The sequence below is a fragment of the Streptomyces kaniharaensis genome, assembly GCF_009569385.1.
Taxonomy (GTDB): Bacteria; Actinomycetota; Actinomycetes; order Streptomycetales; family Streptomycetaceae; genus Kitasatospora; species Kitasatospora kaniharaensis.
Genome location: NZ_WBOF01000001.1, coordinates 5,088,874 through 5,145,119, shown reverse-complemented (window position 1 = coordinate 5,145,119; position 56,246 = coordinate 5,088,874). Strand labels below are relative to the sequence as shown.

Sequence of the window (56,246 nt, the reverse complement as noted above, 5' to 3'; positions counted from 1 at the left end):
TCGCCGGGCTGCTCCCGCTCACCGGCGGCCACCTGCGCCTGGACGGCCGGCTCCTGGCGGACCCGCGCCGGCACCTTCACACCCCCGCCGAGGAGCGCCCCGTCGGCGTGGTGTTCCAGGACTACCTGCTCTTCCCCCACCTCAGCGCGCTCGACAACGTCGCCTTCGGCCCGCGCTGCCAGGGCCGCCCCAGGCGCGCCGCCCGGGCCGAGGCCGCCGCCTGGCTGGAGCGGATGGGCCTGGCCGACCACGCCGGCGCCCGCCCCGGCAGCCTCTCCGGCGGCCAGGCGCAGCGGGTGGCCCTCGCCCGGGCCCTGGCCGTCCGCCCCCGGCTGCTCCTGCTGGACGAGCCGCTCGCCGCCCTGGACGCCCGGACCCGCCTCGACGTGCGTTCCCAACTCCGGCGCCACCTCACCGAGTTCGAGGCGGTGGCGGTGCTGGTCACGCACGACCCGCTGGACGCCATGGTGCTGGCCGACCGGCTGGTGGTGATCGAGGGCGGCCGCGAGGTGCAGTCCGGCACCCCGGCGGAGATCGCCCGGCGGCCGCGCACCGACTACATCGCCCGCCTGGTCGGCCTCAACCTGTACCAGGGGCAGGCCGAAGGCCGCCGGGTCACGCTGGCGGACGGCACGGCACTGGCCACCACCGAAGAGCTGTCCGGCCCGGCGTTCGTCGCCTTCCCGCCGTCCGCGGTGACGCTGCACCGGGAGCGGCCCGACTCCAGCGCGCGCAACGTGTGGGAGGCCAAGGTCACCGGCCTGGACCTGCACGGCGACCAGGTCCGCGCCGATCTCACCGGCGACCTGCCGATGACCGCGGACGTCACCCCGGCCGCCGTCGCGGAGCTCGACCTGGCGCCCGGCACGACGGTGTGGGCGTCCGTCAAGGCCGCCCAGACGCACGCCTATCCGGCCTGACCTGACCTGCCCACCGACCGACCGACGCAGCCCTGAGCAGGCACATCGGACCCGGCTCGACCAGGCGCCACTCCGGGCGGCACTACTCCGACGGTTCGACGAACCCGGACTCGTACGCGGCGATCACCGCCTGGGTGCGGTCCCGCGCACCGAGCTTCGCCAGGACGCTGCTCACGTGCGGCGCCGCCCTCGGGGTGCTCCCGCCGATGCTGTTCCTCGGCACCACCTTTCTGGCGGCGATGCCGGGAGTTCGCGAGGCCGGCCAGTTCCTCCCCGACCGGGCGGGCCTCTACGCGACGCACACCTACCGCAGCCCCGGGTGCTCCGCGATCACCGTGCAGCTCCCCGGCGCGATCTCGGTGAAGCCCGCGTCCCGGACCACCGGCAGACCGCTCACTTCAAGCTCCGCCCACACCTCCGGCGCAGGCGTCCGGACCGCGAGCGCGAATCCGGTCTCCGCCCACTCCTTGCGCTGCGCCTCGTCCAGCCGCCACCAGGCGAGCTGGGCGGCGTGGCCGGTCTGGGCCATCGTCTTGCCGGCGCTCATCTCCAGCTCCGGGTTGAGCCAGAGCACCGGGACACCTGGCTCGGGGGCCCCGAGCTCGGCGGTCTCCTCCAGGTCCGTCCCGGAGACCTGGAGCTTGGCGAGGTCCTTCGGCCAGCCGTCCAGCGGGACCGGCGGGAACACCCGTACCTCGGCCTCCCGCCCCCGCACGGTGATCCCCGGCAATTCGCCCGCGCGCCGCCACTCCCCGCCCCGGGCTCGCCGGACCACCTTGCGGATGCGGGCGTCCTCCCAGGCAGCGACCCGCTCGGCCCACTCGCCGTCCGGCTCGGTGACCCGCGGGTCGGCCAGCAGCGTGAGGACCGCCCGGGCCGACGTCTCCAGTGCGTCCGTCCGCCCGGGCGGCGTGGCCCGCTCCAGCCGCACGACCAGCGGCAGTACGTACTGCTCCCGCGCATCGCGGTCATCGGGAGCGGGAGCGGGAGCGGGGGCAGGAACAGAATCGGGAGCGGAAACGGAAGCGGAGCCGGCGGCCGGCGCATCGAACGGAGAAGTCACCCGTCCAGCATGCCAGCCTGCCCGGGTCCGTGATCACGGCAGGTCCGGCTCAGCGCAGGCGCTGCCGCAGCTCGTCGACGGCCGCGCGGATACCCGCGCCGTAGTCGTACTCCGGCAGGACGTCCAGGCTGCGGACGGCACGTTCCAGCTGCTCGCGGGCGAGGTCGGGCTCGCCCAGCTTGAGGTGGTCGGACGCCAGGTTGAGGTGCAGCGACGGGTAGAACGCCCGCACCTGATGGGCCGACTCGTACGTCTGGGCCCGCTCGGCGGTCAGCGAGTCGGCGGCGGCCAGCGCCCGGCGGTCCCACTCCAGCTCGGCCCGCGGGTCGTCCTGCAGGTCGGCCAGGTAGTGGGCGAGTACGCAACGGTGGAAGACGTCGCCACGCTCGCCAAGCGCCTCCCACAGCGCCTCGAAGCTGGCCCGCGCCTCGGCCGTCCGTCCGCGCTGCGCCGCCTGCACGCCGTCCAGCCCGAGCGCGATCCGGGCGAGCACCGGGTCGTCCGCGCCCGACTGCAGGCCTGACCTGCCGGACATCTCACGCACATCAGGTACATCGGACATGCCCGCAGCCTAGCCGTCGCCCCGGAGGCCCGCCGGACGACGGTCAGCGCCGGTAGCCGCGCTGGGCGTCGCGCTCCTCCGCGTCCTCGTAGGCCAGGAACCAGCCCTCCGGATGGGTCGCCGCGAGCAGTTGCTCGGTGCGCTGCTCGGCGTCGAGCTCCGGGTCCCCGTCGTCCGGGCCGTAGACGCCGAACAGCTCGTCGTGGCAGCCGTCCCAGTCGTAGTCGTAGAGGTCGGCGGGCAGGTCGCCCATCATGTCGGCCACCGACTCGGGCTGCGCGCCGAGCAGCGAGCGGGCGTCGAGGAGGGCCATCCGCAGCGCGATCTCCTCGGCCAGGCAGCGCGGCAGCGGCCACTCGCCGAGCGCGAGGTCGTCGGCCAGGTCGTCGAAGGTCCGGGCCATCGCGCGGCGCCAACCGCGGTGCAGCCGCCAGGTGCGCTGGGGCAGCCGGGCGAAGACCGTCCAGTCGGCGTCCTCGCCCTCGAGGACGGGGTCGTCCCCGTGCTCGTCCAGGTCGTCGTAGGCGGCGTCGGCCAGGCCGATCAGCTGCGCGTGGAGGAGGCAGGCGGTGCGCGGGGTGAGGGTCCAGTCCGCGCCCGCGCCGCCGCCGTCCTCCTCGTCGCCGTCCAGCGGGAACAGCTCGGCGAAGTCCGGCGCGAAGTCCTCGGTGACACTGATCTCCAACGTGCCGCCGATCGCCTCGACACCCGGGATCGCGGCCACCAGCCGGTCCGGGTGCAGCAGCGCGCCGAGCGCCGCGTTGGCGTCCTCGGCCACCTCGCGCAGCAGCTCGCGGCGCTGGCCGGCCGGGTCGATGCCGTCGAGGTCCAGTTCTTCCACGGCCGCGATCGCCGCGGCGCGCAGCGCCGGCCAGTCGGTGATCCGCAGGCTCAGCACCACCGTCGCCTCGATCTCCTGCGCACCGGAGTCCTCCGCCGCGCCCGGCCCCTGTGGATGATCACTTCGCTCGCCCATGGGGCTACGGTACGGCTTTTCGGCCGCCCGATCACCGGTCTGAAGCAGCTTCCCGATCCCTTCTCGGCCACGCCCCGGCCACGCTTCGGTCACCCGCACCCACGACACCGGCAGGATGGGCCCATGGCTGACATCAACGAGTACGGCGGCGGGCAGGGCCCGAACGCCGACGTCCTGGTCGTGACCACCAACGACATCCCCGGATTCCGGGTCGACCACGTGATCGGCGAGGTGTTCGGCCTGACCGTGCGCAGCCGGCACATCGGCAGCCAGATCGGCGCCGGGTTGAAGTCGCTGGTCGGCGGCGAGCTGAAGGGTCTGACGAAGACCCTGGTGGAGAGCCGGAACGAGGCGATGCAGCGGCTGGTCGAGCAGACCCGGGCGCGTGGCGGAAACGCGGTGCTGATGATGCGCTTCGACGTGACGGACGCGGCGGACGCGGGTACGGAGGTCTGCGCGTACGGCACGGCCGTGGTGATCTCCCCGGCCGCCTGACGGCCCCGTCTGCCTTCCGCTCCGACTGCCCCGGCCCTGCGCTTCGACACGGGAACACGTGCCGCACCCCTGATGTTTCATCGGCGTGACTGTTTACGGTGCAACCAACGACAGGTCGCAGCGGCAGGTGGACGTGCTGGTGGTGGGCGCAGGGCAGGCGGGATTGTCCGCCGCCTACCACCTGCGCCGCCGCGGCTTCGCCCCCTACCGGGCCGGCACGGACGGCGGCTTCGTGGTGCTCGACGCAGGTACCGGCCCGGGCGGCGCCTGGGCGCACCGCGCGCCGTCGCTACGGATGGCCACCGTGCACGGCTTCCACGACCTGCCCGACGCCGTCCTGCCCGCGCCCGACCCGCAGGCCCCCGCCCGCGAGGTGGTGCCGGGGTACTTCGAGGCGTACGAGGCCAGGCACGCGCTCCCCGTCGTGCGCCCCGTCAGCGTCCGCACGGTGCGCGCCGAGTCGGACCGCCCGGACTCCCGGCTGCTGGTCGAGACCGACCACGGCACCTGGTCCACCCGGGCGCTGATCAACGCCACCGGCACCTGGACCCGCCCCTTCGTCCCGCACTGCCCGGGCCACTACGCCGGCCGGCAGCTGCACTACGCCGAGTACCGCGGCCCGGAGGAGTTCGCCGGCAAGCGGGTCCTGGTGGTGGGCGGCGGCGCATCTGCGATCCAGGTGCTGTCGGAGGTCGCGGCGGTCGGCGAGACGGTCTGGGTCACCCGGACGCCGCCGGTCTACCATGACGGGCCGTTCACCCCCGAGTACGGGCGCGCGGTGGTCGCCAAGGTCGAGGAGCGGGTCCGCCAGGGCCTGCCTGTGCGCAGTGTGGTGAGCGTGACCGGGCTCGGCCCGTCCGTCGCCTACCGGCGCGCGGAGGAGCTGGGCGCGCTGCACCGCCGCCCGATGTTCGACCGGCTCACCGAGCGCGGGGTGGCCTGGGAGGACGACGAGTTGGCCGTGGACGCCATCGTGTGGGCCACCGGCTTCCGCCCCGAGGTGGGACACCTGGCTCCGCTCGGACTGCGCTCCCCGGGCGGCGGGATCGCTCTCACCGGCACCCGGGCCATCGCCGACCCTCGCGTCCACCTGGTCGGCTACGGTCCGTCGGCGAGCACGATCGGCGCGAACCGCGCCGGCCGCGCCGCCGTCAACGACCTCGTCCGCCTCCTCGGCGATCCGGCGAAGCTCCCGGCCCCGGTCATGGCCTGATCATCCGCCGGCCCGACCTGTCCGAAGACGCGGGCGACGCGCGGAACGCGGGCAGCACCGGCGGCATGTCAGCGGTCGTAGTCGACGGTCACCCGGTCGGTCAGCGGGCGGGCCCTGGCAGGTGAGGACGTAGCCGGCGGCCACCTCCTTCTCCTCCAACGCGAAGTTGCGGCGCATCTCCACCTCACCCTCGGTGACGAGCGCGCGGCAGGTGCCGCAGACCCCGCCCTTGCAGGCGAACGGCAGGTCGGGCCGGGAACGCTGGGCACCGTCCAGGATCGAGCGGTCGCACGGGAGGGTGAGCGTGCTGCCGCGGCCGTCGAGGACGACGGTGACCTCGCTGTGCGCGCCGCCGTCCGCCGCGTCGGCCGCGTCCCGTTCGTCCGCGCGCTCCACGATCGGCTCGTCCTCGGCGTGGAACAGCTCCTGGTGCACGCGCTCCGCCGGCACGCCCAGACCGGCGAGCAGCTCCTTCGCCCCGGCGACCATGCCGAACGGCCCGCACAGCCACCAGTGTCCGACCGTCTCGACGTCCACCAGCGCGCCCAGCAGCGCCCGCACCCGCTCGGGATCCAGGCGGCCGCTGAGCAGTTCGGCGTCCCTGGTCTCCCGGGACAGCACGTGGACCAGCTGGAAGCGGCCGAGGTAGCGGTCCTTCAGGTCGGCCAGCTCGTCGGCGAACATGACCGTGTCGCTGCGCCGGTTGCCGTAGATGAGGGTGACGGTCGAGGCGCGGTCGGCGGCCAGCACGGAGGAGGCGATCGACAGCATCGGGGTGATGCCGGAGCCGGCCGCGAGCAGCACGTGGTCGGCGGAGACGCCGAGCTCGGGGGTGAACAGACCGGAGGGCGTCAGCACCTCCAGTTCGTCACCGACCCGGGCCTCCCGCACCAGCCGACGGGAGAACAGGCCGCCCGGCACCTCCCGGACGCCGATCCGCAGCGGGCCGCCGACGGGGGCGCAGATCGAGTACGAGCGACGCTCGTCGCAGCCGTTCACCTCCTGGCGCAGCGTCAGCGTCTGCCCCGGCTGGAAGGCGTACTCCGCGGCGAGATCGTCCGGCACCGCGAAGGTCACCGCGACGGCGTCCTCGCACAGCCGCTCCACCTCGGCGATCTGCAGGTGGTGGAAGCTCGGGCGACGGGCGGGGCGGGCGGCGGACATTCAGATCTCCTTGACGCGTTCGAACGGCTCGCGGCAGGCGCGGCAGCGCCAGAGCGCCTTGCAGGCGGTGGAACCGAAGCGGGACAGCTCCTCCGTGTCGGTGCCACCGCAGTGCGGGCAGGCCACCGGGGCGACAGCGGCCACGGGCACGGCGACGCGGGCGGCGGCGGGAGCCGGGGTGGCAGAGGGAGCGGCGGCGCGGGTGGGGCTCAGGGTGAGCGGGACCGGCCCGGCCGCGGCGACCGCGGAGGTGGGGCGCGGCGGGGCGATGCCCGCCTCGGCGAGCTTGCGGCGGCCCTCGGCGGTGATCAGGTCGGTGGACCACGGCGGGTCCAGCCGCAGCCGGACCCGGACGTCCCGGTAGCCGGCCGCGCGCAGCCGCCGGTCCACATCGGCGGCCATCTCGGCGACGGCGGGGCAGCCCGAGTAGGTCGGGGTCAGCCAGGCGGTCACGGTGCCGCTGCCGTCGTCCACCTCGACGCCGGCCAGCACGCCCAGGTCGGCCAGGGTGAGCATGGGCAGCTCCGGGTCCGGGACGGCCGCGGCGGTCTCCCAGGCCAGGTCACGGGTCGTCACCGTGTGCGTCACCACGTCGCCCCCGGGTGTGCGCGGGCCACCACCTGGAGCTCCGCGAGCAGCGGACCGAGCGCCTCGGTGTGCACGCCGTCCCGGCCGGCCCGGCCAAGGACGGTGGCCAGCGGCGGCACCTCCGGCAGCTTCAGGCCGGCCTCGGCGAGGACGGCGGCGAGCGAGCGCAGCACCGGTTCGCGCAGCGTCGCCGGGTCGACGCCCGCCCGCAGCTCCACCGGGTGCGCCGTGAACAGCTCCTCCAGCAGCGGCCACACCGCGTCCAGCCCTGCCTGCATCCGCGCCGACGAGTACGGCGTGCCGTCGCCGAGGCGCAGCGTCCAGGCGGTGGCGTACTCGCGGTGGTACGCCAGCTCCTTGACGCCGCGCGCGGCGACCGCCGCCAGCACCGGGTCCGGGTGCGTGCTCAGCGCCTCGTACAGCGCTCCGCGGGCGGTGGCGAACAGGAGCAGCCGGGCGATCGAGTACGCGAAGTCGCCGTTCGGGGTCTCGACCAGGCGGACGTTGCGGAACTCGTGTTCCTCCCGCCAGTACGCCAGGTCGTCCTCGGTGCGCCCGGAGCCGTCCGCCTGGCCGGCCCGGGTGAGCAGCAGGCGGGCCTGGCCGAGCAGGTCGAGGCCGAGGTTGGCGAGCGCGACCTCCTCCTCCAGCTCGGGCGCCCGGGTGCACCACTCGATCAGCCGCTGGGCGAGGATCAGGGCGTCGTCGCCGAGCATCAGGCAGTAGGCGGCGAGGTCGGCGCCGTCCAGGCCGGGGGGCAGGGCGGTGTCCACGCCGAGCAGCGGGTCGGCGAAGCCCGTTCCGTACGCCCAGCGGCCCTCGCCCTCGGGGCCGGGGGTGGCCTCGGCGAGGCTGAGGTAGACGTGGTCGTCGGCGTCGGCGGATGCGCCGTGTGCGGCGGGTGCGGTGTGGTCGTGCATGGTGGTTCCCCCGTCAGATGTGCGGGACATCCTCGGGGATGTCGTAGAAGGTCGGGTGGCGGTAGACCTTGTCGCCGCTGGGCTCGAAGAACGGGTCCCGCTCGTCCGGGGTGGAGGCGGTGATCGCGTCCGAGCGGACCACCCAGAGGCTGACGCCCTCGTTGCGACGGGTGTAGAGGTCGCGGGCGGCGAGCAGGGCCATCCGGTCGTCGGACGCGTGCAGCGAGCCGACGTGGACGTGGTTCAGCCCTCGCCGGGGGCGCACGAACACCTCGTACAGCGGCCAGCCGGCCTTGGACTCGGTCACTTTCCGTTCTCCTCTTCCGTGTGCTGCTCGGCGCTGCGCTTGGCGGCGTAGGCGACGGCCGCCTCGCGGACCCACGCGCCGTCCTCGTGGGCGGCCCGGCGGCGCTCGACGCGCTGGGCGTTGCAGGGGCCCTGGCCGCGGATGACCCGCGTCAGCTCGGACCAGTCCGGCTCGCCGAAGTCCCAGCCGCCGCGCTCCTCGTTCCAGCGCAGCTCGGGGTCGGGAAGCGTGACGCCGAGGTGCTCGGCCTGCGGGACGGTCATGTCGACGAAGCGCTGGCGCAGCTCGTCGTTGGTGTGGCGCTTGATCCGCCAGGCCATCGAGCGGGCGGTGTTCGGGGAGTCGGCGTCCGAGGGGCCGAACATCATCAGCGACGGCCACCACCAGCGGTCCACCGCGTCCTGGACCATGCGGCGCTGCGCCTCGGTGCCACGCATCAGGGTCATGAGCAGCTCGTAGCCCTGGCGCTGGTGGAAGGACTCCTCCTTGCAGATCCGGACCATCGCGCGGGCGTACGGGCCGTAGCTGCAGCGGCAGAGCGGCACCTGGTTGCAGATCGCCGCGCCGTCGACCAGCCAGCCGATCACACCGACGTCGGCGAACGTCAGGGTCGGGTAGTTGAAGATCGAGGAGTACTTCTGGCGGCCGGAGATCAGCTTCTCGGTCAGCTCCGCGCGGTCGACGCCCAGGGTCTCGGCGGCGGCGTAGAGGTAGAGGCCGTGGCCGGCCTCGTCCTGGGCCTTGGCGAGGAGGATGGCCTTGCGGCGAAGTGAGGGGGCTCTGGTGAGCCAGTTGCCCTCGGGCTGCATGCCGATGATCTCGGAGTGCGCGTGCTGAGCGATCTGGCGGATCAGGGTGGCCCGGTAGGCGTCGGGCATCCAGTCCCTGGGCTCGATCCGCTGCTCGGCGGCGATGACCGCCTCGAACAGGTCCTCCTGCGTGCTCGCGGGGACCGGTTCGGCCACCTCTGCTGTCACCACGGTCCCCTCTCGCCTGCCTTGAATCCTGCCATCAACCGACTGACCGTTCGGTCGGTACCATTCTGCGCGGGGAGGCGGCGGGCTGGCAAGGGACGGGGGATCGGCGAACAGATGACAGCGAACAGATTTCATAATCTGTTCGCTGTCATCTGTTATCTGTTATCCGTCGGCTGTCACCTGCCAGCCGCTTGTTTCATCGGCTGCTACCCGTCAGCCCTCCGTACGGTCGCGCAGCCTCGGCAGCGGTACGGCGAGGAGCGCCGCCAGCAGGGCGATCCGGGGAGCGAGCTGATCGAGCCGGATGTGCTCGTCCCGGGCGTGTGCCCCGGCGCCGACCGCGCCGAAGCCGTCCAGCGTCGGGAGCCCGCGGGAGCCCGGGAGGTTTGTGTCCCCCGCTCCGCCCGCGGGGCCGCCGTCCAGCTGCTGCCCCAGCACCGCCGCCAGCGAACGAACGTGCCGCAACAGCGGGTTGCCGGAACGCTCGGGCCACGCCGGACGGCTGGACAGCACCTCCGTGCGCACCCGCGCCCCCGGCCGCAGCGCGCTGAGCCGGGCCAGGTTGTCGAGCGTGCGGCGCTGCGCCTCCACCGTTGCGAAGCGCAGTCCGAGTTCGGCCTCGGCCCGGCCGGCGACGACGTTGGCCCGCGAACCTCCGCTGATCCGCCCCGCGTTGAGCTCCGTGCCGGGTTGGCCGGCGAGTCCGCGGACGACGACGAGCTGGTCGACGAGTTCGTCGACGGCGGACACCCCGTCGTGGGCGTCGTTGCCCGCGTGGGCCTCGCGGCCGGTGACGGTGAGCCGCACCCGGGTGCTGCCGCGCCGGGCGGTCTTCAGCCGACCGTCGGGGTGCGGCGGTTCGAGTCCCAGGACGGCCGCGGCGCCGCGCAGTTGGCGCTCCACCAGGCGCCGCCCGTCCGGGCTGCCGACCTCCTCGTCCGACACGACGACCACCCGGACGGTGCGGTGGGGGCGCTGCCCGAGGTCGGCGAGCATCGCGAACGCGCCCTCCAGGACGGCGAGTCCACCCTTCATGTCGACGACGCCCGGGCCGGTGAGGGTGCCGTCCTGCACGCTGACGGGCCAGTCGGCGAGGGTGCCGGCGGGCCAGACGGTGTCGTGGTGGCCGACGATGAGGAGGTGTGGCAGGGTCTCGTCCTGCCCCTCCCACTCCAGGACGAGGTGGTCGCCGGCCGGGCCGGGTTCGCGCCGGGCGGTGGCGCCGGTGGCGCGGAAGCCGGCGGCCAACTCCTCGGCGAGGGCGTCGAGTCGGGGAGCGTCACCGCTCGGCGACTCGATCCGGGCCAGGTCGGCGCAGCGACGCCGGACGGCGCCGGCGAGAGCCCGCGCGCGGGTGCTGAGAGCCTGCGGGAGGCCGGGAAGCGCCGCGGTGGCCGCGAGTTGGGCGGTGGCGCCGACGAGGGCTTCACCGTCGGTGGCGGCAGGCACGGTCGCGGCCGCAGCCGCTCCGGAGGTGGCGGTGGGGGTCGCGACCGCTGTGGTGGTGGCGGCTGCTGTGGCACGCGGCGACCCGACGATCTGGGGACTCAACGCTCGCCTCCGCGGCCGCCGCCGGTATTCAGCGGCCGCACCGGCCGGCCGGTCCATCCGGGGTGCCGAACCCGGCCGGGCCGCGCCGGGCGGCCGGGATGGTGGGCGATCAGTCGGGACGGCCCGTCTGGCCCAAGTGCGGTGGAACGGCTGGGCGGCATGCTTGGCATTGCGTCCTCCTCGCTCGATCCGGTGGCCCCGGTCAGCCCGGAACCCCGTGGACGGCGGCTTCGTTGCGGTGGGCGCACTGGGCGCGCCCCCACAGGGAAGCCGAGATGTGAGCCTAGAAGAACCGTTCGGTTTCCTGCGAGGTGGCCCTGCTCCCAGCGTGCCGGGCCGGGCCCAGCCTCGGGCACCCGTCGGGGAACGGCGGCGGGCGCACGGCGCGCGGGCCTGGATCGGCGCGCGGGCGCGGTCGCCGGATCGCACCCATCTCCACCATGGACCCACCGCCCGGGTTCGGCAGCGCAAACCGCCAAGCAGCAGCATTTCCACGCCGGATGGGTGACACCAGCTCAACGCGCGGCACGAGACAGGTCGCGGCCGGAGCCACCGCGGTCGTTCCCGGTCACCGAACCGTTCCCCGCGAACCGCCCCCGGGTCGCTACGCGCCGAGATCAGACTCCGTCCTGGACCAGCCCGGCGTCGCGCGCGAGCAACGCGGCCTGGACCCGGCTGCCGACGCCGAGCGCGATGAGGATCCGGCTGACGTGCGCCTTGACGGTGCACTCGCGCATCCCGAGGACGCCCGCGATCTCGGCGTTGGAGAGCCCGTCGGTGAGTTCGCGCAGCACGTCGGTCTCGCGCGGGGTGAGCCCGGCGACCCGACTGCGGGCGGCGACCGACCTTGGCGCACCGGTGCGGTGGTAGCGGTCGATGAGGCGGCGGGCGGCGACCGGGTGCAGCATGCTCCGGCCGCCGGCGACGATCTGGACGGCCCGCGCGATCTCGGCCGGAGGGGCGTCCTTGAGCAGGAAGCCGTCGGCGCCCGCGGCCAGCGCGCGGTAGGCGCACTCGTCGAGGTCGGCGGTGGTGAGCGCGATGACGCGTGGGGCGTCGGGCAGTTCGCGCAGCCGGCGGGTGGCGGCGATGCCGTCGAGGCGGGGCATCCGGATGTCCATCAGCACGACGTCGATCGGCATGCTGCCGGCCAGTTCGACGGCCTGGAGCCCGTCGACGGCCTCGGCGACGACGGTGAGGGCCGGGTCCCGGGCGAGCAGGTCGACGAGGGCGAGACGCATGGGCGCGTCGTCGTCGACCACCATCGTGCGGATCATCGGGCGTCCTTCGGCAGCAGGTTCAGGGTGACGGCCGGGCTCAGGGCGGGCTCGGGGTCTGCACTTCCTTGTCCAGGCCGGGACGTTGTCCGTTGGCTCCCGGCTGGACGGCCGCCGAGGACTGTACGCATCGCCCGCCCCCGTCCCCTCCCGAGTTCCCCACCGCCTCTCCGGCTCGATGCTAGGGGAACGCGACGGGGCACCGCCCCGTTCTCACGGCCATCGGAGACCTGGACTTGGCGGCGGCAGGCAACAGCTCACGGCTGACAGATTTCAGATGACAGGCGACAGCAAACAGATTTTGAAATCTGTTTGCTGTCGTGCCACAGTTACATCCGGGCCACCCGACTGTCTCCACTCGGCGCCGCACCGACCCCTGACCGCACCGCCGCCCGCCGCCCCCGCAGCAGGCGAAGAACCGGAAGGACGTACATCCCGTGACGACGGACACCACTCTCACCGCCGAGCAGATCCTGACCGCGGCGGAAGATGCCCTCCGGCGGTTCGGCCCGGCCAAGGCCACCGTCGTGGACGTCGCCCGGACCCTCGGCGTCAGCCACAGCAGCGTCTACCGACACTTCCCGAGCAAGGCCGCCCTGCGCGAGGCGGTCACCCAGCGCTGGCTCGACCAGGCGCACTTCCAGCTCGCGTTCATCTCCACCGAGCCCGGCCCGGCCGAGGAGCGGCTGCACCGCTGGCTGGTGACGCTGTTCGCGGCCAAGCGGAAGAAGGCACTCGACGACCCGGAGCTGTTCGCGACCTACCGGACGCTGGTCGAGGAGAACAGCCGAACGGTCGGGGCGAACATCGACACCCTGGTCGACCAGATCGCCCAGATCGTCCAGGACGGCATGGAGAAGAAGGACTTCAAGCTCGCCCACATCCTCACGACGGCCCGGGCCGTCTTCGATGCGACCGCGCACTTCCACCACCCGGCGTACGCGTCCGAGTGGTCCGACCCGCAGGTGGACGAGCGCTTCGAGGCCGTGTGGACCCTCATCCTCAACGGCCTGCGCGCCAAGTGACGGCCGGCCGGCCGCCGATCACTGCTCCGCGGCCCAACCGTTCGCCGGACAGCCCACGTTGAAACGCCGGCGCCGACATCGGAGCAAAAATCCGGTCGCCGGCCGGGCCGGTCGCCCGGCAGACTGCTGCGCACAGTTGGTCTCACTTGGAGGATGACATGCGCGCGGCCGGTACCGTCCTGGACAGCCTGCAAGGGCTCGCCCTCGGCGACGCTTTCGGCGACCGATGGTTCTCGGTCCGGTTGGACGAGGCGCCCGCCGCCCTGGCCACCCGCCAAATCCGCCCCGCGCCCTGGCACTGGACGGACGACACCGCGATGGCGCTCGTCCTCGTCCGCCACCTGCACACCCACGGCGAGGTCCGGCAGGACGTGCTGGCCCGGGAGTTCGCCGAGGAGTACACCGCCGAGTACGGGCGCAAGTACGGCCCGTCGATGCACCGGGTGCTGCGCGAGATCGGCCGCGGCGAGGACTGGCGGGCCGTCACCTCGGGCCAGTTCGGCGGTCAGGGCTCGTACGGCAACGGCACGGCCATGCGAGTCGCCCCGCTCGGCGCCTGGTTCGCGGACGACCTGGACGCGGTCGCCCGGCAGGCCGAACTCCAGGCACTCACCACGCACTTCCACCCCGAGGCGGTCGCCGGTGCGGTGGCCGTCGCCCTCGCGGCGGCACTCGCCGCCCGCAGTCGGGGCGAAACCCCGCCGACCCGGGCCGAGTTGCTGACCGAGGTCGCCGGACGGCTGTCGGACGGCGACGTCCGGTCCGGCCTGCGGATCGCCGCCCGGCTGCCCGAGCACACCAGCGTCCGGCAGGCCTCGAACGTGCTCGGATCGGGCCTGTTGCTGTCCGCCCCGGACACCGTCCCGTTCGCGCTCTGGTCCGCCGCCGGGCACCTGGACTCGCTGCCCGACGCCCTGTGGCACACCCTGGAGGGCTGGGGCGACAAGGACACCACCTGCGCCATCGCCGCCGGTGTGGTCGCTGCCCGGACCGGACTCGCCGGCGTTCCGGCGCCCTGGCTGGCAGCCCGCGAGGACCTGCCCGACTGGGTCGGCGAGGTGTCGACGGCGCTCTGAGCGGACCGAACCGGTCCCGCGCGGCCCGAGGAGCCTTCGGCCGGCCTCGGGCCGCCTCAGCGCCGGGAGTTGCCGAACAGCAGCCGGTAGACGATCAGCAGCACCAGCGCGCCACCGATCGCCGACCCCCAGGTGGCCAGGTCGAAGAAGTGCGCCGTCACCGGCCGGTGCAGGAAATGCGAGGAGATCCAGCCACCGATGAACGACCCGGCGATGCCGATCAGGGTGGTCACGATCAGGCCGCCCGGGTCCTTCCCCGGCAGCAGCAGCTTGGCCAGGGCCCCCGCTATCAGGCCCAGCACGATCCACGCGATGATGCTCATACGTCTCTCCTGTCATCGGCGCGACGACCCCGTCCGCCCTGCCTCGAAGGACGCCGGCTCCCGCCCACCGGTTCCGGCCGCCACGGAGGAGCGACCCAGGACCGCCGCCGGGCGTGGCACCCTCACCGCAGCGCCCGGCCATGGGGATACTGCGGCCATGCACATCCTGCTCGCCGCCGCCGGATCCCGGGGCGACGTGGCCCCCTTCACCGGCCTCGGCACCCGCCTCCGGGCGGCCGGCCATCAGGTGGCCGTCGCCACCCACACCACCTTCGCCGACTCGATCCGCGCCGCCGGGCTCGAATTCCGCCCGCTGCCGGTCGACCCGCGCTCCGAACTCGCCTCCACCCACGGACAACGCCTCCTCGAGGCTGGAGGCGGACCAGGCGTGGTGCTCCAAGTCATCCGCCTGGGACGGCGGTTCATGCCCGCGCTCGGGGACGGCATCGCCGACGCCACCGCGCTAGGCACCGACCTCCTGCTCACCACGAGCACCACCACCGCACTCGGCCAGGTCGCCGCCGAGGCCGCGGGCATCCCCAGCATGGGGCTGTTCCTCCAACCGCTCGCGCCCACCCGCGAGTTCGCGCCCGCCGTCACCGGCACACGCTCCCTCGGCGGCCCCGGCAACCTGCTCGCCGGCCGAGCCGTACAGGCCGCCGCCGACCAGCTGTTCGCACCCGCCGTCCGCGCGCTGCGCCGCCGCCTCGGCCTGCCGCCGCGCCGCATCGCCCACGCCCGGCGCAACCACCCGGTCCTGCACGGGTTCTCGGCCGCCGTCATCCCGCGTCCGGCCGACTGGCACCCGAACCTGGACGTCGCCGGGTACTGGTGGCCGCCCCACGAGCCGCAGTGGCAACCGCCGGCCCGGCTGCTGGACTTCCTCGCCGCCGGACCGCCGCCGGTCTTCGTCGGCTTCGGCAGTCTCGTCGTGCCAGACCCCGAACGGCTCACCGCCACCGTCCTCACGGCCGTCCGGGCCGCCCGGGTGCGCGCCATCCTCCAATCGGGCTGGAGCGGGCTCGTCGCCGGGGACACCGATGACGTCCTCACCATCGGCGACGTCCCGCACGAGTGGCTCTTCCCGCGCGTGGCCGCCGTGGTCCACCACGCGGGCGCGGGCACCACCGCGGCCGCCCTCCGCAGCGGCACGCCCGCCATCCCGGTGCCCGCCCAGCTGGACGCCCCGTTCTGGTCCGCCCGCCTGGCCAGCCTCGGTGTCTCCCCGGGCCCGGTCCCACTCCGCGGCCTCACTGCCGACCGCCTGGCCACCGCGATCCGCCAGGCCCTCGACGACCCCCGCTACCGCGACCGCGCCGCATCGGTGGCCGCCACCCTGGCCGCCGAGGACGGCACCGCGAAGGTCCTCGGCGCGATCGACCGGCTCGTGGGCTGAACGCCCCGCGGATCCAGGGTCGCGGGCCTCACGGATGCCTGGCGGCGAATGACAACTGACAGCCGACAGATAACAGATTTCGAAATCTGTCAGCTGTCAGTTGTTCCCCGTCAGTCCGCCCCCGCCCGTCTCCCCCAGCCGAGCGCCGCATACAGCACGAACGCCACCCCGAACCCGACCGCCCACCCGTAGTCGGCCAGCGGCTTGAGCGCCGGCAGCAGCCCGCCCGCCGGAAAGGGTCCGCCGTACGAGCCGCCGACCGCGAGCACGCCGCCGGCCACCAGCGCCGCCACGGCCCGCCAGTTCCACCCGCCCCGGTACCAGTACGCCCCGCCCGGCCGGTACAGCTCGGCGAGTTGGAGCCGGGTGCGCCGCAGCACCCAGTAGTCGGCGATGAGGACCCCGGCGACCGTGCCGAGCAGCCCGCCGACCACGCCCAGCCAGGTGAAGATGTACACGTGTGGGTCGGAGATCAGCTTCCACGGGAAGATCGCGATCCCGACCACACCCGTAACAAGCGCCCCCGTACGGAAGTTGACGAGCCTGGGCAACAGGTTGGCGAGGTCGTACGCCGGCGAGACGACGTTGGCGGCGATGTTCACCGACAGCGTCGCGACCAAGACGGTGAACAGCGCGAACAGGATGCCGACCGTACTCTCCATCTTCGCGGCGAGCTGGATCGGGTCCCACACCGGCTTGCCGTAGACGGCCTGCGAGCCGGACGTGACCAGCACGGACAGCAGTGCGAACAGCGTCATCGTCGTCGGCAGGCCGAGCGCCTGTCCGCGGATCTGGGCGCGCTGGCTGCCGCCGAAGCGGGTGAAGTCGGGGATGTTGAGCGAGAGGGTGGACCAGAACCCGATCATGCCCATCAGTGCCGGGAAGAAGACCTTCCAGAAGCTTTCGCCCCAGCCCAGCTTGGACGGCTGGTCGAGCAGCGGACCGAAGCCGCCCGCCTTGACGGTCATCCACACGAGCAGCGCGAGCGCGCCGACGATGACGAACGGCGCGGCCCAGTTCTCGAAGCGCCGCAGTGTCTCCATCCCCCGGGCGATGATGGCCATCTCGATCAGCCAGAAGACCAGGAACGACAGCCACTGTGTCCACGGGTAGCCGCCGATCTCCCCTGCCGTGCGCCAGGATTCGCCGAGCAGCTTGCCCGCGAGGAGGAAGATGCCCTCGCCTCCGATCCATGTCTGGATGCCGAACCAGGCGCACGCCACGGCCGCCCGCACCAGGGCGGGCAGGTTGGCGCCGCGCAGCCCGAAGGAGGCGCGGGCGAACACCGGGAACGGGATCCCGTACTTGGTGCCGGCATGGCCGGTGAGCAGCATCGGCACGAGCACGATCAGGTTGGCCAGGGCAATGGTGAGCACGGCCTGTTTCCAGTCCATGCCGAGCGCGACGAGGCCCGAGGCGAGCGTCCAGGACGGGATGTTGTGGGCCATGCCGACCCAGAGCGCGAGGAAGTTGTAGGTGGTCCAGGTGCGCCGCTCCACCGGGACGGGCCGCAGGTCGTCGTTGGTGAATCCGTTGGGGGGCAACTCCCCCGAGGCCGGGTCGAGTTCGACCCGGCCGTCAGGGTGCTGCCGCTGTCTGCCGTCGGTGGTCGTGGTGTCGGCCATGGGCACGCTCCCGTCTGTCACGAACACGAACGATGACGTGCGATCGATTGACGCGCGATCGATGACGCACGATCACAGGTGCGGGATGACGTCGGCTCCGTAGGCGTCGATGGTGGTCTCGACGGCGTCGTGCATGGCGTAGACGGCGAACTGGTCGACGCCGAGCGAGCGGAGCTGTTCGAGGCGGGCGAGTTGCGCGTCCGCGGGCCCGATGAGGCAGAAGCGGTCGACGATCCCGTCCGGGACGAAGGTGGTGTCGGGGTTCCCGGCCCGGCCGTGGTGGCTGTAGTCATAGCCCTGGCGGCCCTTGATGTAGTCGGTGAGGGCGTCGGGGACGAGGTCCGAGTGCTCGCCGTAGTGGCTGACCAGGTCGGCGACGTGGTTGCCGACCATGCCGCCGAACCAGCGGCACTGCTCGCGGGCGTGGGCGAGTGCGGCGGGCGAGTCGTCGGCGGTGACGTAGGCGGGGGCGGCGACGCAGATGGTGAGGGCCTCCGGGTCCCGGCCGGCTTCGGCGGCGGCGGAGCGTACCGCCTTGATCATGAACTCGGTGAGGTACGGATCGGCCAACTGAAGGATGAAACCATCAGCTTGATGGCCCGTCAGTGCCAGCGCCTTCGGCCCGTACGCGCCCATCCAGACCGGCAGCGAACCTCCGGGGCGCACCCAGGGCAGGTGCATCTCGGTGCCGTCGACCTCGACGGTGCGCCCCTCGGCCAACTCCTTGATGACGCGCATGGCTTGGGAGAGCCGGTCGAGCGTGGCGGGGTGGCGTCCGGCGACGCGCATGGCGGAGTCACCGCGGCCGATGCCGCAGACGGTGCGGTTGCCGTACATGTCGTTGAGGGTGGCGAACAGGGAGGCGGTGACCTCCCAGGTGCGGGTGGAGGGGTTGGTGACCATCGGGCCGACGGTCAGGCGCTGCGTCTCGGCGAGGATGCGGCTGTAGATGACGAAGGGCTCCTGCCACAGGACGCAGGAGTCGAAGGTCCAGCCGTAGCTGAATCCGGCCTGTTCGGCGCGGATCATCCGGTCGATGAGCAGGCGGGCGGGCGGGTCGGTCTGCAGGACGAGGCCGATGTCCATGAGTGGCTCCGGGGAGAGTGAGGCGTGGCGGAGGCTGGTCTGTAGCCGTCAGGTGAGGTACTGGCAGGTGTCGCGCCGCTGGAAGGCGCCGTGTCCGGCCCGGCCGAGCCAGGTGCCGTCGTCGAGGACGACGGTGCCGCGCGAAAGCACCGTCCGCGCACGACCTGCGAGTTGGCGTCCCTCGTAGGCCGAGTAGTCGACGTTCATGTGGTGGGTGGCGGCGGAGACGGTCTGCACCGCGGTGGGGTCGTAGACGACGATGTCGGCGTCCGCGCCTGGCGTGATGGTGCCCTTGCGCGGGTGCAGGCCGAACATCCGGGCCGGTGTGGTGCAGGCGATCTCGATCCAGCGGCGGCGGGTGATGTGTCCGTCGACGACGGCCTGGTGGAGCAGGTCCATCCGGTTCTCCACGCCGGGCAGGCCGTTGGGGATCTTCGAGAAGTCGCCGCGGCCGAGCTCCTTCTGGCCGGCGAAACAGAACGGGCAGTGGTCGGTGGAGACGACCTGGAGGTCGTTGGCCCGCAGTCCGCGCCACAGCGCCGCCTGGTGCTCGCGCGGCCGAAGCGGCGTGCTGCACACGTACTTGGCGCCCTCGAAGCCGTCGGCGCCGGTCTCGGCGAGGTTGTCGGTGGAGAGGAACAGGTACTGCGGGCAGGTCTCGCCGAAAACGTTGAGGCCTGCGTCGCGGGCCTGGGCGAGTTCGGCGAGGGCGGAGGCGGCGGAGACGTGGACGACGTAGAGCGGGCTGCCGGCCACCTGGGCGAGTTTGATGGCGCGGTGGGTGGCCTCGGCTTCGAGGAGTTCCCGGCGGACCTCGCCGTGGTAGCGGGGGGCGGTGTGCCCGGCGGCGAGGGCCTGTTCGACGAGGACGTCGATGGCGATGCCGTTCTCGGCGTGCATCATGATCAGCCCGCCGTTGGCGGCGCCGCGCTGCATGGCGCGCAGGATGCGGCCGTCGTCGCTGTAGAAGACGCCGGGGTAGGCCATGAACAGCTTGAAGGAGGTGGATTCGCCGGAGTCGACGAGCGCGTCCATCTCCTTGAGGACGCCGTCGTTCACGTCGGAGACGATGGTGTGGAAGGCGTAGTCGATGGCGCAGTTGCCGTCGGCCTTGGCGTGCCAGGCGTCCAGGCCCTCGCGCAGGGACGCGCCGACGGGCTGGACGGCGAAGTCGACGATCGTGGTGGTGCCGCCCCACGCGGCGGCGCGGGTGCCGGTCTCGAAGGTGTCGGAGGCCGCGGTGCCGCCGAAGGGCAGTTCCATGTGGGTGTGCGCGTCGACGCCGCCGGGGATGACGTAGTGGCCGGTGGCGTCGATGACGGTGTCGGCGGTCCAGGCCTCGGCGGCGGCGCTGCCCGTGGTGGCGAGGGCGGCGACGCGTTCGCCCTCGATGAGGACGTCGGCGTGGAGTTCGTCGGCGGCGGTGATGACGAGGCCGCCGCGGATGACGGTGCGCGCGTTCGGGTCGCGGGTGGTCATCGGGGTGCTCCTCACGCCTCGCCGAGCGGCCCGTAGGCGTCGGGGCGGCGGTCGCGGTAGAACGCCCACTGCTGGCGGACCTCCTCGATCAGGCCGAGGTCGAGGTCGCGGACGACGAGTTCCTCCTCCTTGTCGGAGGCGACGTCGCCGACGAACTGGCCGCGCGGGTCGACGAAGTAGGAGGTGCCGTAGAAGTCGTTGTCGCCGTACTCCTCGGTGCCGACGCGGTTGATGGCGGCGATGAAGTACTCGTTGGCGACGGCGGCGGCGGGCTGTTCGAGCTGCCATAGGTAGGCGGAGAGACCCCGGCTGGTGGCGGAGGGGTTGTAGACGATCTGGGCGCCGGCGAGGCCGAGGGCGCGCCAGCCCTCGGGGAAGTGGCGGTCGTAGCAGATGTAGACGCCGACCCGGCCGACGGCGGTGTCGAAGACCGGCCAGCCGAGGTTGCCGGGCTTGAAGTAGTACTTCTCCCAGAAGCCCTTGACCTGCGGGATGTGGTGCTTGCGGTACTTGCCGAGGTAGCTGCCGTCGGCGTCGATGACGGCGGCGGTGTTGTAGTAGATCCCGGTCTGTTCCTCCTCGTAGACCGGGACGACGATGACGAGGCCGAGTTCGCGCGCGAGGTCCTGCATCCGGCGGACGGTGGGACCGTCGGGGACGGGCTCGGCCCAGCGGTAGTGCTCGGGCTCCTGGACCTGGCAGAAGTAGGGGGAGTTGAAGACCTCCTGGAAGCCGATGATCTTCGCGCCCTGGGCGGCGGCCTCTCGGGCGTACCGCTCGTGGAGGGCGATCATGCTCTCCTGGTCGCCGGTCCAGCGGGTCTGGACGAGCGCGGCACGGACGATCTGCGACATGGGTACCTCCGCAACTCCGCGGCCCGGCCGTTGGGGGTCGGGTCGGCGGTCCGATGGTTGACGGGGTGGATCTCGCCTGCGGGTCTACAGGCTGGTCGGCGGTGCTGGTCCACGCACGCACTGTCTACGTGCGTAGAAAGCGATCTGTAGACCGTAGGCCGGGCCTTGGTGGCCTGACAATACGTTGGACGCAACGCGTCCGGGGCGATCCTGTTACGCGGACACGCGGGTCCTCCTGGATGGGATGAAACGGTCATCTACCCCGCGAGTGCGCTCCTTACTCATTCGAGTGAAACAGGGCGTTCGGTGTGCGGGATCGGGCCCCGCGGGGTAAAGGGCGCGTGGACGCCGCCGCGGACGGTCACCGGGCGGCAGCGCAGAGCGACATCGCCCGGGTCGCGGGCCCGGACAGGGGGTGGTGGACATGACGGCGACGACGGCTCAAAGGACGGCGGCCCTCAAGGCACCGCCCGAGCGTGGCCTCAATCGGCTGCTGACATGGGCTCGGCGCACCGATCCTGCCGTCCGTCGGCCCGCCGTACCGGCGTGGGCGGGCCTGCTGCTCACGCTCGGCGCCCTGCTGCCCGTGGGAACGGGCGGATTGCTGTTCCGTCACCTTGCTCCGAACGTCGAGGGGGTGGCGCTCCAGCTGGCCGGGTCCCGGGTGGCCGCCGCGGGCTTGGTCGGCGGGCGGGGCGAGGAGCACCTGGCCGCACTGCGGGCCGACGCCTGGCTGACCGGCGGCGCCGCCCTGACACTGTCGGCCGCCGCCCTGCTCGGCGGGTACGTGCTCGGCCGGGCGCGCTGGCGGCTCACCGCACTCGCCGCCGGTGGCGCCGGGCTGCTCGCAGCCTGCTGCGGCCTCGCGGCGGACGCGCTGCTCGCGAGCGAGGTCGACGGCCTCGCGTCGCCACACGGCTCCGACGCGCCGTTCGCCGCCGCGACGGCGCTCGCCACCATCAGGTGGCTGCTGTTGCTGTCCGCCGGGCCGATCGCGGCGGGCGTCCTCGCCGTCACCGCCGCCCGCGCCGTTCGCGGGCTCCGGGCCCGCCCGCCCGTGGCCGAGGGCGACGGGTCCCCCGACCGGCCCGCGCTGATCCCGCCCTGGCCGGTGGCCACCGCGAACGGCGGGCACTGGCCGCCCGGCCCGGGAGAGGGCGATCCCGACACCCATCACACCCGCTGGCGCGACGGTGCCCGGGTGCCGCCGGGGCGCGAACCCGCCGAACTCGGCTTCTGCGCCTCGGGCGGCGGCATCCGCTCGGCCTGCGTCACCCTCGGCGCGCTCCAGTCGCTGCGGCCGTGGCTGAAACGCGCCCGCTACCTGGTCTCCGTCTCCGGCGGCGGCTACGCCGTCGGCGCGATGCAGCTCGCGCTCAGCGACTCCGCGCCCGGCAGCCCGGTGCGCGCCGTCTCGGGCCTGACGGCCGACACCGTGCTGGAGCCCGGCTCACCGGAGGAGGACCACCTCCGCCGACACAGCAAGTTCATCGCCGACGGCGCGGGCGAGTGGCTGGTCGCCCTCGGGACGCTGCTGCGCGGCGTCATCTCGGCGTTCACCCTGCTGCTCGCCGCCGTCCTGGTGCTCGGCCTCGGGCTCAGCCGGTTCTACCACCTCGTGCCGCTCACCCGCCTGGACGGCCTGGCGGCGATCGGTCTGACTGCGGGCGGCACCGGTGGCGACGGCGGTGCCGGTTCGCCGGGCGCGCTGGAGTTCCGCGCGCCCGCCCTCGTCGCCCTGGCCGCGCTGCTGGCCACCGCCGCCGTGTGCTGGTTGCTCTGGCTGTTGGCGTTCCCGCCGCTCGGCTGGGACGCCCTGGTGCCGCGCATGCTCCGCCGGCTGTTCCACGGCGCCCTGGTGCTGGCAGGTCTGCTGGCGGCCGGGGTGCTGGTGGTGCCGGGGCTGGCGTGGGGCGCGGTCGAGCTCCAGCAGGCGCTGGCGGCGGGCCCGCAGCTGACGGGCGCCGGGCTCAGTCTCACCGTCGTGCTCAGCTACCTGGCGCTGCTGCTCGGCATACTCTGGCGCGACCGCCGGACGATCCGCCGGGGCGCGTCCGCCGTCGCCGGGGCGCTGCGCGGGGCGGGCCGGATCGGTGGCAGTCTCACCGCCAACCTCCCGCAGTACGTGGTGGCGTGGGCGGCGCTGGCCGCGCTGTCGGCGGGGACGCTGCTCGCGCTGGGCTGGGCGGTCGCCACCGGGTACGCGTGGCCGACGTCCGTCCAGGTGCTGCTCCCGCTGGTGCTGGGCGCGGTCGGGCTCAACCTGGACCAGACATGGATGAGCCTGCACCCGTTCTACCGACTGCGGCTGGCCTCGGCGTTCGCGGTCCGCCGGGTCGCCGAGGGCGGCGCGGTGGTGGCCCGTCCGTACGACTTCTTCCGGGAGCAGACGTGGCTCAGCCACTATGCCGCCCGGCACCCGGACTTCCCGCAGGTGATCTTCTCCGCGGCGGCCAACCTGTCCGGCGACGCCCGTACGCCTCCGGGGCGGCGGGCGGTCTCCTTCACGCTGTCGCACGACTACGTGGGCGGTCCGGACGTCGGCTACGCGCGCACCGACCTGCTGGAGCGGCGCACCCGGCTGCACGTCGCCCGGGATCTCACCGTACAGTCGGCGATGGCCGTCTCCGGTGCCGCGTTCTCCTCGGCGATGGGTCGTCAATCGAGGGTCTACCAAGGCCTTTTCGCGGTCACCAACGCCCGGCTCGGCACCTGGCTGCCCAACCCGGCCGTGCTGGGCGCCGCTTGGTCCGGCACATCGGACTGGCGCCGCCCGACGCAGCCGGCCGTTCGCCGGCTGCCGTACCAACTGCGGGAGCTGACCGGGCGGTTCCCGATGGACGACCGCTTCCTGCTGACCACGGACGGCGGCCACTACGAGAACCTCGGCCTGGTCGAGCTGCTGCGGCACGGCGTGCGCACGGCGGTCTGCATCGACGCCAGCGGTGAGTCCGCGTACGCCGCCGACCTCGCCGCCGCGATCGCCCTGGCCCGCGAGGAGTTGGGCATCGTCATCACGCTGCACGAGCCCGAGCTGCTGATCCCGGGCAGTGCCGCCGAGCAGCCCGCCGCCGTCCGCAAGGAGCGGGACGGCGAGCGGCCGCCGCTGCGCGGGCTGGCGGCGCAGCTGTCCGCGCGGCTCTCGGCCCGGGCGGTGATCACCGGGGACATCCACTACCCGGCACCGCTCGACGGCCTGCCGGGCGGCACGGCGGACGAGGCCGACGGCCGGCACGGCACGCTGGTCGTCGTCCAGGCCGTCCTCACCGCCGGCATGCCGTACGAGCTGCACTCGTACGCGGTGGCCAACGCGGCGTTCCCGAACGACGGCACCAGCGACCAGTGGTTCGACCACCGGCAGTTCGACGCCTACCAGACACTCGGCCGCTACCTGGGCGAGCAGGCGGCGCCGGTGATCGAGGCGGCCCTGGCCGGGCGGCGCCGGGTGGGCGACGGTGGTGCGGGCGGTGCCGGTCCCGTGCCCGCGCAGCCGCCGGACGGCGCGCGTCCGGCGTCGTCCGCGGCGGCTCCCCCGGCCCCGCGGCGCCCGGCCGAGGGCTGACCGGTCAGGGCCGCCTGCCCGGCAGAGTTCTGCTGCCCGGCCGGGCGACCGGATCGCACGACCACGGCGGCTCGCGCGACGCGTTGACCGTCGCCCTCGACGAGCCGGAGGAGCGGTCACCAGGCGGACGGACCAGGGCCTGTTGATCCGCCGCGTCCCGGCGGGCGCAGCCCGCAACCCGCGCCCGCGGTCCTGCACCGGGTTACGGGCGACGGACCCGGACCGCTGGTTCGCCGGCTGGGCGGCGACCGGGCTGGCGATGCGTCAAGGCGACTGAGCGGGCCGTTCTATCCTGTGCGAGCCCGCTCGGCGCGGCCCGTGTCGTGTGCCGGACGGTAAATCAGCGACAGGAGATGATGCAGGTCATAGTCTGATCAGAGTTTCCGCCGGTCCGATGCTGGGCAGCCACGCGGGCGGAGGGACGCCCGGGCAGTTGATCCGACAGACGTCACCGTGGTCCAGGCCACCGCCATCGTTTTGTCGACAAACCGCCATCAACACACAGCCATGGACCGAAAGACCGACACAGGCGCCGCCGCCACGGGGCGCCCGACCGAGGAAACTCCCTGTGATCAGATTCGACGGCGCCGGCAAGCGCCACCCCGACGGCACCATCGCCGTCGAGGGCCTCGACCTGGACGTTCCGAGCGGACGGATAACCGTCCTGGTCGGACCGTCCGGGTGCGGCAAGACCACCCTCCTGCGCATGGTCAACCGGATGGTCGAGCCCTCCTCGGGCCGGGTGCTGCTGGACGGCACGGACGTCGCCGAGCTGGAACCCGCCAAGCTGCGCCGCGGCATCGGGTACGTGATCCAGCAGGCCGGGCTCTTCCCGCACCGCAAGGTGATCGACAACATCGCCACCGTCCCCTACCTACTAGGCTGGGACCGCAGGAAGGCCCGCGCCCGGGCCGCCGAGCTGCTCGAACTGGTCGGGCTCGCGCCCGAGACCGGAAAGCGCTATCCGTTCCAGCTCTCCGGCGGCCAGCAGCAGCGCGTCGGCGTGGCCCGCGCCCTGGCCGCCGACCCGCCCGTGCTGCTGATGGACGAGCCGTTCAGCGCCGTCGACCCCGTGGTGCGCGCCGGGCTCCAGGACGAGCTGCTGCGCCTCCAGTCCGAGCTGCACAAGACGGTGCTGTTCGTCACCCACGACATCGAGGAGGCCGTCCGGCTCGGCGACCAGGTCGTCGTCCTGCGCGCGCAGGGCCGGATCGCCCAGCTCGCCGACCCGCACACCCTGCTCACCGCCCCCGCCGACGACGACGTGGCCGCCTTCCTCGGCCGCGACCGCGGCCTGCGCGGCCTCGGCCTGCGCCCCGCGAGCGCCGTCGACGCCCGCCCGGTGAGCGACGGACTGCGCTACGGCGGCTGGGAGTTGACGCTGGACGACGACCACCTCCCGATCGGCTGGATCGACCGCGACGCCGTCACCGCCGAACTCCACCCGGCCTCCGGCTACCGGCCCGACACCGACACCCTGCGCACCGCGCTGGACGCCGCCGTCCTCTCTCCCGCCGGGGTCGCCGTCGCCCTGGACGCCGACGGCCGGGCCATCGGCACCGCGAGCCGCGAGGCCGTCCTCGCCGCCCTGGCCGTCCCCGGCGACGAGCCGGGCAGCACCACGGACGGAGCCACCGGTGGACGATGAACCGATCGTCCGCTGGTACTGGATCGGCGACCACGTCGGCTACCTCGGCAACCTGCTCGCCGACCACGCGGTGATCGCCCTGCTGCCGGTGCTCATCGGCCTGCTGCTGGCCGTCCCCATGGGCCTGGCCTCCGCCCGCTTCCCCCGGCTCTACCAGCCGCTCGCCGCCGTCTTCAACATCGTCTACGCGCTGCCCGCGGTGGCCGTCTTCATGCTGCTCATCCCGTACACCGGGCTCGCCACCCAGGCCACCGTGATGATCCCGCTCACCTTCTACGCGCTCGCCGTCCTGCTGCCCACCACCGTCGACGGGCTGCGCGCCGTGCCGGACGCCGTCCGGCAGGCCGCCACCGCGATGGGCTACGGGCCGTGGCGCCGGCTGACCACTGTCGAACTACCCGCCGCCGTGCCGTACCTGATCGCCGGGCTGAGGGTCGCCGCGGTGTCCAGCATCTCGCTGGCGAGCGTCGGCGCGCTGGTCGGGCGCGGCGGGCTCGGCTACCTGTTCATGGACGGGTTCCAGCGCACCTTCCCGACCCCGATCGTGGCCGGCATCGCGCTGATTGCCGCGCTCGCACTGGCCGTCGACCTGCTGTTGGTCGGGGCCCGGCGGCTGCTCGCGCCGTGGGCCGTCCGGGAGAAGGGAGCGGGCCGGTGAACTGGCTCTCCTGGATGGGCGACTTCCTCTCCGACCCGGACCACCGCAGCGGGCCGGACTCGATCGCGCAGCGGGTCACCGAGCACCTGCTGTTCTCCGGCGAGGCGCTGCTGTTCGCGGCGCTGCTCGCCATCCCGCTCGGGCTGCTGATCGGCTACACCGGGCGCGGCGTCACGACCGTCACGGCCGTCGCCGGCTTCGCCCGCGCGCTGCCCACCCTGGGGCTTGTCACGCTGGCGGTGCTGCTCGCCGGGGTCGGCGACACGGCGGTGCTGATCCCGCTCGTCGCGCTCGCCGCGCCACCGCTCCTGGTGGCGGCCGTCGAAGGGGTGCGCGGCACCGACCCGGACGTGCGGGACGCGGCGCGCGGCATCGGGCTGACGCACCCGCAGGTGCTGTGGCAGGTCTGCCTGCCGTCCGCGGCGCCGACCCTGCTGGCGGGCCTGCGCACCGCGACCGTCCAGGTGATCGCCACCGCCACGGTGGCCGCGTACGTCGGGCTCGGCGGTCTGGGCCGGTACGTCTTCGACGGGCTGGCCACCCGCAAGTACGCGGTGACCGCGGGCGGCGCGGTGCTCGTGGTGCTGCTCGCGATCGGCGCCCAGCTGTTCTTCGCCCTGCTCGCCCGGTACGCGCTACCACCCGGTGTGCGCGCCCGGCGCCGGGCCCGCTGAACCTCCCTTTTCACCATCCCGGAAGGACATCTGTCATCATGTCGACAATGCGCAAAACCAGGCGCGCCGCTGCCCTCGGCACCCTTGCCGCACTTGCCCTCGGCGCCACCGCCTGCGGCTCCTCCGGCGGGGACCCGCTCGGCGGCGGCTCCTCCTCGGCGGCGGGCTCACCGGCTGCCGGCTCCCCGGGTAGCGGCGGGGCGGACTCGACCGTCGTCGTCGGCTCGGCGAACTTCCCGGAGAACGTGCTGCTCGGCTCGATCTACTCGCTGGCACTCAAGGCCAAGGGCGTCAAGGTCGAGGAGAAGTTCAACATCGGCAGCCGCGAGGTGCTGTACGGGCAGCTGCAGAGCGGGAACCTCACCGTCCTGCCCGAGTACAACGGCGCGCTGCTCGCCTACCTGGACGCCAAGTCCACCGCCGTCACCAAGGAGGACGTGAACGCGGCGCTGTCGAAGGCGCTGCCCGCCTCGCTCGGGATACTGGACTCCTCCCCCGCCGAGGACAAGGACTCGCTCAGCGTCACCCAGGAGACAGCCGACAAGTACGGCCTCAAGAGCATGGCCGACCTCGCCGCCAAGGCGGGCGAGATCGCCATCGGCGGGCCGCCGGAGTTCAAGTCCCGCCGCGAGCAGCAGTTCAAGGACGCCTACGGGCTGTCCTTCAAGGAGTGGAAGCCCACGGGCGACACCACGGCCAACGCGCTCAAGGACGGCACCGTCCAGGTCGGCAACGTGTTCACCACCGACCCGAAGATCGTCCAGCTGAAGCTCGTCCCGCTCGCCGACCCGAAGAACGTGTTCGGCGCGCAGAACGTCACCCCGCTGGTCAACAAGGCCGGCCTGAGCACCACCGCGACCGCCGCGCTCAACGCGGTGTCGGCCAAGCTCGACACGGCTGGGCTGACGGCGCTGATGAAGCGCGTCGCGGTCGACAAGGAGGACCCGTCGGCGGTGGCCAAGGACTGGCTGAAGTCCAACGGGCTCGGCTGACATCCAGCGGCCTCGGCCGACGCCCCACCAGGGCATCCGGTCGGCGGCCCGGGAGGAAGCACTCCCGGGCCGCCGCCCGCCCCCAGGGGATCTTCCCTTCGACGCCGCGCACATGACAGTGTGGCGGAATGCGTATTCGATTCCTCGCCGCCACCCTCACGGCCTTCGCCGCGGTGAGCCTCGCTGCCTGCTCCAGCTCCGGATCGGGCTCCGCCACGTCCACCGCCGCGGCCGGCTCCCCCACCTCGGCCGCCGCGGCCGCCACCGCCTCCGGGACGGCCGCCCCCGCGGCCACCGACGCCACCTCTCCGGCGGCGTCCGCCCCCGTCTCCGCGCCCGCCCCGACCGACGGCTCCCCCGGCGCGTCCGCACCCGCCAAGCCCGCGCCGCCCACCGACGCCGGCCTGCCCGCCAAGCCGGGCAGCGACGTCACCGCCAAGCTGGTCGCCGCGCTGGACGCGATCGACCCGGCGATCGTCGGCGGCAAGCCCGAGCAGGCCGTGGACCGGGCCCGCAACCAGTGCCAGTCGATGTACCAGTTCCCCAAGGACAAGGCGAAGCTGGTCGATCTGGCCAACCAGCGCTTCACCTCCCCCGACCACCCGCAGGGCTTCGGCCCCGACAAGGCCGCGAAGATCAACGACGCCCTGCGCGCGACCCTCTGCCCGCCGGCGTGACCCGGCACGGTGCCCCGCACCGCCCGGTGTCCTGAGCGCCGGGCCGCCCTGGCCGCGTGCCGTCGGCAGGCACGCGGCCAGGGCACCTTGCCCTTCGTTCCGGCAACTCCCCTACCGGAAACGGGAGCTGGGCACCGGGCCGCTCGACCGGCAGCGGTCGCGCGGACCGGTCAGCCAGCGGTCGCGGACCGCGTGCGCAAATGCTGCCAGCGCCTCGTCCGGGTCGGGCGGAGTGTCGCCGTCGCCCTCGTCCTGGACCGGGTCCGCGGCGAGGATCTCGGCCGCCAGCGCCTCGGCGGGCCGCTCGTCGGGCTCGCCGCCGAGCATCTGCCACGGCGGGGCGACCGTCTGGCCGAGCAGGCCGTTCACGTCCGCGGAGACGGGCGGCGTGTCGGTCCAGCAGGTGGCGTGCTCGTACAGCACCTCGCCCACCGCCCGCTCGCGCAGCGCCGCCAGCGTCTCGGGGCCGATGCCGTCGATGTCGTTCAGGTCGTAGGCCACCACCACCGTCTGCTCGGTGCCCGGCCGGTACGGCTGGGCGGGCAGGCCGAGCAGGTCCGCCGCGGCGAGGCCTAGGGCGCGGTCGGCCCGGCCGGGCAACAGCGACACCGACCGCGGGCGGGCGCCGGTCGCTTCGAGGACCAGCCGCAGCCGCTCCAACCCGTGCCGGCACAGCTCGTAGGAGTCCTGCACGAAGGCGTAGCGGCCGGTCATGCCCGCCGCGAAGCCGTACGGGGAGAGGGTGGCGAGCAGGCCGCCGGTGAGGGCGAAGTGCCAGCCGCGCAGGTCCTGGTGGCTCAGCGGGCCGGGCCCGGGTGGGGTTGACCCGCTTGCAGCACTGGGCATGCCGGCAGCAGCGGACTCGACGGCGTCGGCGCGGTCCAGGGCGCGGCGCACCCGGTCGGCGGCGGGCCGCCACTGGTCGTCGGGGCCGGAGAGGCCGTCGAGGGTGGCGCGGGCGGTGGTGCGGTCGCCGGACATCAGGGCGTTGTACGCGAGCAGATAGCGCTCGGGCCAGTCGCGCAGGATCGTCTCGTGTCCGCGCAGCGCGGCGGCCGCCTCGGCGTGCCGCTCCTCGTCCTCGTAGGCGGATGCGAGTTCGCCGAGGATCGGCAGGCGATTGTCGGGCTGGGGCTTGCTGCGACCGAAGAGGCCGCGCTTGGCCTTCTCGCCCTCGCGGACCTCGGCTGCGGCCAGGCGCAGCGCCTCGGCGAGGGCCGGGACGGCGAGGTAGGGGACGCCGCGCTCGACGCAGGCGTAGCCGTACTTGTAGAGGGCGACGGGGCCGGTGGCTCCGGCGGCGAGGCGGCCGGCGGCCTCGGCCAGGTCGTCGAAGTCACTGTCGGCGGCCAGCCGCTGGACCAGCGGGGCAACCTGGGCGGCGGGCACGTCGTCGGCGAGGCTGCGGAGTTCGCGCAGGACGGCGTGCGGGTCGCCGGCTTCCAGGTGGCGCCAGGCGGTGTCCAGCGAGGGGGTCGTCACAGGGGTGTTCCTCCGGGGATGGGAGTCTGGTGGACGCCCGATCATCCCGGACGGGCACCGGCACCCACAAACGGATAATCCTGCCCGGTCGCGACAGGACCACACGGTGGCGAACTGTCAGGCATCTTGACAGACGAGTGGTCGGCGGCTAAACGGCCGACCACACCGGCACCGAGATCGCCGACAGCTGCACGGACGTCAACCAGATCGCGGCCGCCTTCGAGAACGTCATCACCACGTACGACGTCAGCCGTATCGACCTCGACGTCGAGGACAACTCCCTGACCAACACGGCGGGCATCGACCGCCGCAACAAGGCGATCGCGGTGGCGGTGAACCCGAACTCGGCCACGATGGCGGCAGGTTCGCCCGCCTCCGCGAGGATCACGACGGCGGTGACCGCCGGTTCCGCGCAGAGCGTCAACCTGTCGGTGCGCGGCGCCCCGGCCGGCGCCACCGCCACCGTCACCCCCGGCAGCGTCACCGCGGGCGCCAGCGCGACGCTCGACATCAGCACCACTGCGGCTGTGGCGCCTGGGAGTTACCCGTTGACGGTCACCGGGAGCGCCGCCTCCGGCACCCACGCCGCCACCTTCACGCTGACCGTCACCGGCGCCACCCCGCCGCCCGGCGGCCTGGTCAACGGCGGCCTGGAATCCGGCAGCCTCGCCCCGTGGACCTGCCAGAGCGGCGGCGCCGCGGCGACCACCCCGGTCCACTCGGGCTCGTACGCACTGCGGGCCACCCCGACCGGCAGCCGGACCGGCGAGTGCTCCCAGACCGTCACGCTCAAGCCCAACACCAGCTACGCGCTGACCGGCTGGGTACAGGGCAACTACGCCTACCTGGGCGTCAGCGGCGGGGCCAACGCCAGCACGTGGGCCAGTTCCACCGGCTGGACCAAGCTGACCGCCCCCTTCAGCACCGGCGCTTCCGGCACCGTCACGGTGTACCTGCACGGGTGGTACGGCCAGGGCAGCGTCTATGGGGACGACTTCGCGATCACCTGACGGGGGGGGTGGGGAGCAGGTCGCGGGCAAGACGAAGACGGAACAGGTTGCAGGTGACAGGGTTCAGATAACAGATGACAGATTTCAACATCTGTTATCTGTTATCTGCCAGCTGTCCGTTGTCATCTGTTCTGTCACCCGCCCGCTGCCACCGCCGGCTCCCGCCGCGGCCGGCACAGCCCGACGTACGCCGCAACCGCCAGCACCCCGCACGCCAGCACCACCACGGCCAGCAGCACCGCGGACGGCTGCCCGCCGAGACTGCTCAGCGGCGCGACCACCGCCCCGCACAGGAAGTTCCCCGTCCCGAGCAGCGCCGACGCCGTCCCGGCCGCCTGCGGCTCGACCAGACTGAGTGCCTGTGCCGACGAGTTCGGCAGCACCACGCCCATGCTGCCCATCATCACGAACAACGCAGGGCAGACCCCTGGCAGCCCGAGGTCCCACACCGCCGTCACCAGCACCAGCGCCACCCCCGCGGCCGCCGCCACGCCAAGCCCCGCCAGCATCAGCGCGTCCGAGGTGAACCGGCGCGCGAGCACCCGGCCGTTCAGCTGCGTCATGGCGACGAGGGCCAGCGAGTTCGCCCCGAACAGCAGGCTGTAGGTCTGCGGCGACACGTGGTAGGCGTGCTGAAGCACCGTGGACGACCCGCTGATGTAGCCGAACAGAGCCCCGAACCCGAAGGTGCTCGTCAGCATCAGCCCGAGGAACGGCACGTCACGCAGCAGCCCGCCCATCGTCCGCAGTGTGGCCACCAGCCCGCCGCCGGGCCGGGCCTCAGCCGGCAGGGTCTCGCGCAGCGCACCGAACGCGGCCAGGACAAGCAGCAGACCGAGCGCGGTCAGCACGCCGAAGGTGCCGCGCCATGAGGTGACCCGAAGCAGCTGGGCCCCGACGATCGGGGCGAGGATCGGCGCCAGACCTGATATCAGCGTGATCGAGGCGAGGAACCGGAGCATCGCCACGCCCTGGAAGCGGTCCCGGGCAACGGCCCGTCCGATGACCAGACCGGCGGCCCCGGCCGCGCCCTGGACGAAACGGCCGGCGATCAACACCGACAGGGTCGGCGCGAACACGCACACCGCGCTGGCGAGGGTGTAGACGACGAGCCCGGCGAGCAGCGGCGGCCGGCGACCGAAGCGGTCGCTGAACGGCCCGAAGATCAGCTGCCCGGCGGCCACCCCGAACAGCGAGAAGGTGAGGGTGAGTTGCACGGCGGCCGGCTGGGCGACGAGGTCGTCGGCGATCGCGGGCAGGCCCGGCAGGTAGAGGTCGGTGGTGAGCGGGCCGAGCGCGGTCAGCGCCCCGAGTACGGCGGCGGTGCCCCGGCCAGGGCCGTCCGGGCCAGTGACGGAGGCGGCGGGGGCGGTCGACGTGTCGTCGGACGGACCGGCGGTCGGGCCAGGGCCAGGCATGGGGCTCCTTGCTGGACGGACGGGACGGGGCGGGACGGGGCGGGACGGGTTTGTCCACGCTCCGTCCTATCGCAGCCCCGTCCAGCTCCGGCAGTGGGGCCGCCGGGCGGCCTCCTCCACGACCCGCCCGGCTCAGTGCTTGGCGGGCCGCTCCGCGCGCAGGGCCGCCTGGACGGCGGCGCCGTCCTGCCAGGCGTAGAGCTGGTGGCCGTGGAGCGTCACGTTGTAGTGCCCGCAGGTACCGCTGGCCTTGGTGGCGACGCCCTCGGGGAACCAGCCGGCCCTGAGCGACGCCGGCACCCGGTGGACGGCCTTGCCCGGCAGCCCGGCGGTGCACCCGGCCGGCAGCCGCCCCTCGGGGAGAACGGCGCGCAGCAGGCGGTCGTCGCCGGTGGTGGACATCATGTAGCGCACCGAGGAGGCGTTGTCGGGCAGCCAGGCGGGCATCGAGCGGCGGTCGGCCTTGGCCTCGCCGCCGGTGGCGTACGAGGCCTGCACCTGGTGGCGCCCGTCGTACCACTCGGACACCCGTGGGCCGACGGCCACGGTGGCCACGGCGACGGCCATGCCCGTGCCCGCGACTCCGATCGCGACCTTGCTCACGATGCCTTTCATGCCCGCTTGCCCTCTCCATGTCCGTGGTCGGTGCCGTGTTCGGTTCCGAAGGCCGGTCTCGGCTCCGCGTGCGAGTCCGTCTCCGTGCCCGGCCCGCGCGGTCTGCCGACCGGTGTCACCATCCTGGCCCGTGCCACCTCGTCGTTTCGTCACCACGAGGTCGCTTTCACGCCTCCATTCCACGGGGTGGCTTCTCCACCTTCAGAGGTATGTGCCGCTATCCGTCTCGGGCTATGGGCTGCTGCCAGGCCATGCCCGGCCGAAGCATCGCCGAGCCTCGATAGAGCCTCGCTCAGGTCCGGCTCCGGCGCAGCCCGGCGTGCTGCACCCGGAGCATCGGCCCGCAGGTGCGCCCGTCAGAACACCCCTCAGACGGCCGCGGTAACCGGCCGGGCGACCGGGAAGGGACGGCCGTCGAGGGTCCAGTGCGGGTCGATGGGGCGCAGCAGCGAGGCGTACACCTGGGCGGCGACGTCCGGGTGGCGGATCTCCCCGGTGGGCGGGCCGGCCGGGATGTCGTGCCCGGCGCAGGCGACCCAGGCGGTGCGCTCCTCGGCGGTCCGGCCGCCGTGGCCGCCCGCGTCGACGTGGCCGTGGTCGGTGACGACGATGACGGTCCACTGCTCGTCGGCGTAGCCGGTGCGGCCGCGGACGGCGTCGAGCAGGCGGCCGAGGCGTTCGTCGGCGGCGCGCATGGACGCGCGGTACTCGTCGCCGCAGCCCAGGAAGTGGGCGGTCTCGTCGACGGCGCCGAGGTAGACGAAGGAGGCCTCCGGGTCTGCGGTGCCGAGGACGTGGACGGCCTCGCGGGTGACCTCCTCGTCCACGGTCTCCCACGCCTCGGGCGTGTCCTCGGCGGGGGCTATGTAGGAGAGCCGGCCGGGGGCGCGGAACAGCGGGCCGCCGGACTCGTTGATCATCAGCGGGTCCCAGCCGGCCGCGACGAAGGTGCGGCGGCGGTCGCCGCGGTTGAGGCGGGTGGCGAAGTCGGGGAAGACGTCGAGCCGGTTGCCGGCCAGGTGGTTGCCCCACACGCCGTGCTTGGCGGGCTCGACGCCGGTCACGATGGTGGCCCAGCAGGGTCCGGACATGGTGGGGGTGGAGTCCGCCACGGTCACCGGCACGAGGAACCCGGCCGCGGCGACCTCCGTGAGCCGCGGCATCGGCACGTGCTCCAGGTAGTCGTACCGGACGCCGTCGATCCCGACGACGAGCACCCGGGGGCGCGGCCACGAGGCAGTGGGCATGGTGTTCCTTTCGGTCGTAGGCACCGGGTGCACCCGCCGAGGGCGCCGCCGACCGCGCCATGTTTCACCGCCCGCCGTACCGCCCGGTGTCCGGTCACCGAACGCGCGGTGTCCACCGGGTGTCAGGCGGCTGTCCTGACGAACCGCCGGTCGGCGGGTGCGAGAGCGGCCCACGGCCCGGCGGCGCGCAGGACGACGTCCAGGACGCGGTCCGGGTCGGCGGCGTAGCAGTGCGCGAACCACGGCATGTTCGCCTCGACGACGGCCCAGTGCTCGGCCGAGTCATACGGATCGGCGAGCGGCCCGACGTCCAGCGCGACGGCGCTCGGCAGGGTGTCGCCGGCGGCGGCGAGCAGGCGCCGGGCGAAGGCGGTGGCGTCGGCGGCGAGCGGGCCCGGGTCGAGACGGCCGAAGCGGGCGTAGCGGCTGCCGGTGCGGACCTCACCGTCGAGGACGAACAGCCGGTACTCGGCGGCGAACCTCACGGGCTCGCTCACCAGGACGGGCGTGTCGGGGCCGATCCGCTCGCCGGTGCGCGGCAGCCGGGAGCCGTCCGGATAGACGGCGGGCGGCAGTGACTTGTCGGAGGGCGGCTTGACGAAAGCAGGTTCGCGCAGCGTCCAGGCCTCCGCGAGGGTGGTGAGTTCGATCCGGCGGCGGGTGAGCTCGGCGGGGAGCCGGGTGAGCCAGGCATCGTCGGGTTCGAGCAGGGCGAGGCCGAGCGGTGCGGCGACACGCGCGGCGGCGAGCGGGCCGCCGTACCAGTGGACGAGCCGCCCGGTGAGCCGTTCGACGGCGGCGGGGCCGGTGAGCGCGGCGGTGTCGAGGCCGCGGCGGGCGGCGGCCTCGACGAGCAGGGCGGTGGTGCTGGTCTCCTGGGCGCAGGTGAGCAGGACGGGCGCGCTCCTTGCGGTCACTGCTCTGGCCGGAACTCGTGGACGACCTCGATCCGGCCGACGATGTGCCGGTTGAACTCGTCCAACTCCTCGGCCGGTACCCACAGTTCGAGGATGGTCCGGCCGCCGGCCTGCTGCACGGGGTAGCGGGCGAGGAAGGCGGTGTCCACCTCGAAGCGGGTGACGTAGCCGACGCCTGAGGCGGGGACGTTCCAGTCGCGGGCGATGCGGATCGCGTAGTCCTCGTTCAGGACGGGGTAGAAGATCGGCTGGTCGGGCAGGCGGGGAGGCCAGGCGCGCCAGTCGGCGGCCTCGACCAGCGCCAGCTCCTCGGGGCCGGTGGGGCGCCAGAGGGTGGTGGTCGGGGGCGTCTGGGCGTGCTGACCGTTCATGGCAGGGGACGGTAGCCGGGCGCGCACGGGCCCGGCCACCGGTTTTCCCCTGGTGAACGGCCCGTCAGCGGTAGGCGGACTCGCCGGTGATGGCCTCACCGAGGACGAGGGTGTGGATCTCGCTGGTGCCCTCGTAGGTGAGCACGGACTCCAGGTTGTTGGCGTGCCGAAGCACTGGATACTCGGTGGTGATGCCGTTCGCGCCGAGAACGGTCCGGGCGCTGCGGGCGATTTCCAGCGCGGTGCGGACGTTGTTGAGTTTGCCGAAGCTGATGTGCGCCGGACGGGCCGCGCCCTCGTCCTTGAGCCGGCCGATCCGCAGCGCGACCAGGTACGCCTTCTCGACCTCCAGCATCATCTCGACCAGCTTCTGCTGGGTCAGCTGGAAACCGGCGATCGGGCGGTCGAACTGGATCCGACTCTTCGCGTAGTCGAGGGCGGCGGTGTAGCTGTCGCGGGCGGCGCCGACGGTGCCCCAGAGGATGCCGTAGCGGGCCTCGTTGAGGGAGGAGAGCGGTCCGCGCAGGCCGGCGACCCCGGGCAGCACGGCGTCGGCCGGCAGCACCACGTCGTCGAACGCGAGCTCGCTGGTGACGGAGGCGCGCAGCGACAGCTTGCCGTGCACATCGGTGGCGGTCAGACCGCGGGTGCCCTGCTCGACGAGGAAGCCGCGCACGCCCTCCTCGGTCTGCGCCCAGACGACGGCGACGTCCGAGATGCTGCCGTTGGTGATCCACATCTTGCTGCCGGAGAGCACCCAGTCGCCGCCCTTGCGCACCGCGCGGGTGCGCATGTTCGCCGGGTCGGAGCCGAAGTCCGGCTCGGTGAGGCCGAAGCAGCCGATCAGCTCGCCGGCGGCCATGCCCGGCAGCCAGCGCTCCTTCTGCTCCTCGGAGCCGAAGGCGTGGATGGAGCGCATCGCGAGTGAGCCCTGGACGGAGACGAAGCTGCGCAGCCCGGAGTCGGCGGCCTCCAGTTCCATGCACGCGACGCCGTAGGCGACCGCGCTGGAACCGGTGCAGCCGTAGCCGTCGAGGTGCATGCCGAGCACGCCGAGCGCGCCGAGCTCGGGGGCGAGCTCCCGGGCGGGGAAGACTCCGCGCTCGAACCAGTCGCCGATGTGCGGGCGGATCCGCTCGTCGGTGAACTTCCGGACGGTGTCGCGGATCAGCCGCTCCTCGTCGGTGAGCATGTCGCCGACGGCGAGCAGGTCGGCCGGGTCGATCCGGGTCGGCTTCGTCATTGAAGCTCCTTGTGGTCTCGGTGGTCTCGGCGGAGATGCGGCGGGCACTCGGCTGGGTACCGGCGAGTATCGCGCACGCGACCGGGCGGCGGGTGGGCGCGAGCGAGTGAGGAAGGCGACATGGCGGTACCTCAACTCGCCGACGCGGCGCAGGGGCGCGGCGGCAGGACGACGGAACGGGACCGTGGCCGGGGCATGGCGTGCCGGGCGTGCCGGGCGTGCCGGGCGCGTGAACGGCGAACGGATGACAGATAACAACTGACAGATGACAGATTTCGAAATCTGTCATCTGTCAGTTGTTAGTCGTCCACCGTCAGCCCACCCCGCACAACCGGAGCACCGCCGTCGTCGCCGCGCCAGCGACGACGACGGCCGGGAACGGAGCGCGGCGCAGCGCGAGCACTCCGGCGACCAGCACGCCGGCCGGGCGGGCCCACCCCGCGAAGCCGTGCCCCTGGGTGAGCGCGCCGGTGGCGACCAGGGCGACCAGCAGGACGCCCGCGGCAACGGCGAGCAGGTGCCGCAGCCGCTCGGACAGAGCGAGCCGGTGCCCGAGGAGCGGCCCGGCAAGGCGGTAGGCATACGTCCCGGCGGCAAGCAGCAGCACGGCATACAGCGGCATCAACGGACGCCCTCCTTCTCGACGCTGGACACACCCTCCCCGCCCGTGGGGCGCTCGGCCTCCACCCGGGGGCGCCCCGCGAACAGCAGCCCGACGAGCGACAGCAACACCGGCAGCCCCGCCGGCAGGTACGGCGTGGCCGCGACCGCGACGACCGCGCCCGCCACGGCGGCGGTCCGCATGCGGCGGTCCGTGAGCGACGGCAGCACGAGTGCGAGCAGCACAGCCGGGAAGGCGGCGTCGAGGCCGAGCGCGTCCGTGTCGCCGATGAGCCCGCCCGCGGCGGCGCCGAGCAGGACGGACACGTTCCAGACCGTGAACAGCGCGATCCCGCACAGCCAGAACGCGGCCCGGCGGCGGCGCCGCCCCTCCTGCTGGAGGACGAACGCGGCGGTCTCGTCCGTGATGAGCTGTGCGCCCAACAGCCGCCGCCACCACGGCCCGTCGAGCACGTCCGCCACGGTGAAGCCGAACGGCAACAGGCGGGCGTTGAGCACCAGCCCCGTGGCGACGGCAGCGAGCGCGCCGCCCCCGGAGAGCACCACGCCGACGGCAGCGAACTGTGACCCGCCCGCGAAGACGAGGAGGGACATGGCGACCGGCACCCACAGCGGCAGACCGCCGGAGACGCTGATCGCGCCGAAGGAGGCGCCGACGAGTGCGTCGGCCAGGCAGACCAGAGCGATGTCACGGAGGGTGGCATGCTCCAGTGTTCGAAGGAGCGAACGCATGTCCATTAGACTGAACCCAATGCACTCGTTCGTCAAGGCGAACATGTGGACCGACAGGGCGAACGATCGGCAGCGCGACCGAGCGGCCGGTGCAGCGCCCCGCGCACGTGGCACCATGAGCAGCGCCGAGGCGGGGCACGAACCAGGAAGCGCGAAGCGGGAGAGAGCGTGAGTGGCGAGCATGAGTGACCGAACCCCCACCCCACCCGCGGGCTCCGGCACGGAGCTGATCGGCTTGATCGCCGCGTCGATCCGGCGCGAGCGCGAGCGCAGTGGGCTGTCGATGGCCGAGCTGGCCCGGCGGGCGGGGATCGCCAAGTCGACGCTCTCCCAGCTGGAGTCGGGCGCGGGCAACCCGAGCGTCGAGACGCTCTGGGCGCTCGGCGTGGCGCTGAACGTGCCGTTCAGCCGGCTGGTCGACCCGCCGCGCCCCGCGGTGCAGGTGATCCGTGCCGGCGAGGGCCCGGTCACGCACTCCGAACGGGCCGACTACGCGGCCACCGTGCTGTCCTCCTGCCCGCCGAACGCCCGGCGCGACATCTATCGGATCGAGGCGCAGCCCGGCGAAACCAGGGCGTCCGATCCGCACATGCCCGGCACGGTGGAGCACGTGCTGCTCGGCGCGGGCCGGGCGCTGGTCGGCCCGACGGACGCCCCGGTCGAGCTGCGCCCGGGTGACTACGTGAGCTACCCGGGCGACGCCCCTCACGTGTTCCGCGCCCTTGCCCCGGACACCCTGGCGGTGATCGTGATGGAGCACATCTGACGACACCGCCTGACGTCCAGTCAGAGCGATTTGCCTACTTCAACAGCGCGTCCAGGAAGGCATTTCCGAACACCCGGTGCGGGTCGTGCCGGTTCAGGACGTCGATCGCCTCGTCCCAGCCGGGCCCGCCGCCGTCGCGAAGGCTCGCGGGGATGACCCGGCCGAGCACGTCAGGGTCGGACCAGACCGCGTCGGTGGTGTACGCCCAGCCCTTGGACCACTCGACGCGCAGGCCCGCCCGGGTGCCGTCGAAGGTGCGCAGCAGCCCCTGCTCCAGCTCGCGGGCGAAGCGCTCCAGGCCGGGGGTGCCGGGAAGCGCGAGGACGTCGAGCCAGACGGCGGTGTCCCACTCGGGGCGGTCCGGGCGCGGGCGGAGCGCCGACAGCAGCGGCGGCCGGGCGCCGGGGACGCCGGCGCAGACCGGGTCGTCCAGACCGGTGACCCGGATCTCCACCGCGCCGTTCACCGGGTACTCCCCGCGCGCCTCGTACTCGGCGAGCAACTGCCGGTAGTGGGCTGCGAATTCGCTGACAACCCACTGCAGGTCGTCGCGCTTGACGAGGACCGCGTAGCCGTTGGCGGTGACCCGCAGCGTGGTGGGCCGGACGTACTGCAGCAGGTTGCGCGAGGGGCCCCAGAGGTCGGAGCGCAGTCCGCCGGCGAGCAGGTGGGTGAGCAGGTCGCCGGTGAGCAGGTCGCGGAGCAGGCCGCCGGAGAGGAGGACGTCCGAGAGGTCCCCGGTGAGCGCCACTTTGGCGATGAGGTACTGGAGTTGGCCGAACAGCGGGGCCGATCCCCAGGCGCCGGAGACGATTTGGCCGGCGAGCCGGGCGACGGGTTCCGGAATGCTGTCCGAGAAGGGGTAGTTGTAGGGCTGGTCGACGGCGCGGGCGGCGAGCGGCTTGGCCGGGGCGACGCTCCAGGTCTTGAGCCAGGGGTACTCGGTGTAGGGGAACCAGATCGCTTCGGCGCGGCCGTCGCGGTCGACGAAATCGGCGAAGGTACGCGGGCCGCCACCGGGGCCACCGCCGAGGATGCCACCCAGCAAGCCACCGTCGCCGCTGCCACCGCTGCCCGCACGGGCGAAGAGTTCGCTCGCCGGGATGTCGAGGCGGCTGACGCATCGCAGCGGCCGGTCGGCACCGGCCCGCAGCACGACCTCGGTGAGGAACGCCCGGCCCAGGTGGACCAGGAAGGCGGCGCTGTCGGCCTCGGAGCGGTCGAAGGTGCGCAGGGTGTAGCGGCCACTGGCGGGGTCGAGGACGACGGCGGTGAGGCGGGTGACCTGGTTGCTGACCGAGCCGTAGCCGTGCCCGTCCGGGCGGGTCTCGCCGGCGGCGGGGACGGCGGTGCCGTGTCCGCCGATGGCGAGGACGCCGCCGACGGTGAGCTCGCCGGGGGCAGGGCACGAGGTGAGGCCGAGACCCCGGCCGGCCAGGTGGGCGAGCAGGTTCTCCATGGTGGCGCCGGTCTGGACGCGGACCGCGGTGGGCGACTCGGCGGTGATCCCGGTGAGGTACCGGCTGGTATCGACGAGGAGGACGCGGGCGCTGTCGGGTGTCCCGTTGGCGACGGTCAGTGGGGCCCACGTGTGCCGGTAGCCGGTGGCGCGAAGCCGCCAGCCGTTGGCATGCGCCCAGTCGGCGAGGACGGGGACCTCCTCGGGGGTGCGGGGCGCGCACGTCCACAGCTGGTCGGTGCGGATCTCGCCGGACCAGTTCTGGAAGACCCGCTGGTACAGCTCGGTGCCGGCGGGAAGCCCGGGCGGCACGGTGTCGGCGGCCTCGGCGCTCTCCGGGCCGACGGTGCCGCGCAGCAGCCACGCCCCCGCGCCGAGCCCGGCCGACGCGCCGAGCAGTCGCCGACGGGTGAACCCGCTCCCCCGTACCTCACCACTGCTCGCGCCGGCCCCATGCTGTGCCGTGGTCATCCGTCCGCCCCCCTGTGTCGGTAGCCCCGGGCCGAACGAACCGCGGGCCGGGCGGACCGGTGTCCGCCCGGCCCGGGCAGGAGCGTACGAAGCGGCGCACGGCCGTTTGAAGCGTCCCAGCTGGCCATTCACTCGTACGAGTGATCACAGTCGGCACCCATGGCCACTCAACGCGGCGCGACCAGGGCGGCCTCCGTAGCGCTGTCACTGCGCGGCCGCCGAGTCCGGCAGGTAGACCTCGTCCTTCATCGGCCGACCGCCCGCTCCCCGCGAGTGGTTGCGCGGGCCGCCGGAAATACCCGGGGCCCGCGCGCCGCTGTCGAGATGGGAGAGCGTTCAGGACAGTTCAGTTCGGAACGGTTCAGTTCAGGAGGCGCAGCGCACGATGGGTGACCAGCAGGACCAGGGCCAAGACCAGGGCCTCGGACAGCAGCACGGGCAGGACTACCGGATCGAACACGACTCGATGGGCGAGGTCCGGGTGCCGGCGGCCGCCAAGTGGCAGGCGCAGACACAGCGGGCGGTGGAGAACTTCCCGGTGTCCGGCCAGCGGCTGGAGCGCGCGCACATCGCCGCTCTGGCCCGGATCAAGGCGGCGGCGGCCCGCGTGAACGCCCGGCTCGGCGTGCTGGACGAGGAGACGGCGGGGGCGATCGCGGCGGCGGCCGAGGAGGTCGCGGAGGGCCGCTGGGACGACGAGTTCCCGGTGGACGTCTTCCAGACCGGCTCGGGCACCTCGTCCAACATGAACGCGAACGAGGTGATCGCCACCCTGGCCGGCGAGCGGCTGGGCCGGCCGGTCCACCCGAACGACCACGTCAACGCGAGCCAGTCGTCCAACGACGTGTTCCCGTCTTCGATCCACGTCGCCGCCACCGCCGCCGTCACGCACGACCTGATCCCGGCCCTGGATCACCTGGCCGAGGCTCTGGAGCGCAAGGCGGCCGAGTTCGCGCAGGTGGTCAAGTCGGGCCGGACGCACCTGATGGACGCGACGCCCATCACCCTCGGCCAGGAGTTCGGCGGCTACGCGGCGCAGGTCCGCAACGGCCGGGAGCGGCTGCTCGCGACGCTCCCCCGGGTCGCCGAACTGCCGCTCGGCGGCACGGCGGTGGGCACCGGCATCAACACTCCGCCCGGCTTCCCGGCGGCCGTCATCGAGGAGGTGGCCCGCGCCACCAGCCTGCCGCTGACCGAGGCCCGGGACCACTTCGAGGCACAGGGAGCCCGGGACGCCCTGGTCGAGCTGAGCGGCCAACTGCGCACGGTCGCGGTCGGGTTCACGAAGATCGCGAACGACCTGCGGTGGATGGGATCGGGCCCGCGCACCGGCCTGGGCGAGATCAACCTGCCGGACCTGCAGCCCGGTTCGTCGATCATGCCGGGCAAGGTGAATCCGGTGCTGCCCGAGGTGGTGCTGATGGTCGCCGCTCAGGTGGTCGGCAACGACGCCACCGTCACGCTGGCCGGCGCGAGCGGCAACTTCGAGCTGAACGTGATGCTCCCGGTGATCGCCCGGAACGTGCTGGAGTCGGTGCGGCTGCTCTCCAACAGCGCCCGGCTGCTCGCCGACCGGACGGTGGACGGCATCACCGCCAACGTCGAACGGGCACGGGAGTACGCGGAGTCCTCGCCGTCGGTGGTCACCCCGCTGAACCGGTACATCGGGTACGAGGAGGCGGCGAAGGTCGCCAAGCAGGCGCTGGCCGAGCGGAAGACGATCCGTCAGGTGGTTGTCGAGCGCGGCTACCTGGAGGCGGGCAAGCTCACCCGGGAGCAACTCGACGAGGCCCTGGACGTGCTGCGGATGACACACCCGTAGCGCGGCCCTCGGAGAACGTGCGCCGGGGCGCGGAGGGTGGTTCGGCCCTCCACGCCCCGGACGCGGGCCGTGGGGAAGGTCAGCCCTTGGCGCGGCCGGCCCGGCCGAGCCGCATCGCTGCTCCGTTCGCCGTGATCGTGGCCATCGAGAGCGCCGCGAGTCCGAGCAGGAACATCACGGTGCCGACGATGACGCAGGTTGTGATGTTCTTGCCCCGCGCGGGCGATCCGGAGATGGCCCAGGGGGAGATGATCGTCCAGACGCCTAGCGCGGCTGCCGCCCAGGCTCGTGCGTGGGTACGTTCGTAGGCCGACCCGTATCCGGCCATCAGCGCCGTGTAGGCCAGGCCCACGATCAGGCAGGTCACGGTCAGCGGGGTGAAGGGGAAGAAGCCGACGATCCAGGGCGATGCTGCCAGGAAGAGGCCGGCCAGAACGGCCAGGGCCTCCACGCCCTGGGCGCGGGGGGTCAAGGTGACCCGCTCGTAGTGTTCCCGGAGTTCGACGATGTCCGGGTGGTGCTCCATGCCCGTTGGCATATGGGTTGCCACCGATACCACCTCCTGTGGTTCGGACCATGGAAGGCGCTTGCCCCGTACCCATTCTGGCGCTTCTCTAACGTTTTGCACCTAATCGTCCCAAATGATCGATAACCATCCGATCACGCCGGTGACCTGCGTCTCACCACTCCGGGCGCCCATTGCCTATGCAACTCGTTGCATAGGAAGATGCCGGTCATGGCACTGGAGCACGCGATCCTCGTCTCACTGCTGGAGCAGCCCGGCTCCGGCTACGAGCTGGCCCGGCGCTTCGACCGCTCCATCGGCCGCTTCTGGACCGCCACCCACCAGCAGATCTACCGGGTGCTGCGGCGCATGGAGGCGGACGGCTGGATCGCCGCCGAGGAGGTCGCCCAGGACGGCCGCCCGGACAAGAAGGTGTACTCGGCGGCGGGGCCCGGACGGGCGGCGCTGTCCGACTGGCTGCGCGAACCGGTCGAGCCGGAGACCGTCCGGCACGAGCTCGCGGTGAAGATCCGCGCCGCCGCCTTCGACGACCCGGCCGCACTGATCTCCGAGGTCGAGCGCCACCGGGACGGCCACGCCGCGCTGCTCGCCCGCTACCTGCACGGCGAGCAACGGGACTTCCCCGACCTCACCGCGCTCGACACCACACAGGAACTCCAGCACGTGGTGCTGCGCGGCGGCATCGAGTACGAGCGGATGACCCTCGCCTGGCTGGACGACGTGCTCGCCACCCTGCACCGCCTCACCGCCGACCGTCGCCCCTGACAGTCCGACAGGTGACGGACAGGGGAGAACGAAAGAACGAAGAACGGACAAGGGACGACAGCAGACAGATGACAGAGTCTGAAATCTGAATGCTGTCATCTGTCATCCGTCACCCGTCGCCCCACACCCTCGACCCCGGGAGCCCGTGATGCTCTTCAACCCGCGTACGTACGACCCCGCACAGTTCGACGAGCCGACCCGCCGGCTGCTGCGCGCGACCGTCGACTGGTTCGAGTCCCGCGGCAAGAAGGCGCTGATCGACACCTACATCGACCGCACCTGGTACGCCGACTTCCTCGAATTCGCCGCCAAGGAGGGCCTGTTCGCGGAGTTCCTGACCCCCTCGGCGGCCGACCCGGCCAAGCGCTGGGACACCGCGCGCATCGCCGAGCTGAACGAGATCCTCGGCTTCTACGGCCTCGGCTACTGGTACACCTGGCAGGTCACCATCCTCGGCCTCGGACCGGTCTGGCAGAGCGAGAACGAGGCCGTCCGGGCCCGCGCCGCCCGCCTGCTGGCGGAGGGTCACGTCATGGCGTTCGGCCTCTCCGAGCGCACCCACGGCGCCGACATCTACTCCACCGACATGATCCTCACCCCGGACGGCGAGGGCGGTTTCACCGCGACCGGCTCCAAGTACTACATCGGCAACGGCAACGTGGCCGGCCTGGTCTCGGTGTTCGGCCGCCGCTCGGACGTCGAGGGCCCGGAGGGGTACGTCTTCTTCGCCGCCGACAGCCGCCACGAGGCGTACCACCTGGTCAAGAACGTCGTGAACGCCCAGATGTACGTCAGCGAGTTCCGGCTGGAGGACTACCCGGTGCGCGCCGAGGACGTGCTGCACACCGGGCAGGCCGCGTTCGACGCCGCGCTGAACACCGTCAACGTCGGCAAGTTCAACCTGTGCACGGCCTCGGTCGGCATCTGCGAGCACGCCATGTACGAGGCGGTCGCGCACGCCCACAACCGGGTGCTGTACGGCAAGCGGGTCACCGACTTCCCGCACGTGCGGCGGGAGTTGACCGACGCCTACGCCCGCCTGGTGGCGATGAAGCTGTTCAGCGCGCGGGCCGTCGACTACTTCCGCACCGCCTCTCCCGAGGACCGCCGGTACCTGCTGTTCAACCCGATGACCAAGATGAAGGTCACCACCGAGGGCGAGAAGGTCATCGACCTGATGTGGGACGTCATCGCGGCCAAGGGCTTCGAGGCGGACACCTACTTCGACAAGGCCGCGAAGGACATCCGCGGCCTGCCGAAGCTGGAGGGCACCGTCCACGTCAACCTGGCACTGATCCTCAAGTTCATGGGCAACTACCTGTTCGCCCCGGCGGATTACGCCCCGGTGCCGACCCGGCTGGACGCCACCGACGACGTCTTCCTGTTCCGCCAGGGCCCGGCCCGCGGCCTCGGCGCGATCCGCTTCCACGACTGGCGCAGCGCGTACGACCGGAACGCGCACCTGCCCAACGTCGCCCGCTTCCGCGAGCAGGCCGACGGCTTCTGCGAGTTGCTGCTCAAGCACGCGCCGAGCAAGGAGCAGCAGGCCGACCTGGACTTCCTGCTGGAGATCGGCCAGCTGTTCGCGCTGATCGTCTACGGACAGCTGGTGCTGGAGCAGGCCGAGCTGACCGGCCTGGAGTCGGACGTGCTGGACCAGATCTTCGACGCGCTGGTCCGCGACTTCTCCGCGCACGCGACCGAGTTGCACGGGAAGGCCTCGGCGACGGAGGAGCAGGCCGCCTGGGCGCTCGCGAACGTGCGCCGTCCGGTCTCCGACGCCGAGCGGGCGGCGAAGGTGTGGGCGCGGGTCGAGGCGCTGTCGGACGCGTACGAGATGCAGCCGTAGGTCCTGAGGGCCCGGTGAGACTCGGGGGTGCCGGTCGGCGGACCGGCACCCCCGGTTGCGTCCTCCCGATGAGGGGGTCAGCTGCCGGAGGCCGACAGCGTCCAGATCGCGTAGGCGATGGCGTCGGCCATCCGGCTCAGCGCGGTGTCGTCGATGTTGGCGTTGGTGTCGCAGGCGGCGTGGTAGCAGGCGTCGAAGGGCTGGCCGGCGGTGCCGCCCCATTTGGCGGCCTGACCGGCCGTCTTGATGTAGTCGGCGCCGCTGAACAGCCCGCCGACCCGGATGCCCGCCTCCTGGAAGGGGGCGTGGTCGGAGCGGCCGTCGCCCTCGAAGTCCTGCTCGGTGCTGATGCCACGGGCGGCGAACCAGTCGCGGAACAACGCGTCCAGGGCGGGGTCGTGGCGGTAGGTGAAGTAGCCCGGGTTCGGCGAGCCGATCATGTCGAAGTTCAGGTACGTGTCGATCGCCGAACGATCGTCGGCCGAGAGGTTGTTGACGTAGTTCCTGGAGCCGACCATGCCGTACTCCTCGGCACCCCACCAGGCGAACCGCAGGTGCTTGGTGGGCTTGAGTCCGGCGCGGGAGACGGCCAGCGCGGTCTCCAGGATGCCGGCCGTACCGGAGCCGTCGTCGTTGACGCCCGGACCGGCGGAGACGGAGTCGAGGTGGGCGCCGGCCATCACGACGTGGGCCGCGTCGCCTCCGGGCCAGTCGGCGATCAGGTTGTAGCCGGTCGTGCCGTTCTCGTTGAACTCCTTTACAGCGGTGGTAAATCCTGCCGCATCCAGCTGGCCCTTCACATAGTCGATCGAGGCCTGGTAGCCGGAGGAGCCGTGGGCCCGGTTGCCGCCATTGGCGTCGGCGATGGACTGCAGTCGGGCGAGATGGGCCTTGACGTTGGCGACGGGGATGCCGGGGGCATCCGGAACCGCCTTGGGGGCGAACGGCTTTGCGACGGCCGGAGCGACCGTCGAGGCTGGCACGGGTGCGCCAAGGGCGGAGCTCACGGGGGTGTACAGGGCGGCGGCGAGCAGTCCGGCCAAGGCGGTCGGCAGGGCGGCGCGGTGCAGGCGGAATCCGCGCGGGGTGCGCTCGGTCAAGGGAGGCTCCAGGTTCCGGTGGGGCAGAACGGGGTGGCGAAACCTCGTGGGCGCGCGGGAGTTGAGGGCTCTCGGGCACGAGGCCGGACAGGGCGATACCGGGTGGAACAAGGTGATGCGGAGTCACGACCACAAGGTTGACGCGTCCATGAGGATCGACCTGGGCTCGGAAGCCGTCAAGAGGTACGGCAGTTGGCCGCCACGGAGGCCCATCCCGGCTCCGCGAGAAGGCCATGCCCGTTCACGTTCCCGCCCGGGTTCCCGGAACCCACCGGAGGACGAAGGACAACTGACAGATAACAGATGACAGATTTCGAAATCTGTCATCTGTCATCTGTCAGTTGTTCGCCCCGCTTGTTCCCCGCCCACCCGACGTACGGTGGAACTCGGAGGCCGCACCATGCACGTCACCGGTACCCACTTCACCGACCGCATCGACGCCGGCCGACGGCTGGCAGCTCGCCTGGGGCACCTGGGCGGCCCCGGGACCGTGGTGGTCGCCCTGCCGCGCGGCGGGGTGCCCGTGGCCGCCGAGGTGGCGGCTGCACTCGGCGCACCCCTGGACATCTGCGTGATCCGCAAGCTCGGCGTGCCCTACCAGCCCGAACTCGGCATGGGCGCGATCGGCGAGGACGGCGTCCGGGTGCTCAACGACCAGGTGATGCGCCTGGCCGGAGTCACCGAGGAGCAACTGGCCGAGGTGGAGCGGCAGGAGCGCGCCGAGCTGGAACGCCGGGCCCGCCGCTACCGGGGCAACCGCCCGCCCGCCGACCTGCGCGGCCGGACCGTGATCGTGGTCGACGACGGCATCGCCACCGGCTCCACCGCCCGCGCCGCCTGCCGGATCGTCCGGGCCCGCGGCGCGGCCCGGGTGGTGCTCGCCGTGCCGGTGGCGCCCCGGGACTGGACGGATCGCCTGACCGAGGTCGCCGACGAGCTGGTCTGCGTGGGCACCCCGTCCCCCTTCTTCGCGATCGGCGAGTTCTACGCCGACTTCTCCCAGACCGGCGACGACGAGGTGCTGCGCCTGCTCGCCGAGGCCCGCGGGGACCACCCGCCGGCGCCCGTCGCCGTGGACCGCGAACTGACCGTCCCCGCCGCCGGCGTCAGCCTCGCCGGCCACCTGACCGTCCCCGCCGCCGCTCGCGGCATCGTCGTCTTCGCGCACGGCAGCGGCAGCGGCCGGTACAGCCCGCGCAACCGGTACGTCGCCCGTTACCTGAACCGGGCGGGCCTGGCCACCCTGCTGTTCGACCTGCTCACCGAGGACGAGGAGCCGGACCGCCGCAAGGTGTTCGACGTCGGCCTGCTCGGCTCCCGCCTGACCGCCGTCGCCGAGCACCTGCCTGCCGTCGACGAATCCACCCGGGCCCTCGCCCTCGGTCTGTTCGGCGCCAGCACGGGCGCCGCCGCTGCGCTGTACACCGCTGCCGCCCTGGGCCCGGCCGTCGGCGCCGTGGTCTCCCGCGGCGGCCGACCCGACCTGGCCGGGCCGGACGTCCTGGGCCGGGTCGCCGCCCCCACCCTGCTCATCGTCGGCGCCCTGGACGGCACGGTGATCGACCTCAACCGGCAGGCGCAGACCCGGCTGCGCTGCGAGAGTGAACTGGCGGTGGTGCCGCACGCGGGCCATCTGTTCGAGGAGCCGGGCACGCTGGACCGGGTCGCCGAGCTGGCCGGGGACTGGTTCCGGCACCACCTCGCACCTGCGGTCACGTGAGGAACGGCCCGTCCGCACCTGTTACGCACACTTCGTGAATCAACTCCGATAAGCAGCACATTTTGCGCAGCGGAGCGCAGGTTTCGCTGTTCAGCTTGTACACATTGAACAGTGAAATCCCGACCTGTTGCCCAACCATCCGGACAGGAGCAAGCTCTCCGCTCAGCCGCACCGCCCACCGATCAAGCAGCGCGGCCGCCTCAAGCGGATGCCTCAGAGCCGAGGCCCAAAGTGGAGGAACGACCGATGACCCCGCAGTCCCACGCCCTTGAGCTGACCCCCGAGGAGCGCGAGGCCGGTCTCGACGCCGACCAGCTGCGCCGCCTCGTCGGCCTCGTCGAGCACGACCCGGCCACCGACCCCTTCCCCGTGACCGCACAGGACGCGGTCGTGTTCGTGGTCGGCAACGCCACCCAGACGGCGCAGTTCTACCAGGCCGTCTTCGGCATGGAGCTGGTCGCCTACTCCGGTCCGGAGACCGGCCGCCGCGACCGCAAGGCCTTCGTGCTCCGCTCCGGCTCCTGCCGCTTCGTGATCAAGGGCGGCGTCCTGCCGGACAGCCCGCTGCTGGACCACCACCGCCGCCACGGCGACGGCGTCGTCGACCTGGCACTCGAGGTGCCGGACGTCGACAAGTGCATCGAGCACGCCCGCGCGACCGGCGCCACCGTCCTGGAGGAGCCGAACGACGTCTCGGACGAGAACGGCACCGTGCGCCGCGCCGCGATCGCCACCTACGGCGAGACCCGGCACACCCTGATCGACCGCTCCCGCTACCACGGCCCGTATCTGCCGGGCTACGTCGCCGCCGAGAGCAAGGTCAAGCACCCGGAGGGCTCTCCCAAGCGCCTTTTCCAGGCGCTCGACCACGCGGTCGGCAACGTCGAGCTGGGCAAGATGGACGAGTGGGTCTCGTTCTACAACCGGGTCATGGGCTTCGTGAACATGGCCGAGTTCGTCGGCGACGACATCGCCACCGACTACTCGGCGCTGATGTCCAAGGTCGTCGCGAGCGGCAACCACCGGGTGAAGTTCCCGCTCAACGAGCCGGCCATCGCCAAGAAGAAGTCCCAGATCGACGAGTACCTGGAGTTCTACACCGGCCCGGGCTGCCAGCACATGGCGCTCGCCACCAACGACATCCTCACCACGGTGGACGTGCTGCGTTCGCGCGGCGTGGAGTTCCTCAACACCCCGGACTCGTACTACGACGACCCGGAGCTGCGCGCCCGGATCGGCAAGGTGCGGGTGGAGATCGACGACCTGAAGAAGCGCGGCATCCTGGTCGACCGCGACGAGGACGGCTACCTGCTGCAGATCTTCACCAAGCCGATCGGCGACCGCCCGACCGTCTTCTACGAGTTCATCGAGCGCCACGGTTCGCTGGGATTCGGCAAGGGCAACTTCAAGGCGCTGTTCGAGGCGATCGAGCGCGAGCAGGACGCCCGCGGCAACCTGTGAGCGTCGGGGAACTCTGAGCACGGTCGACGTACTCTGAGCGCGGTCGGCTGAGCACGGTCCAGGAGGAGCAGGGAAATGGCGTACTACCGGCAGCTGGGCAGCATCCCGCCCAAGCGGCACACGCAGCACCGCACACCCGAAGGCGGGCTGTACTACGAGGAGTTGATGGGCGAGGAGGGGTTCTCCTCGGACTCCTCGCTGCTCTACCACCGGGGCATCCCGTCGGCGGTGGTGAACGCGGTGCCGTGGGAGCTGCCGGACCAGTCCACGGTGCCCAACCATCCCCTGCTCCCCCGCCACCTCAAGCTCCACGACCTGTTCGCGGACCAGGAGTGGAAGTCCGCGGATGTCGTGAGCAGCCGCCGCCTCGTCCTCGGCAACGGCGACGTGCGGATCTCGTACGTCGCCGCCGGGGCCCCGAGTGAGCTGTACCGCAACGGACTCGGCGACGAGTGCGTGTACGTGGAGTCCGGCTCCGGCACGGTGGAGACGGTCTTCGGCTCCCTGGAGGTCGGCCAGGGCGACTACGTGATCATCCCGCGAGCCACCACCCACCGCTGGGTGCCGTCCGGGGACGAGCCGCTGCGCGCCTACTGCATCGAGGCGAACAGCCACATCACTCCGGTCAAGCGGTTCCTCTCCAAGTACGGGCAGCTGCTGGAGCACGCGCCGTACTGCGAGCGGGACTTCCGCGGCCCGGTCGGCCCGCTCGTGGTCGACGCCCCCGGGGACGTCGACGTGCTCGTCAAGCACCGTGGCCCGAACGGCGTTTCGGGCACCCGCTACACCGTGCCGCACCACCCGTTCGACGTGGTGGGCTGGGACGGCTGCCTGTACCCGTACGTCTTCAACATCCGGGACTACGAGCCGATCACCGGGCGGATCCACCAGCCGCCGCCGGCCCACCAGGTGTTCGAGGGCAACGGGTTCGTGATCTGCAACTTCGTTCCCCGCAAGGTGGATTACCACCCACTGTCGATCCCGGTGCCGTACTACCACGCCAACGTGGACAGCGACGAGATCATGTTCTACTGCGGCGGCGACTACGCGGCCCGCAAGGGCTCGGGCATCGGCCAGGGCTCGATCTCGCTCCACCCCGGCGGGCACACCCACGGCCCGCAGCCGGGCGCGTACGAGCGCAGCATCGGCGTGGACTTCTTCGACGAACTCGCCGTCATGGTGGACACGTTCCGCCCGATGGAGCTGGGCGAGGGCGGCCGGGCCAGCGAGGACGGCAACTACGCGTGGACCTGGGCGGGCCGGGGGCCCGGGCGATGAGCGCCGCCTCCGAGCCGTTGATCCCCGAGCTGTTCCGCGGACTCTTCGACGACGCGGCGGTGTTCCCGCCGGGGAACCTGCCGGTCGTCGAGGCGGTGCCCGCGCACCGCGCCCACCGGGCGGCCTGGTACGCCGACGCGGTCGGCCCGTTCCTCTGCGGAGCGGGCAGGCTGGGCGAGTTGGCCGCGGCGGTGGCGGGCACCGAGCCGCTCAGGGTCGGGCTCGTGCTGCCCGGGGGCAGTGCCGAACTCGGCCCGGCGCTCGCCGCCGCCGCACCGTTCGAGGTGGCCGGCGTCGAACTGGCCACCCGGGACGCCCGCGAGGCCGTCGCCGAACTGGACCGGCTGCTGCCACCGGACGTGCCCGCCGCCATCGAACTGCCGCGCGAACTCCTGCGCGGCGACGGCCTGGACGACACGCTGGACGTGCTGGTCGACAGCCCCTACCGGGCGAAGTTCCGCACCGGCGGGGTCGTCGCGGAGGCGTTCCCAGGCGAGGACGAGCTGGCCGCCTTCCTCACCGGCTGCGCGCAGCGCGGCCTGCCGTACAAGTGCACCGCCGGGCTGCACCACGCCGTCCGGCACACCGATCCGGTCACCGGCTTCGAGCACCACGGCTTCCTCAACGTGCTGCTGGCCGCGCAGGAGACGGACCGGACTGCTGCCGCCGAGGTGCTGGCGGAGCGCGACGGCCAGGTGCTGGCCAAGGCCGTCCTCGCGCTGAGCGAGCGTCAGGTTACGGTGATCCGCAACTCGTTCACCGCGTTCGGCACCTGCAGCATCGCCGAACCCCTGGACGACCTGGCCGCGCTCGGCCTGCTGTCGCCCAGTCCACTGCCCCAGGAGGACCGTTGAGCACCCCCCGCAGCTGGCTCGCCAGCGCCCAGGACTCGCCGTTCGGCGTGCACAACCTGCCGTACGGCGTCTTCACCGCCGACGACCAGCCCGGCCGGCGCCGGATCGGCGTGCGCATCGGGGACTTCGTCCTGGACGCCGGGGCCGCCGCCCGCGCAGCCGGGGCGCCCTCCGTGCTGCTGGACGCGGACTCGCTCAACCCCCTGATGGCGGCGGGACGTTCGGTCTGGACGCAGGTGCGGGCCGACCTCACGCTGTGGCTGACCGACGAGGCGTACCGCGAGGCGCTGTCGCCGGCGCTGCTGCCGGTGGGCGAGGTCGAGCTGCACCTGCCGTTCGAGGTCGCCGACTACGTCGACTTCTACGCGAGCGAGCACCACGCCACCAACCTGGGCCGGATCTTCCGCCCGGGCTCGGACCCGCTCACCCCCAACTGGAAGCACCTGCCGATCGGTTACCACGGCCGGGCCGGCACAGTGGTCGTCTCCGGCACGCCGGTGGTGCGCCCGCACGGGCAGCGCAAGGCGCCGGCCGACGCGGTGCCGTCGTTCGGCCCGACCCGCCGGCTGGACATCGAGGCCGAGGTCGGCTTCGTCGTCGGCACGCCGTCCCGGCTCGGCCGGCCGGTCGTCCTGGACGGCTTCCGCGAGCACGTGTTCGGCGTCTGCCTGGTCAACGACTGGTCCGCGCGCGACATCCAGGCCTGGGAGTACGTGCCGCTCGGCCCGTTCCTCGGCAAGTCCTTCGCGACCTCGGTCTCGCCGTGGATCGTCCCGCTGGACGCCCTCCAGCACGCCCGCGTCAGCCCGCCGGAGCGCGACGTCGAGCCGCTGGCCTACCTGGACGACCGCGGTGGCGAGCCGTGGGGCCTGGACCTGGCGATGGAGGTCCGGCTGAACGGGCACCTGGTCTCCCGGCCGCCGTTCGCGTCGATGTACTGGACGGCGCAGCAGCAGCTCACCCACATGACCGTCAACGGCGCCTCGCTGCGGACCGGCGACCTGTTCGCGTCGGGCACCGTCAGCGGGCCCGAGCCGGACACCCGGGGTGCGCTGATCGAGCTGACGTGGAACGGCGAGGAGCCGCTGAAGCTCCCGGACGGCACGACCCGGACGTTCCTGGAGGGCGGCGACGAGGTGATCATCACGGCCACCGCGCCGGGCCCGGACGGGACGGTCGTCGGCTTCGGCGAGGTCACGGGGCGGGTCGAGCCGTAGTAGTAGCGACGAACGGATGACAGCCGACAGATGACAGATAACAGCTGACAGATTTCATCTTCTGTCAGCTGTTATCTGTTTGTCCCAGTACGGTGGGCGGCAGGGACAGGGATCTTCGACACCGAGGGACGGGAACGGGCTCGATGAGCGACGAGGTGCAGGTTTACCGGGACGGCGGAGTCGGGCGGATCGTGCTGAACCGGCCGAGGGCGCTCAACTCCCTCACCCACGGCATGATCACGGCCGTCCGCGCAGCACTGGACGAGTGGACCGCGGACGGCGCCGTACGCGTGGTGGTCCTGACCGGGGCCGGTGAACGCGGGCTCTGCGCCGGGGCGGACATCCGGGCGATGCACGACGACGCCAAGGCGGGCGGCGCCCGGGCGCGGGCGTTCTTCCGCGACGAGTACCGGCTGAACGCGCTGATCGCCCGCTACCCGAAGCCGTACGTGGCGGTGATGGACGGCATCACGATGGGTGGCGGCGTCGGCCTGTCCGCCCACGGTGCGGTGCGGATCGTCACCGAGCGTTCCGTCGTCGCCATGCCCGAGACCCGGATCGGCCTGGTGCCGGACGTCGGCGGCAGTCTCCTGCTCGCCCGCGCCCCGGGCGAGTTGGGCACCCACCTCGGCCTCACCTCCGGCTCGATGGGCCCCGGTGACGCCCTGCTGTGCGGCTTCGCGGACCACTTCGTCCCCTCGGCGAGGATCCCGGCGTTGCTCGACGCGCTGACCGAAGCTTCGGACGTGGCCTCGACCGTCGCTGCTCATGCCGAGCCCGCACCGCCCGCCGCCCTCGCGGCCGCGCGCGAGTGGATCGACGCCTGCTACGCCGCCGACACCGCCGAAAAGATCGTCGAGCGGCTGCTCAACTCCGGTATGCCGGAGGCGAAGGAGGCCGCCGAACTAGTCCTCGGCAACTCGCCGACGGCCGTCAAGGTCACCCTCGCCGCGCTGCGCCGGGCACGGTCGCTCCCGTCGCTGGAGGCGGCGCTCGACCAGGAGTACCGGATCTCATGTGCGGCCCTGGACGGCCACGACCTGGTCGAGGGCATCCGCGCCCAGGTGATCGACAAGGACCGCAGCCCGCGCTGGTCCCCCGCCACGCTCGCCGAGGTGACGGACGCGGAGGTGGCTCGTTTCCTGGCCCCTCGCGAGGGCGACGAGCTCGGCCTGGCCTGACCCCTGCGCGGGCTGACCGGCGAGCCCGTCCGACCGGCTCCGCCTGGAGCCCGCAGGAACCATCCGGGTTCGGTTCCGACCCACGCCGACTCGTGACGACCGTCTCGCATGCCAAGACTGGCGCGAGGCGGGGCGCGTCGTAGATCGTTGGGTGGTCAGAGCGCGCCCGTGCGGCGCCGAGCAGCGGAATGGGAGTCAACGGCGATGACCGAGACCGAGACCTACGAGACGATCCTGGTCGAGCGCAAGGGCCGGGTCGGGCTGATCACGCTCAACCGGCCCAAGGCGCTCAACGCGCTGAACACCCAGGTGATGAACGAGGTCGTCGCCGCGGCGACCGCCTTCGACCGGGATCCGGAGATCGGCTGCCTGATGATCACCGGGTCGGAGAAGGCCTTCGCGGCCGGTGCCGACATCAAGGAGATGCAGGGCAACCAGTTCCCCGACGTCTACCTGGACGACTGGCTGGGCCCGTGGGACCGGCTCGGCGAGCTGCGCAAGCCCGTCGTTGCGGCGGTGGCCGGCTTCGCGCTCGGCGGTGGGTGCGAGCTGGCGATGCTGTGCGACATCCTGCTGGCGGCGGACACCGCGAAGTTCGGCCAGCCGGAGATCAAGCTCGGCGTCATCCCGGGCATCGGCGGCTCACAGCGGCTGACCCGGGCGATCGGCAAGGCGAAGGCGATGGAGCTGTGCCTGACCGGCCGGATGATGGGCGCAGAGGAGGCCGAGCGGGCCGGCCTGGTCTCCCGGATCGTTCCGGCCGACCAGCTGCTGGCGGAGGCGCTGGCCACCGCCGAGACCGTCGCGGCGATGTCCACGCCGGCGGCGATCATGATGAAGGAGAGCGTCAACCGGGCCTTCGAGACCACCCTCGCCGAGGGCGTCCGCTTCGAGCGCCGGCTCTTCCACGCGGCGTTCGCGACGGCGGACCAGAAGGAGGGCATGGCGGCGTTCGCGGAGAAGCGCCCGCCGTCCTTCATCAACCGCTGACGAGAGCACCGGGAGACGGGGCAGCGGACGACGGGACGCGGCG

General features: G+C 72.6%; 51 protein-coding genes and 2 pseudogenes (1 of these 53 running past the window's edge). 24 read left to right on the top strand and 29 right to left on the bottom strand.

What is annotated here, in order from left to right:
* On the top strand, positions 1–920 hold the 3' portion of the coding sequence (locus F7Q99_RS23100) for an ABC transporter ATP-binding protein (RefSeq protein ID WP_153464386.1). It extends 145 nt beyond the left edge of the window; the window shows 920 of its 1,065 coding nt (coding positions 146–1,065); its start codon lies off the left edge, out of view; it ends in the stop codon at positions 918–920.
* A gap of 82 nt (positions 921–1,002) precedes the next feature.
* Here the strand turns inward: F7Q99_RS23100 and F7Q99_RS23095 are convergent.
* The 4 genes and pseudogenes from F7Q99_RS23095 to F7Q99_RS23080 form a co-directional block, all read right to left on the bottom strand.
* Positions 1,003–1,098, bottom strand: a pseudogene (locus F7Q99_RS23095) (DNA-binding response regulator); the annotation flags it as partial.
* Positions 1,099–1,224: 126 nt separating this feature from the next.
* Positions 1,225–1,983, bottom strand: a complete 759-nt coding sequence (locus F7Q99_RS23090) for an aminoacyl-tRNA hydrolase (protein WP_326847011.1) — start codon at positions 1,981–1,983, stop codon at positions 1,225–1,227.
* Between the two features lie 49 nt (positions 1,984–2,032).
* Positions 2,033–2,545, bottom strand: a complete 513-nt coding sequence (locus tag F7Q99_RS23085; RefSeq protein ID WP_230210297.1) for a hypothetical protein — start codon at positions 2,543–2,545, stop codon at positions 2,033–2,035.
* A gap of 43 nt (positions 2,546–2,588) precedes the next feature.
* Positions 2,589–3,521, bottom strand: a complete 933-nt coding sequence (locus F7Q99_RS23080) for a hypothetical protein (RefSeq protein WP_153464384.1) — start codon at positions 3,519–3,521, stop codon at positions 2,589–2,591.
* Positions 3,522–3,644: 123 nt separating this feature from the next.
* Between F7Q99_RS23080 and F7Q99_RS23075 the strand changes: the two genes are divergently transcribed.
* Positions 3,645–4,016 (top strand): YbjQ family protein, encoded by a 372-nt coding sequence (locus tag F7Q99_RS23075; protein WP_153464382.1) that lies wholly within the window; start codon positions 3,645–3,647, stop codon positions 4,014–4,016.
* Positions 4,017–4,101: 85 nt separating this feature from the next.
* Positions 4,102–5,229, top strand: coding sequence for an NAD(P)-binding domain-containing protein (locus tag F7Q99_RS23070; RefSeq protein ID WP_326847010.1), 1,128 nt, complete (start codon positions 4,102–4,104; stop codon positions 5,227–5,229).
* 68 nt (positions 5,230–5,297) lie between these two features.
* On the opposite strand, the pseudogene paaE reads toward F7Q99_RS23070, so the two are convergent.
* The 7 genes and pseudogenes from paaE to F7Q99_RS23035 form a co-directional block, all read right to left on the bottom strand.
* A pseudogene (gene paaE, locus F7Q99_RS23065) lies at positions 5,298–6,393 on the bottom strand (1,2-phenylacetyl-CoA epoxidase subunit PaaE).
* Positions 6,394–6,909 (bottom strand): PaaD-like zinc ribbon domain-containing protein, encoded by a 516-nt coding sequence (locus F7Q99_RS23060; RefSeq protein ID WP_153466527.1) that lies wholly within the window; start codon positions 6,907–6,909, stop codon positions 6,394–6,396. It lies immediately after the preceding pseudogene.
* 68 nt (positions 6,910–6,977) lie between these two features.
* Positions 6,978–7,901 carry a 1,2-phenylacetyl-CoA epoxidase subunit PaaC gene (paaC, locus tag F7Q99_RS23055; RefSeq protein WP_153464380.1) on the bottom strand — a complete coding sequence of 308 codons (924 nt, stop codon included), beginning with the start codon at positions 7,899–7,901 and terminating at the stop codon, positions 6,978–6,980.
* A 13-nt stretch (positions 7,902–7,914) separates the two neighbouring features.
* The gene (paaB, locus tag F7Q99_RS41385; protein WP_030234269.1) at positions 7,915–8,208 is read right to left on the bottom strand and encodes a 1,2-phenylacetyl-CoA epoxidase subunit PaaB; all 294 of its coding nucleotides are present in this window, start codon (positions 8,206–8,208) and stop codon (positions 7,915–7,917) included.
* Positions 8,205–9,188 carry a 1,2-phenylacetyl-CoA epoxidase subunit PaaA gene (gene paaA / locus F7Q99_RS23045; protein ID WP_407697818.1) on the bottom strand — a complete coding sequence of 328 codons (984 nt, stop codon included), beginning with the start codon at positions 9,186–9,188 and terminating at the stop codon, positions 8,205–8,207. Before paaA ends, paaB begins: the two co-directional genes overlap by 4 nt.
* A 210-nt stretch (positions 9,189–9,398) precedes the next feature.
* Positions 9,399–10,736, bottom strand: coding sequence for a M20/M25/M40 family metallo-hydrolase (locus F7Q99_RS23040; RefSeq protein ID WP_230210296.1), 1,338 nt, complete (start codon positions 10,734–10,736; stop codon positions 9,399–9,401).
* Positions 10,737–11,353: 617 nt separating this feature from the next.
* Positions 11,354–12,013, bottom strand: a complete 660-nt coding sequence (locus tag F7Q99_RS23035) for a response regulator (RefSeq protein WP_153464376.1) — start codon at positions 12,011–12,013, stop codon at positions 11,354–11,356.
* Between the two features lie 437 nt (positions 12,014–12,450).
* Here F7Q99_RS23035 and F7Q99_RS23030 point away from each other — a divergent pair, with 437 nt between their 5' ends.
* Complete coding sequence (locus tag F7Q99_RS23030) at positions 12,451–13,038, top strand: TetR family transcriptional regulator (protein ID WP_326847007.1); 588 nt, start codon at positions 12,451–12,453, stop codon at positions 13,036–13,038.
* A 158-nt stretch (positions 13,039–13,196) separates the two neighbouring features.
* Positions 13,197–14,114, top strand: a complete 918-nt coding sequence (locus F7Q99_RS23025; protein ID WP_153464374.1) for an ADP-ribosylglycohydrolase family protein — start codon at positions 13,197–13,199, stop codon at positions 14,112–14,114.
* Between the two features lie 56 nt (positions 14,115–14,170).
* On the opposite strand, the gene F7Q99_RS23020 is transcribed toward F7Q99_RS23025, so the two are convergent.
* Complete coding sequence (locus tag F7Q99_RS23020) at positions 14,171–14,437, bottom strand: GlsB/YeaQ/YmgE family stress response membrane protein (protein ID WP_153464372.1); 267 nt, start codon at positions 14,435–14,437, stop codon at positions 14,171–14,173.
* Between the two features lie 157 nt (positions 14,438–14,594).
* Between F7Q99_RS23020 and F7Q99_RS23015 the strand changes: the two genes are divergently transcribed.
* Positions 14,595–15,833: a glycosyltransferase gene (locus F7Q99_RS23015; RefSeq protein WP_153464370.1), complete on the top strand. Its 1,239-nt coding sequence runs from the start codon at positions 14,595–14,597 to the stop codon at positions 15,831–15,833.
* 110 nt (positions 15,834–15,943) lie between these two features.
* On the opposite strand, the gene F7Q99_RS23010 is transcribed toward F7Q99_RS23015, so the two are convergent.
* The 4 genes from F7Q99_RS23010 to F7Q99_RS22995 form a co-directional block, all read right to left on the bottom strand.
* The gene (locus tag F7Q99_RS23010; protein WP_153464368.1) at positions 15,944–17,458 is read right to left on the bottom strand and encodes an NCS1 family nucleobase:cation symporter-1; all 1,515 of its coding nucleotides are present in this window, start codon (positions 17,456–17,458) and stop codon (positions 15,944–15,946) included.
* A gap of 72 nt (positions 17,459–17,530) precedes the next feature.
* Positions 17,531–18,544 carry a TIGR03842 family LLM class F420-dependent oxidoreductase gene (locus tag F7Q99_RS23005; protein WP_153464366.1) on the bottom strand — a complete coding sequence of 338 codons (1,014 nt, stop codon included), beginning with the start codon at positions 18,542–18,544 and terminating at the stop codon, positions 17,531–17,533.
* 48 nt (positions 18,545–18,592) lie between these two features.
* Positions 18,593–20,023 carry a dihydropyrimidinase gene (hydA, locus tag F7Q99_RS23000; RefSeq protein WP_153464364.1) on the bottom strand — a complete coding sequence of 477 codons (1,431 nt, stop codon included), beginning with the start codon at positions 20,021–20,023 and terminating at the stop codon, positions 18,593–18,595.
* An 11-nt stretch (positions 20,024–20,034) separates the two neighbouring features.
* Positions 20,035–20,877 carry a nitrilase-related carbon-nitrogen hydrolase gene (locus F7Q99_RS22995; RefSeq protein WP_153464362.1) on the bottom strand — a complete coding sequence of 281 codons (843 nt, stop codon included), beginning with the start codon at positions 20,875–20,877 and terminating at the stop codon, positions 20,035–20,037.
* Positions 20,878–21,301: 424 nt separating this feature from the next.
* Between F7Q99_RS22995 and F7Q99_RS22990 the strand changes: the two genes are divergently transcribed.
* From F7Q99_RS22990 to F7Q99_RS22965, 6 genes are all read left to right on the top strand, one after another.
* Positions 21,302–24,439 (top strand): hypothetical protein, encoded by a 3,138-nt coding sequence (locus tag F7Q99_RS22990; RefSeq protein WP_153464360.1) that lies wholly within the window; start codon positions 21,302–21,304, stop codon positions 24,437–24,439.
* 568 nt (positions 24,440–25,007) lie between these two features.
* Entirely contained in the window at positions 25,008–26,087 is a 1,080-nt protein-coding gene (locus F7Q99_RS22985) for an ABC transporter ATP-binding protein (RefSeq protein ID WP_326847006.1), read from the top strand.
* A complete protein-coding gene (locus F7Q99_RS22980; RefSeq protein WP_326847005.1) occupies positions 26,077–26,745 on the top strand; it encodes an ABC transporter permease in 669 nt (222 codons plus the stop codon). Before F7Q99_RS22985 ends, F7Q99_RS22980 begins: the two co-directional genes overlap by 11 nt.
* On the top strand, positions 26,742–27,419 hold the full coding sequence (locus tag F7Q99_RS22975; protein WP_326847004.1) for an ABC transporter permease: 678 nt from the start codon (positions 26,742–26,744) through the stop codon (positions 27,417–27,419). Before F7Q99_RS22980 ends, F7Q99_RS22975 begins: the two co-directional genes overlap by 4 nt.
* 47 nt (positions 27,420–27,466) lie before the next feature.
* On the top strand, positions 27,467–28,411 hold the full coding sequence (locus F7Q99_RS22970) for an ABC transporter substrate-binding protein (protein WP_153464356.1): 945 nt from the start codon (positions 27,467–27,469) through the stop codon (positions 28,409–28,411).
* Between the two features lie 128 nt (positions 28,412–28,539).
* Positions 28,540–29,088, top strand: coding sequence for a hypothetical protein (locus tag F7Q99_RS22965; protein WP_153464354.1), 549 nt, complete (start codon positions 28,540–28,542; stop codon positions 29,086–29,088).
* A gap of 111 nt (positions 29,089–29,199) precedes the next feature.
* Here the strand turns inward: F7Q99_RS22965 and F7Q99_RS22960 are convergent, their stop codons facing one another.
* Positions 29,200–30,570: a hypothetical protein gene (locus tag F7Q99_RS22960; RefSeq protein WP_326847003.1), complete on the bottom strand. Its 1,371-nt coding sequence runs from the start codon at positions 30,568–30,570 to the stop codon at positions 29,200–29,202.
* Positions 30,571–30,718: 148 nt separating this feature from the next.
* Positions 30,719–30,958: a hypothetical protein gene (locus F7Q99_RS41380; RefSeq protein ID WP_230210951.1), complete on the bottom strand. Its 240-nt coding sequence runs from the start codon at positions 30,956–30,958 to the stop codon at positions 30,719–30,721.
* A 7-nt stretch (positions 30,959–30,965) separates the two neighbouring features.
* On the opposite strand from F7Q99_RS41380, the gene F7Q99_RS22955 reads away from it, so the two are divergent.
* The gene (locus F7Q99_RS22955; protein ID WP_326847002.1) at positions 30,966–31,580 is read left to right on the top strand and encodes a carbohydrate binding domain-containing protein; all 615 of its coding nucleotides are present in this window, start codon (positions 30,966–30,968) and stop codon (positions 31,578–31,580) included.
* A 134-nt stretch (positions 31,581–31,714) separates the two neighbouring features.
* On the opposite strand, the gene F7Q99_RS22950 is transcribed toward F7Q99_RS22955, so the two are convergent.
* From F7Q99_RS22950 to F7Q99_RS22915, 8 genes are all read right to left on the bottom strand, one after another.
* Entirely contained in the window at positions 31,715–32,998 is a 1,284-nt protein-coding gene (locus tag F7Q99_RS22950) for a multidrug effflux MFS transporter (RefSeq protein ID WP_153464351.1), read from the bottom strand.
* Positions 32,999–33,130: 132 nt separating this feature from the next.
* The gene (locus tag F7Q99_RS22945; RefSeq protein ID WP_153464350.1) at positions 33,131–33,613 is read right to left on the bottom strand and encodes a hypothetical protein; all 483 of its coding nucleotides are present in this window, start codon (positions 33,611–33,613) and stop codon (positions 33,131–33,133) included.
* Between the two features lie 368 nt (positions 33,614–33,981).
* Positions 33,982–34,860, bottom strand: coding sequence for an alkaline phosphatase family protein (locus F7Q99_RS22940; protein ID WP_153464348.1), 879 nt, complete (start codon positions 34,858–34,860; stop codon positions 33,982–33,984).
* A 122-nt stretch (positions 34,861–34,982) separates the two neighbouring features.
* Positions 34,983–35,777: an ATP-grasp domain-containing protein gene (locus F7Q99_RS22935; protein ID WP_326847001.1), complete on the bottom strand. Its 795-nt coding sequence runs from the start codon at positions 35,775–35,777 to the stop codon at positions 34,983–34,985.
* The gene (locus tag F7Q99_RS22930; RefSeq protein WP_153464346.1) at positions 35,774–36,148 is read right to left on the bottom strand and encodes an ADP-ribosylation/crystallin J1; all 375 of its coding nucleotides are present in this window, start codon (positions 36,146–36,148) and stop codon (positions 35,774–35,776) included. The genes F7Q99_RS22935 and F7Q99_RS22930 overlap by 4 nt, the downstream gene beginning before the upstream one ends.
* Positions 36,149–36,212: 64 nt before the next feature.
* Positions 36,213–37,391, bottom strand: a complete 1,179-nt coding sequence (locus tag F7Q99_RS22925; RefSeq protein ID WP_153464344.1) for an acyl-CoA dehydrogenase family protein — start codon at positions 37,389–37,391, stop codon at positions 36,213–36,215.
* A gap of 313 nt (positions 37,392–37,704) precedes the next feature.
* On the bottom strand, positions 37,705–38,013 hold the full coding sequence (locus tag F7Q99_RS22920) for an AzlD domain-containing protein (RefSeq protein WP_153464342.1): 309 nt from the start codon (positions 38,011–38,013) through the stop codon (positions 37,705–37,707).
* A complete protein-coding gene (locus F7Q99_RS22915) occupies positions 38,013–38,744 on the bottom strand; it encodes an AzlC family ABC transporter permease (RefSeq protein ID WP_153464340.1) in 732 nt (243 codons plus the stop codon). The genes F7Q99_RS22920 and F7Q99_RS22915 overlap by 1 nt, the downstream gene beginning before the upstream one ends.
* Positions 38,745–38,925: 181 nt before the next feature.
* On the opposite strand from F7Q99_RS22915, the gene F7Q99_RS22910 reads away from it, so the two are divergent.
* Positions 38,926–39,510 carry a helix-turn-helix domain-containing protein gene (locus tag F7Q99_RS22910; protein WP_153464338.1) on the top strand — a complete coding sequence of 195 codons (585 nt, stop codon included), beginning with the start codon at positions 38,926–38,928 and terminating at the stop codon, positions 39,508–39,510.
* A gap of 34 nt (positions 39,511–39,544) precedes the next feature.
* Here F7Q99_RS22910 and F7Q99_RS22905 read toward each other — a convergent pair whose 3' ends face one another.
* On the bottom strand, positions 39,545–41,440 hold the full coding sequence (locus F7Q99_RS22905) for a cholesterol oxidase substrate-binding domain-containing protein (protein WP_153464336.1): 1,896 nt from the start codon (positions 41,438–41,440) through the stop codon (positions 39,545–39,547).
* A 385-nt stretch (positions 41,441–41,825) separates the two neighbouring features.
* Here F7Q99_RS22905 and F7Q99_RS22900 point away from each other — a divergent pair, with 385 nt between their 5' ends.
* The gene (locus tag F7Q99_RS22900; RefSeq protein ID WP_153464334.1) at positions 41,826–43,262 is read left to right on the top strand and encodes a class II fumarate hydratase; all 1,437 of its coding nucleotides are present in this window, start codon (positions 41,826–41,828) and stop codon (positions 43,260–43,262) included.
* 79 nt (positions 43,263–43,341) lie between these two features.
* Here F7Q99_RS22900 and F7Q99_RS22895 read toward each other — a convergent pair whose 3' ends face one another.
* Positions 43,342–43,788, bottom strand: a complete 447-nt coding sequence (locus tag F7Q99_RS22895; protein WP_230210295.1) for an SPW repeat protein — start codon at positions 43,786–43,788, stop codon at positions 43,342–43,344.
* A gap of 210 nt (positions 43,789–43,998) precedes the next feature.
* Here F7Q99_RS22895 and F7Q99_RS22890 point away from each other — a divergent pair, with 210 nt between their 5' ends.
* Positions 43,999–44,553 carry a PadR family transcriptional regulator gene (locus tag F7Q99_RS22890; RefSeq protein WP_153464332.1) on the top strand — a complete coding sequence of 185 codons (555 nt, stop codon included), beginning with the start codon at positions 43,999–44,001 and terminating at the stop codon, positions 44,551–44,553.
* Positions 44,554–44,701: 148 nt separating this feature from the next.
* On the top strand, positions 44,702–46,402 hold the full coding sequence (locus F7Q99_RS22885; protein WP_153464331.1) for an acyl-CoA dehydrogenase family protein: 1,701 nt from the start codon (positions 44,702–44,704) through the stop codon (positions 46,400–46,402).
* A gap of 77 nt (positions 46,403–46,479) precedes the next feature.
* On the opposite strand, the gene F7Q99_RS22880 is transcribed toward F7Q99_RS22885, so the two are convergent.
* A complete protein-coding gene (locus F7Q99_RS22880) occupies positions 46,480–47,502 on the bottom strand; it encodes a M28 family metallopeptidase (RefSeq protein ID WP_230210294.1) in 1,023 nt (340 codons plus the stop codon).
* Positions 47,503–47,902: 400 nt separating this feature from the next.
* Here F7Q99_RS22880 and F7Q99_RS22875 point away from each other — a divergent pair, with 400 nt between their 5' ends.
* From F7Q99_RS22875 to F7Q99_RS22845, 7 genes are all read left to right on the top strand, one after another.
* Positions 47,903–49,222 (top strand): phosphoribosyltransferase family protein, encoded by a 1,320-nt coding sequence (locus F7Q99_RS22875; RefSeq protein WP_153464329.1) that lies wholly within the window; start codon positions 47,903–47,905, stop codon positions 49,220–49,222.
* Between the two features lie 246 nt (positions 49,223–49,468).
* A complete protein-coding gene (hppD, locus tag F7Q99_RS22870; RefSeq protein WP_153464327.1) occupies positions 49,469–50,683 on the top strand; it encodes a 4-hydroxyphenylpyruvate dioxygenase in 1,215 nt (404 codons plus the stop codon).
* 75 nt (positions 50,684–50,758) lie between these two features.
* Positions 50,759–51,961 carry a homogentisate 1,2-dioxygenase gene (locus F7Q99_RS22865; protein ID WP_153464325.1) on the top strand — a complete coding sequence of 401 codons (1,203 nt, stop codon included), beginning with the start codon at positions 50,759–50,761 and terminating at the stop codon, positions 51,959–51,961.
* Entirely contained in the window at positions 51,958–52,815 is an 858-nt protein-coding gene (locus tag F7Q99_RS22860) for a hypothetical protein (protein WP_230210293.1), read from the top strand. Before F7Q99_RS22865 ends, F7Q99_RS22860 begins: the two co-directional genes overlap by 4 nt.
* On the top strand, positions 52,812–54,032 hold the full coding sequence (gene fahA / locus F7Q99_RS22855; protein ID WP_153464323.1) for a fumarylacetoacetase: 1,221 nt from the start codon (positions 52,812–52,814) through the stop codon (positions 54,030–54,032). Before F7Q99_RS22860 ends, fahA begins: the two co-directional genes overlap by 4 nt.
* A gap of 143 nt (positions 54,033–54,175) precedes the next feature.
* Positions 54,176–55,213 (top strand): enoyl-CoA hydratase/isomerase family protein, encoded by a 1,038-nt coding sequence (locus tag F7Q99_RS22850; protein WP_153464321.1) that lies wholly within the window; start codon positions 54,176–54,178, stop codon positions 55,211–55,213.
* 204 nt (positions 55,214–55,417) lie between these two features.
* The gene (locus tag F7Q99_RS22845) at positions 55,418–56,203 is read left to right on the top strand and encodes an enoyl-CoA hydratase (RefSeq protein ID WP_153464319.1); all 786 of its coding nucleotides are present in this window, start codon (positions 55,418–55,420) and stop codon (positions 56,201–56,203) included.
* The last annotated feature ends 43 nt before the right edge of the window (positions 56,204–56,246 follow it).

Bases quoted from the DNA above. Each gene is read 5' to 3' on its own strand.
- F7Q99_RS23085 (WP_230210297.1), bottom strand. From the start codon at position 2,545: ATGTCCGATGTACCTGATGTGCGTGAGATGTCCGGCAGGTCAGGCCTG.
- F7Q99_RS23080 (WP_153464384.1), bottom strand. From the start codon at position 3,521: ATGGGCGAGCGAAGTGATCATCCACAGGGGCCGGGCGCGGCGGAGGAC.
- F7Q99_RS23075 (WP_153464382.1), top strand. From the start codon at position 3,645: ATGGCTGACATCAACGAGTACGGCGGCGGGCAGGGCCCGAACGCCGAC.
- F7Q99_RS23060 (WP_153466527.1), bottom strand. From the start codon at position 6,909: ATGCTCACCCTGGCCGACCTGGGCGTGCTGGCCGGCGTCGAGGTGGAC.
- paaC (WP_153464380.1), bottom strand. From the start codon at position 7,901: ATGCACGACCACACCGCACCCGCCGCACACGGCGCATCCGCCGACGCC.
- F7Q99_RS23035 (WP_153464376.1), bottom strand. From the start codon at position 12,013: ATGATCCGCACGATGGTGGTCGACGACGACGCGCCCATGCGTCTCGCC.
- F7Q99_RS23025 (WP_153464374.1), top strand. From the start codon at position 13,197: ATGCGCGCGGCCGGTACCGTCCTGGACAGCCTGCAAGGGCTCGCCCTC.
- F7Q99_RS23020 (WP_153464372.1), bottom strand. From the start codon at position 14,437: ATGAGCATCATCGCGTGGATCGTGCTGGGCCTGATAGCGGGGGCCCTG.
- F7Q99_RS23015 (WP_153464370.1), top strand. From the start codon at position 14,595: ATGCACATCCTGCTCGCCGCCGCCGGATCCCGGGGCGACGTGGCCCCC.
- F7Q99_RS23010 (WP_153464368.1), bottom strand. From the start codon at position 17,458: ATGGCCGACACCACGACCACCGACGGCAGACAGCGGCAGCACCCTGAC.
- F7Q99_RS23005 (WP_153464366.1), bottom strand. From the start codon at position 18,544: ATGGACATCGGCCTCGTCCTGCAGACCGACCCGCCCGCCCGCCTGCTC.
- hydA (WP_153464364.1), bottom strand. From the start codon at position 20,023: ATGACCACCCGCGACCCGAACGCGCGCACCGTCATCCGCGGCGGCCTC.
- F7Q99_RS22995 (WP_153464362.1), bottom strand. From the start codon at position 20,877: ATGTCGCAGATCGTCCGTGCCGCGCTCGTCCAGACCCGCTGGACCGGC.
- F7Q99_RS22990 (WP_153464360.1), top strand. From the start codon at position 21,302: ATGACGGCGACGACGGCTCAAAGGACGGCGGCCCTCAAGGCACCGCCC.
- F7Q99_RS22970 (WP_153464356.1), top strand. From the start codon at position 27,467: ATGCGCAAAACCAGGCGCGCCGCTGCCCTCGGCACCCTTGCCGCACTT.
- F7Q99_RS22965 (WP_153464354.1), top strand. From the start codon at position 28,540: ATGCGTATTCGATTCCTCGCCGCCACCCTCACGGCCTTCGCCGCGGTG.
- F7Q99_RS22950 (WP_153464351.1), bottom strand. From the start codon at position 32,998: ATGCCTGGCCCTGGCCCGACCGCCGGTCCGTCCGACGACACGTCGACC.
- F7Q99_RS22945 (WP_153464350.1), bottom strand. From the start codon at position 33,613: ATGAAAGGCATCGTGAGCAAGGTCGCGATCGGAGTCGCGGGCACGGGC.
- F7Q99_RS22940 (WP_153464348.1), bottom strand. From the start codon at position 34,860: ATGCCCACTGCCTCGTGGCCGCGCCCCCGGGTGCTCGTCGTCGGGATC.
- F7Q99_RS22930 (WP_153464346.1), bottom strand. From the start codon at position 36,148: ATGAACGGTCAGCACGCCCAGACGCCCCCGACCACCACCCTCTGGCGC.
- F7Q99_RS22925 (WP_153464344.1), bottom strand. From the start codon at position 37,391: ATGACGAAGCCGACCCGGATCGACCCGGCCGACCTGCTCGCCGTCGGC.
- F7Q99_RS22920 (WP_153464342.1), bottom strand. From the start codon at position 38,013: ATGCCGCTGTATGCCGTGCTGCTGCTTGCCGCCGGGACGTATGCCTAC.
- F7Q99_RS22915 (WP_153464340.1), bottom strand. From the start codon at position 38,744: ATGCGTTCGCTCCTTCGAACACTGGAGCATGCCACCCTCCGTGACATC.
- F7Q99_RS22910 (WP_153464338.1), top strand. From the start codon at position 38,926: ATGAGTGACCGAACCCCCACCCCACCCGCGGGCTCCGGCACGGAGCTG.
- F7Q99_RS22905 (WP_153464336.1), bottom strand. From the start codon at position 41,440: ATGACCACGGCACAGCATGGGGCCGGCGCGAGCAGTGGTGAGGTACGG.
- F7Q99_RS22900 (WP_153464334.1), top strand. From the start codon at position 41,826: ATGGGTGACCAGCAGGACCAGGGCCAAGACCAGGGCCTCGGACAGCAG.
- F7Q99_RS22895 (WP_230210295.1), bottom strand. From the start codon at position 43,788: ATGGAGCACCACCCGGACATCGTCGAACTCCGGGAACACTACGAGCGG.
- F7Q99_RS22890 (WP_153464332.1), top strand. From the start codon at position 43,999: ATGGCACTGGAGCACGCGATCCTCGTCTCACTGCTGGAGCAGCCCGGC.
- F7Q99_RS22885 (WP_153464331.1), top strand. From the start codon at position 44,702: ATGCTCTTCAACCCGCGTACGTACGACCCCGCACAGTTCGACGAGCCG.
- F7Q99_RS22875 (WP_153464329.1), top strand. From the start codon at position 47,903: ATGCACGTCACCGGTACCCACTTCACCGACCGCATCGACGCCGGCCGA.
- hppD (WP_153464327.1), top strand. From the start codon at position 49,469: ATGACCCCGCAGTCCCACGCCCTTGAGCTGACCCCCGAGGAGCGCGAG.
- F7Q99_RS22865 (WP_153464325.1), top strand. From the start codon at position 50,759: ATGGCGTACTACCGGCAGCTGGGCAGCATCCCGCCCAAGCGGCACACG.
- F7Q99_RS22860 (WP_230210293.1), top strand. From the start codon at position 51,958: ATGAGCGCCGCCTCCGAGCCGTTGATCCCCGAGCTGTTCCGCGGACTC.
- F7Q99_RS22850 (WP_153464321.1), top strand. From the start codon at position 54,176: ATGAGCGACGAGGTGCAGGTTTACCGGGACGGCGGAGTCGGGCGGATC.
- F7Q99_RS22845 (WP_153464319.1), top strand. From the start codon at position 55,418: ATGACCGAGACCGAGACCTACGAGACGATCCTGGTCGAGCGCAAGGGC.